Source organism: Methanobrevibacter boviskoreani JH1 (assembly GCF_000320505.1).
GTDB classification, from domain to species: domain Archaea; phylum Methanobacteriota; class Methanobacteria; order Methanobacteriales; family Methanobacteriaceae; genus Methanarmilla; species Methanarmilla boviskoreani.
In genome coordinates, this window is record NZ_BAGX02000016.1 from 1 (window position 1) to 57671 (window position 57671).

Consider the following 57671-nt stretch of genomic DNA (forward strand, 5'->3'; position numbering starts at 1 on the left):
ACCTGAGCAATAGTCACATAGCTAGTTGAATTGTTACCATTATTATTACTATTATTGTTGTTACTACTATTACTTAATGAGCTAGCATTAAATAAATTTGTTAAAGCATATCTAAAGGACACTACTCCATCAGCGCCACCGTTCATTGCATTCTGAGCATCGGTTTTCAATGCAGTACTACTTAATTTGGCAGTATTATCATCAGAAACATATGATTGAAGAACAATCCATACTTTTGCATTACCAGAATGATTTTTGAAATAGGTTGCTACTGATTTAATCCAGGAACTATTTTGACCATAATTTCCTTTATAAGCCATAGGCATAATGATATCTAAGTATTTACCTAACTCATCGGAATCTTGACCATAATAGTATGAATTAACTGAGGTCTCAGGCATTAGTGCAGCTGATACAATAATATTAGGATTAACTGCTTTAACTGCATTTACTAAATCTTTAGTAAAGTTAGTTATATATTGAGCAGCATTTTTATATTTGTATGCTGTACCAGGGAATCTTAAATAATCTAAGTGAATTCCTGCTACACCAATAAGGTTTGCATATTTTACAGCTTCAGCTATTTTGCTGTTAGTATATGAACTACCAGCTGTAGTTGGATTTACCCAACTTCCTTCATAAAATGCTTGCATCCAAATATGGACACTTATTCCATAAGAACTAGCATTTTTAATAAATTGCTCAACAGCACTTGTACCATATTTCTCAACCGCATAGTAGTTTAAGAAAATATTTTTAAAACCATTTGAAGCAAGTTCAGATAAGTTTACTGAGTACATATTAACTCCAAAGACATAAACTCCAAAAGTATTATTATTCTTTTGAACATCTTTGACAGTAACAGTAGCATTTCCTGAACTTGAAGGATAAGCTGATGTACCTGCAAAATTATAGGTAACATTATAAACTCCGGAATTTAAGTTTATCTGAAGTTTTGCTGATCCATTAGAGTCAGTGGTTTTATTATAGGTTTTACCTGCAATAGTAATAACAATCACTTGATTTTCAATAGGATTACCAAACTGATCAAATAATTTAACAGTAAAGTATTTTCCAGAACCTTTATCCATAGTTAAATTAGCAGCAGAAAGACTTGTAGCATTTTTAACTACAAATATTTTATTTGTGCCATTTGAAGATAATGCTGAAATATTGTCATTATTGAATTCATAATAAACTACATAGGTACCAACATTAAGATTTTTAATGTTTAATTTTGCATTACCATTAGCATCGGTAGTTACATTATAAACAACATTGTTTAAAGTAAAACTAACTGTTTTACCTTCAATAGGATTACCTTTATAATCAACTAATTTAACTGAGAAACTTCCATTAGAGTTAACAATCATATAAACATCATTACCCTTAATAGAAGTTGTGTTCTTAACAACTGAAATGGTAGTAGAACCTGATGAGGTTAACTTGGTATTATTATCAACATAAGAATAATCTACTTTATATTTACCGTTGTTTAATCTAATAAGCAAATTAGCATTACCGTTTGCATCAGTAGTTTTATTATAAGTTTTTCCACAAACCTTAATTGAAACTACCTTACCTACAATAGGATTACCGAATACATCAGTTAATTTAACACTGAAATTAGATCCATATGTGATGTTATTAGAAATTGGTGTAAGACTAGTTACATTATTTTTAACTACAACATTTTCAGATATGGAACTTCCATTATATAGATTGTCACCAGCATATCTTATAACACAAGGATAATTACCTTGTTTTAAACGAATATTAAGAGCTGCTGAACCATTACTATCAGTTACACGGTAATAATATTTACCAACAATAAAAAATGAAACATTTTTACCAGATAATACATTACCTTCACTATCATACAAAGTTATCCTTAAACGGTTATCATTACCATAAATAAAAACTTCATTATCCACGGTAATATTACTTTGGCTTTTAGATATTACAATATTCCCAGTACCACTTGATGCCGCATAGTATTCACTACCTCTATAAAAGTAAACTATAGCAACAGTCCTAGGAGATAAACGAATATCCATACTTGCAATACCGTTTGCATCAGTAGTTCTATTATAAGTTTTTCCAGTTATATTGAAATACACAGTTTGGTTAGCTATTGGGTTTCCTTCAGAGTCAACTAAAGTTACGTTATACTTCTGACTATCACCATAAATCTTAGTTAAATTATTTCCAGTTAAACTTGTATTTGAAATAATTGTACTATTTGATGACTGTGAAACAATATCAGAATTATTAACACTTAAACTAACGTTTGTTACGTTTGAATTACTTTCTCCATAATAATCATTATTGGTTACTATGGTTCCATTTTGGTTTGATAATATATTAGAATTTGAATCTGTTAAAGAAGCATTATAATATTTTTCAGTACTTTCAACGGTAGAGTCACTACCATTTATTGTACCATTATCTGTACTTGAAACTACACTATCAACAGTATTATTTTCACTGATCATTGTTGTATTTTCGACTACAGAATTTGATAATACAGATGATGTGCTATTTGTACCATTTACATCAGCTGCAGTTATAGCACCTAAGGTTACAAAAACCATCAGTACCATAAATAAGGTAAAATATTTAAATGTCTTCGACAATTTTTCTCCTCCTAATTTGTATTTAACACTCTTAAAAAAATCAAACACAATTCAAGAAAAATTTTAAAAACATATATAAAAAATCAAATTACAATTCCTTAAAAATTTTTAAAATTTTACAAGATATTGGATTTGACTTAGTACAATATACACTTTTAACATAAATCTTATATAAATGTTTTCTTTAAGAAAACAAGCTTAAATTAATTGTAAATCAATAAAAATAATGCAAAAATATTAGAAATTAATAAAAAAACTATAATAATAAACAAATTTAATAAAAAAAGCATATAAATAAAAAATTTAAAAATTAAGTTAACTAAATTCATAAATTTAAATATGAGTTTTTATTAAGTATTTATATTAAAATAGCATATAAACAAGGTTATTTATATTAAAATTATTAAAAATATAGTTTTTTTATTAAAAAATAAAGAAAATTAATAGAACAATCATAAAATAACCCATTTTAAACCTTTTTAATAAATTTATAGAAAATTGAAAAAAAATTGTAAAAATTTTAAAAAAATAGTAAAAAAATTGGAAAAAATACAGCGGAAAATCATGAAAAAATTTTAGAAAAACTAATGAGATTAAATAAGAAAAATCAACTAAATTTAATGAAAAATCGATTAACCTTAAAAAAAAATACACTAAAAAAACAATAAAAAAATCAACTAAATTTAATAAAAAATCGATTAACCTTAAAAAAATACACTAAAAAACAATGAAAAAACATGAAAAATCAATTGAAATTAAAAAAAATACAGTAAAAATCAATAAAAAAAATCAATTAACTTTAATAAAAAAACAATAAAAATCAATTAAAATTAAAAAAAATACAGTAAAAATCAATAAAAAAAATCAATTAACTTTAATAAAAAAACAATAAAAATCAATTAAAATTAAAAAAAATAGATAAAAAGAATAAAATTAGAAAAATTAAAAAAGGTTTTTAGATAAAAATAAAAAATGTAGAAGATTCTACATCGGTGGCATTCCTGCGTCACCTAACTGACCAGCACCAGGTACACCTGCTATTTGACTTGCAGGATCATCAGTAGGACCAGTTTGTTTAAGCGCATTTTTAGCAGCAACAACATCATCAATACGGATAATCATTGAAGATGCTTCAGTTGCAGCATTAATAGCCTGTTTTTTAACTCTAATAGGTTCAATTACCTCATCAGACATATCTACAACTTTACCCTGATAAACATCGAGACCCATTGTGTTTGAGTTTTCATGAGAGCCTATTAATTCAGCAATAATGTTTACTGTATCCAAACCTGCGTTTTCAGCTAAAGTTCTTGGAACAACTTCTAAAGCTTTTGCAAATCCTTTAATAGCTAATTGTTCTTTACCACTAACAGTTTCACTATAATCACGAAGTCTTCTAGCCATTTCTATCTCAGGTGCTCCCCCACCAACAACTACCTCTCCATCTTCAATAGTTGCAGATACTACACCCATAGCGTCATCCATAGCAAGAGCTAACTCCCCAGTGACATATCTTGTAGAACCTCTTAAAATAATTGAACATGCTTTAGAATCCTCTAGATCCTTAAAGAAGGTAACTTCCTGGTCAAATATTTTCTCAGTGTAAATATGGCCAGCATGACCTAGATGTTCAGGTTTTAAATCTTGAACATCGAGAATAATTTTTCCACCGGTAGCTTGTTCTAATCTATCCATATCAGTATTCTTAACACGTTTAAATGCTGTAATACCTGCCTCTTTAAGATAATGTGCAGCCATATCATCTATACCTTTTTGACACATTAAAACATTAGCGCCTGAATCTTTTACACATTTAACTAAATCTTTAAGAATTTCTTGCTCGTTTTCAAGAAAAGCATTCATTGCGGAAGGTGATGATAAATCAATTTTTGAATTCATTGTTAAATCCCTAACTTCAATAGGATATTTTAAAAGAGCAATTTTAGCATCCTTAATATCAGTTTCCATATTAGGGTCAACAGGTGTATTATCAACTAATAATCCATCTACAACTTCAGAATCATCAATTGAACCACCATTAATTCTTTGAGTATTTACACGTTTATTATATACTTTTCCATCATCTGTTACTTTTCTACAAGATTTTACAACAATATCAGCAAGATGATCCTTAGCATATTCTGCACCCTTACCAGTCATTGCAGTCATTGCAACCTTTTTAAGTATTTCATCATCATCTGCTTCAATAGCAATATCCTCTAAAATCTCAAGAGTTTTATTTTTAGCATCCTCATAACCTTTTAATACAATAGGTGCTGGAACTCCATTGTCAATTAATTCTTGAGCTTGTGCAAGTAATTCCCCTGCAATAATAACTACGGAAGTAGTTCCATCTCCAACTACATCTTCTTGTTTAATAGCAATATCTACAAGCATTCTTGCTGCAGGTTGTGTAATACTCATTTCTCTTAATATGGTAGCTCCATCATTAGTTACAATAACATCATTTAATTTTTTATTAACTAACATTTTATCTTGGCCTTTAGGTCCAAGAGTAGTTCTAACTATACTAGACAATGCTTTTGCAGCTCTAATATTTAAATGAAGTGCATCTCTACCTTTGAATCTTTCACTACCTTGAGGTAAGATGAAAATTGGTTGATTCACATTATTTGCCATCATATCACCTTAATTATAATAATTCAATAAGCTTTTAAGCTAAAATATTTAAAAATAAATTTTTAATAAAATTATAATAAATATAAAATTTTTAAAAATAAAAAACTATATAAATAGTCTATTATTATATAGTGGGTTTAAGGTTATATAAAAACTTTTCGAAAAAATAGCAAAAAATTAAAAATTTCTTGAATATAAATTTATTTTAAAATAAAATAAGAACTGAACAATATTATATTTAGCTAAATACTTAGTAAAAATTTTTATATTATCAAATAAGCATTTTAAGAAAGTTTAAAAATTAATTTCAAAAAAAAAGATTCATACATAATATTTATAATATATAAAAAAAATCCATTTTATGTCAATTTAGATTGAACTTTTTCAGATTGAAGCTCTTTCAATGCATTCTTTCCAATCCATCTACTAGCTTTACAATTATTCTCTAATATTTCATTAGATAAATCAATAGCCTCACGATTTAAAACTAGATTCCTTTTACCAATCTGGCGAATTGCCCAGTTAACTGATTTCTTTACAAAATTACGATTATCACATGAGGCATCTTTTATTAAAGGATAATATTTCCTAAAATAATCATCAGATTCCCCTTTTTCATGAACTGCAAGTACTGCTATAAGTGAAAATGCTGTTCTTTTAATGAATTCCTCATCAGACTCTGCCCATTCGGGAATTTTATTAATTGCGAAATCGACATGTCTTAAAAAATTTATACAAGCCTGATCTACCACATCCCAGGAATCAAAATCTTTAATCCAAGAATCTAATTGTTCCTCTGTAAATTTATCCTTTTCTTCAACCATAAAAGCAAGAATTTTTGATTCGTGATAACCCTGATTCCAAAGTTGAACCGCAATATTATGATTATGACCTACTTCTTTTGCAATTTTTCTAATTTCAGGCATTCTAATACCATATGATTTACTAGATTTAATTCCAAATCTTTCCTGACCTCTGATATTCTCTTCATTTCTTAATGATTCAAATTTTTTTATAATTTCCTCATATTCCATTAAAACACCTAAAACAAGTTAAAATTCAATATAGATATAAATAGCTAAATAAAATCTTGGATTTAAAAAAAATAAGATATATTATAATTTTTAAGAAAAAATATATTAAAAAAAAGATAATTAAAGAAATTTATTCTTTAATTAATTTTGCAATATTTTTACCTAATTCATAAGCCTTTTCAAGTTCACTTTCATTTGGTAAAAATTTAACATCTAATACATCATCAGCAAGTACATCGAAACCTGCCTCTTCTAAAGCACTATTAAGATTTTTAATAGCACCCCCACCCCATCCTTTAGATGAGAATGTGACAGCTTTTTTGTTTACTCCACAATTTGCAAAACTTAAACAATTAAAGTAGTAAATGAGTTTTCCAACATTAGGATATGGATTATTCATCATTGTTGGAACACCAAGACAAATAGCTTTACTATCCAAAACATCGGTTACAACATCACTTTCATGGTCCTCCTTTAAGTAATGCATAGAGACATCTACACCTTCACTTATAATACCCTCAGCTATTTGATGAGCTAGTTTTTGAGTTGAGTGGTGCATTGTATCATAAATAACTGTAATCTTATCATCTGCATCACCAGTAGCCCATTTAGTGTATAGATCAAGAATAGTCTGAGGATTTGTCCAAATTTGTCCATGACAAGGAGCAATCATTTTTACCTTTTGAAGTAAACCTAAATCTTCCATTTCTTTGACTTTATTTACTACAAGAGGTGAAGATAATGTAATTAAATTCGCATAATATTTTTTTGCAACATTTTCAAGTTCTTTAGCATCCACATCAACATCATATCTTTTACCACTGCAATAATGTTGACCAAATGCATCATTGGAGAATAAAATTCCCTCTTCGTTATATAAAGTAAAGTTACTATCTGTCCAGTGAAGCATTGGAGCATTGATAAAAGTAAATGATTTACCACCAATATCCAAGGTATCACCGGTTTTAATAGGATTCATTTCCTTATCTTCTAAAACTGGGAAAAGTTTTTTAAGACCAGGAATTGCAATTTGAGTACAATAAATTTCCACATCAGGGAATTTATCCACAATAGTAGGTAATGTGGTACTATGATCATTTTCAATATGATTCTGTACAACAACATCTATCTGAATCTCATCTTTACCTTCCTGAGCAAAGGCATCTTCGATTCTAGCCCATTGTTGAGGGAAAAATCCGCCATATACATTATCAATTAAAGCAATCTTATCATCACCAAATACAAGATAACAATTGTAGGTTGTACCATTTAAGGTATATCCGTGGAATTCACGAGCATCCCAATCGAGAGCACCTACCCAGTATACACCATCTGCTATTTTTACAGCATCTGCTTTCATTATAACACCTTTATCCTTAAATTAAATCAATATATTTCATTTAAATAAAATTAATCAGAAATATTAATTCAAAATTCTTAAATATATAATTAATATATTTATTTATATATATTAGTATTTTGTTATTTCATTTAAATAATATTTAAGTCATAAATAAAAACTAAAAAAAAAGAACAATGGTCGAATAAAATGAATAGTAGTGAAGCTATTTATAATGGTATTAAAAGTGCAGGTATTAACTTTATTGTAAGTGTACCGTGCGCTAATTTAAAAGAATTGTTAAAATTAATTGATAATGATAATGAAATTACCCATATACCTGTAACACGTGAAGAGGAAGGACTTGGAATTTGTGCAGGAGCATATATGGCAGGAAAACGAACATGTATTTTAATGCAGAATTCAGGACTTGGAAACTGTATAAATGCATTATGTTCCCTCTATGAATTATATTCATTTCCACTTGTAATGATTATGAGCCATAGGGGAACTAAGGGAGAATCCATAGTTGGTCAGGTTCCAATGGGTAAAGCTACTCCAAAACTTCTTGAATCACTTAATTTAGATTATTATAAGCCATATAAAATTACAGAAGCATATAATATTGTTAAAAATTCATGGAACGATGCTGTAGAAGAAGGTAAACCTGTTAGCATACTTCTTGAAATTAAGTACTGGAAATTAGAGGAGGAATAAAAATGGCTACACGTATTGATGCAATTAAAGAAATTATGAAAGACATTACCGACGAACTTGTAGTTGCAAATATTGGAGTTCCCTCTAAAGAGTTATACCAAGTAAGAGACAGGAAAAGAAATTTCTATATGATAGGCTCCATGGGATTAGTTTCATCAATTGGACTTGGACTTGCATTATCTCAAGAGAAAAAAGTAGTAGTTCTTGATGGTGACGGCGCATTACTTATGAATTTAGGTTCATTGATTACAGCTGGAAAATATCAACCCTCCAATCTTATATGGATAGTAATTAATAATGGGGCTTATGGTTCAACAGGTAATCAGGAAACATATGCAAAAGATTTAGATCTTGTAAAATTAGCTAAAGACTCTGGCTTTGAAAATGCATATAATTTTGAAGATATCAACTTTAAGGATATTCTTGAAAGCAATAAATGTTATTTTATAGAGTATAAAGTAGAAGTGGGAAATACAAAAGCTCCGGTAATAGATTTATCCCCTGATGAGATAAGAGATAGATTTATGGATGAGATTTAAATATTCTACCCTTTAAATTTTTAACTTGTTTTTTAAAGTTAATATATACATCTCTTTTAAAATTTTTAAGAAGTATTTACTTAAATGTAAAGATTTTAATGACACACTTAATTAAGTTTAAAGAATTTAAATGAATTTAATTATTTGTATTCTATATTTAACCATTTAATAATATCATCCATTAATCCATTCCAATAATCCCATTCATGACCACCCTTACCTTCCTTATATCTAAAATCAATATGGCTGTCATCTAAAAATCCTTTAAATTTGCGGCAGGAACCGATTAAATCATCATCTTCCCCACATGCAAGATAGATATCCGGTATAAACTCATTATTATCAATTAGATTATTTAATAAAACTTCAGGATTTGCCTCTGTTTTTACAATATTTTGGGAAGAACCAAAACACCACTCAAAAAAATTTTGATTATACTTAAAACTAGATTTATTATCTTTATCAAATTTATTTTCCAAAATTAAAGCCGGTGAAAGAGCTATAATCTTTGAAAATCTATTGTTATATTTAAATCCATTATATAAAGCACCATAACCACCCATCGAATATCCTCCAATAAAGGTATCCTCTTTTTTATTAGATAAATTAAACATATCCCGTGTAATATCTACTAGTTCCACACCAATATAGGTAGAAAATAATCTATTGTCTTCAATGTGATTACGGTAAAAACTATTCTCACCACTAGGCATTATAACAGCAAGATTATTTCTCTCAGCAATTCTTTTAATATCAGTATGTGTTAACCATTCTGTACAATCGCCATATAAACCATTAAGCAAATATAAAGTTTTATATGGTCCTTTTAATGATCTATTCCTTTCATTTAAATAATCCATATTATCTACAGGTAAAACTGCAGTAAAAGATACATTTCTACCTAATGCTATTGATTTAAAAGTTGTATTTATTAATGCCATGTTATCGTATCATAAAAAAGAATTTAAAAAAATTTTAATATCTAGTACTTAATCAAATATTTTTCAATAATTTTACTAATAATTTTTGATACTATATAATATTATTATATATTATATAAGTATAAAATTGAAACAAATTTAAAAGTTAATATGACAAATAAAATTTAATTTTTAAAAGAGGAATGATTCAATTTAGCAATCATTTTAAAAAAAATGATTCTATTTAATAATTAACGATTAAAATAAAATCAAATAGAATAAAACACCATAAACAATAAAAATATAAGGCAATCAAAAAATAGCTAAAACACAGAAATAAAAACAAAACTAAAAGGAATAGCTGAAAATAAAAAAACGAACGATATAACAAAAATCAATAAAAAAATAAAAAAAGAAATCAATATAAAATAGATTTTAAAAATAAATCAATATTTGATTAATCTTCTAAACTATTTAGCTAACTGATTTAATTCTTCTATTTTTTCATCAAACTCTCTAAATTTACGTGCAAGACCTGAAAAATATGGGATATATACCTTAGAAAATCCTAGTCTTTCAGGATTCATATTATTTAATTTGATTTCATTTTTAATCTTTTGAATATTATGATTTATCTCATCAAACATTAAGTCTCCAGGATATTCCCCTATAAATATTCCGTCAGCACCATTTTTAAGAGCATATATAATGTGTTTAGGCATTACCCTATTTACTGATATAACTTTTATAATATGTATTGACTCCGGATAGGACAATCTGTTAATTCCAATATTATCTGCAGAAGTATAGCCAATATCATCAAGAAATGCCAAAATACGCTTTTCACCAGGTTTTTTATTTTTTAACATTCCATCAATAGTTGCAAATATCATCTCATCAATATTACCATTAATACTAATTGCATCCTTATCACATTTAGCAATACAGTTTCCACAACCGGAACAACTCATAGGATCAATATATAATTTTTCATTGTATACGGAAATTGATTTGTATTTACATACCTCAATACAGTCCATACATAGATCACATATCTCGTAATCAATATCCGCAATAAATGGTTCAACCTCTATACCATTGTTTACAATCTCGGATACCTTACTTGCAGCTGCTGTGGCTTGCAGAATACTTTCAGTAATATCTTTTGGATCTTGAGCAGTACCTGCCACAAACGCCCCTTGAACATCGGTTGTAACTGGTTTAATTTTGGGATTTGCCTCTTTGATAAAACCGTCCTCTGTAACAGACACATCGAATATTTTTGCAACCTCTTCCGTTCCTTTAGAAGGTTTCAAACCTGTAGTTAAAACTACCATATCTGTATCAATTTCTCTAAATTCCCTATTAACAGTATCTTCAACTCTTACAACCAAATGGCCATCTCTTTTACCAATTTCTCCAGGACGACCCCTAATTAATCTTACTCCATTAGCTTGTACATGCTTGTAATATTTTTCAAACATTCCCGGAGTACGCATATCTGTATAACAAATATAAATATCGGTATCTGGATGTTTATGTTTAATGATATTTGCATTCTTAAGTGCTACCATACATCCTACCTTACAACAATACTTAACAGAATTAGGTTTTTCATCCCTTGAACCTACACATTGGACCATAACCACTGTTTTTGGTATGTGACCGTCAGACAAACACTGGAATTTACCTTTTGTAGGGCCGTTAACACCTAATATTCTTCCAAGTTCACTTTGGGTTATTACATCATCATATCTGAAGTAAGCATAGTCAGGACGTAAATTAGGGTCAAACAATTCATGACCAGTAGCCAGTATTACAGAACCTACTTCCAATGGAACAATCTCCTTCTCCCCTCTAAGACTTATAGCATTCATTGAACATTCACGTTTACAATCCCCACATTTATCACAGTTATCCATATCAATTACATAACTATCTGGATAACACTGGGAAAATGGTTTGTAAATAGCTTTCCTATATGTTAATCCATCATTCCAATCATCGGGAATTTCTTGACTGCAAACCTCTGCACAGTCACCACATGAAATACATTTGTCACCATCAACATAACGGGGTTTATTTTCAATAAGTAAGTTAAAGCTACCACCACGTCTTGTAGCCTTTATGACTTTAGAATTTGTCATAATTTCAATATTATCATTCCATACAACATCATTCAAAACAGGATTTAAAAGACAGAGACCGCATTCCTCTGCAATCTTAACTGGTGAAAAAACCTTACCGATTTTAGCCATATGTCCACCGATACTTGGTGATTGTTCTATCAAATATGTTTTAATTCCTTGTTTTCCAAGTGACAATGCTGCACTCATTCCTGCAATACCTCCACCAACAACTGCAGCACTATTAGGCGTTTGAACGACAATTGGATCAACGGCTTCAGATTTTTTAACCTTTTCTATTGAAGCATTGATTAAAGTAATAACTTTATCAGTTGCCTTTTGATTAAATTCATCTGAACATGTGCTATGTACCCAGGAACATTGCTCACGAATATTAGCCATATCCATTAAAAAAGGATTTAATGGCTGAATATATTCCTGAAAAGTTTTTCCATGAGATTCTGGAGAACATGCTGCTATCACCACCCTATCCAAATCTTCACCAATAATATTATCCCTAATTATTTTACGACCTTTAATAGAACATAAATTTGTAAATTCGGCTATCACATCTACGTCAACAGATTCCTTCACTCTTTCCAAATCTATTATATCTGAAATATTCCCCCCACAATGACAGAGAAAAACACCAATTTTTAAATCATTAGACTCCATTACTTCACCCCTTTTTAGCCTGTAAATACAAACGGTTCTGGATCCATATCCACATTATATTCCGGAGAGCTTTCAAACTCAATTCTCTCATCAAGATGTTTAATAATTTCTTCCTTTCTTTTATTTGATATTGGTTTTAATTTATTAATAATAGGTTCAACTGGACATGTATGAGTTTGAATTCCTAAAACTTTATATGGGTCACCACCTAATGCCAAAGCTACAAGCTGGGCAATATTTAAATGTGCGAAACCATAATTCTTATCCCTTGTTTCATCAATATATGGTTGGTATCTATCAAATTGTACTTGACAATTAGGACACAAATGGACTAATAAATCTGTATTATTATCTTTTAGAGATTTTAACTTATCTTCAGTTGCATCAAGACAAGATTCCTTATGTACAAATCTCTGTGAAATACCACTTCCACAGGTAGCTCTTTTAAAATCATACCAACCAATAGTATTCACACCTAAAGATTGTATTACATCATCTAAAATATGGGGATTTCTAATACTTGTAATATCCTCTTTATAATGTGCCTTATAGTAATGACAACCATGATGTGTCGCCATAACAATATCAGAAAGATCATATACAAGATTTTCAGCAATTTCTCTTCGTTTACTGTAAAAAATATCCACAATATGGAATATGTTTTCCTCAGGAACAATATCTCCCTGAGTATACTTCATCCAACCATAACCAGATTTATCAAAAATATTATTAACCTTATTTCTTAGGTTCTCATCTGTATTAAGTAATTCTCCACACTTTTTATTAATTGCATAACAAGTTGCACACATTGTTACAAAATTAGGACGATTTAATTTTTTTGCAAGTGCAAAATGTCTTGCACCATTAACAGTAGTTGACAATTGATCAAATACATCGGAATAATGACCTAATCCGGTACAACAGGTTTGACCCTTATCAATATGATAGCCAACACCTATCTTATCAAATACATATTTTGTAGATGATTCTATACCCGGATACTCTACACTAACAAGACAACTTTTAAAAAGTAAAATGTCCTTATCTGGAATCTCCACCATAATCTCCCTCTTAAAGTTTAAAATAATTTTAAAAACTGAAAATCATTCAGTGCTTTTTTCGACTTTTTCATTATCTTTAATTCTTTTTACTTCTTCCAATCTCTTTTCAAAACCTGCCTGTTTTAGAATAGTGGAAACCTCATCAATGGTTTCCTTAGGAGGAATTACAGGTCCTAAACCTAAATTTTCACGTATATCATCAAGGTCACATTTGAAATTCCACCAATCTTCCCCTATATCTTCCCTCATTTCAGGAAAGAAATTTGAAGGAATTCCGCCAATTCCATTATTTAAAAAACTATATCCAAAACCTAAAAATGGTCTTAAATGAGCATCAGCTTCTCCACGGGATATCTTAATTTGTCTTAATACCTGATTAGCCTGACATGGACTATTACCTACTGGACAAGTACTATGGCAAGTATAACAATAGAAACAATACCAAAGATCCTCATCATCAATAATGGAAGTTTCACCTTTGAGTATTTTCTCTATCATATCTCTCGGATTATAATTAGAATGCTGTGCACCAGGGCAAGTTGAGGTACACATTCCACACTGTACACATTTTAAAAGATTATCTCCAACTGTAAACTTTAAATCAGCCATTATAAAATTTGCAAGATCCAAAGTTCCTTCTTTAAACTCATTTCCCATTAAATAACCTCAGAAAATAACTAATATGAAAATTTAAATGAACCGTCATTAATTCTATCAACTAAATCATTGATTATATGATTAGCCCTTAACCTATCTGATTGACGTGAAGTGATATGAACACTGTGATTCTCTCCGTCAATGTTTAAATTAGCCATACCTGTATCCAACTCAAATACATTTCCAACACAGTAAGTAGAACATATTCCGCAACCAAAACAGGCTTCATTATCTAATTCAACAATTATTTTATTATTTTGAATCATATGTTTTACGGAGTTAGTAGGACAATTCTCCTCTACAGCACATACGTCACATCCAATACATTTACCCTCATCAAATTTAGGTCTGTTAATGTCGTGACCATTCCACATTTGACCATAATCGGTATCAGTAATGTGATAGCTTCTTCCTTTAATATCTGCAACCTTAAGGGGAACATCTTCATTTAATACAAGTAAATTATTATATATCCCCTCATTTAAAACAGGAATTGGAATAGCTACAGAGTCATATACCTCAGGACCCATACCAGTCATAAAACCCCCTATATAATAGGGATCCATCTTTTTTAAATCAGCAGACAACATTAAATTTGGTGCCTCATCACTTGATCTTGTACCGGAACCTAAAACTAAACCTTCTGAACCATTTAATAAAATTTTAGCCCCCATTTTAATGACATTTCTCTTAGGATCATTTTGAAGTGGGTTTATATCTCCACAACCTGAAAATGAAATCTTATCAAAACCAGATTCCATAGGCTTAGCATAAAAAATGGAATTGATAGGTTTATCACCGGTATTAACAAATGCAGTATAATTTTTAAATGCATTTCTTGTACCTATCATATGTGCAGTTACAATCTCATCTAAATTAGTAGTAGTTCTAATAGTTTTACCTTCATAGGTTTCAACTTCTACTTCAATATCTTTACCTTTAAGTAAATCATTAAATAAGAAACCTCCACCATAATTTATATCATCCTTACTACGGCCTGTTCCATTTATAATACAATCAACGGAACCTAATAATTCATTTGGACAAGGACCTACTTGAGCAGGAATTCCATTTAAATAAATTTTATTGGCTTTTTTAAATGAACCAGGTTCTGAAACAATAATGTTAAAAATAGCAGATGTACCACTCATTATACCACAGGTTCCACAAGTTACAACATCAACCTCCTCGAATGAAGGCACATCACCATTACGGATAGATTCCTTAAAATCAGATGCTGAGTAAACTTGCACATCACCATTTTCAATCTTTTCATTAATATTTTCAATAGTTCTCTCCAAGCAAATACACTCCTAAACTTTTAATATTTATTTTTAAAACAAAATCAAATAAATACTAAAATAAAAAATACATAGTTAATAATAATTTTTCAAAGTATATAAAGATTTTTAGCACGTATGTAAGCTTAATATTACTTTTTAGCCCAAAATGTTAACTTAACATTACTAAAAAATCATTTAAACATAAAATTATAACAACGAAATAGAGATTATTATCAAATAATCAATTTAATTATATAATCATTTTAAAAAATTATGAACAAAATAAGCATATCTATAAGTTTTATAGATTTTCAAGGGTTTTATTAAAAAATAGATAAAAATAAGATTTTAAAAAAATGTAAGGTTACACTTACAATAAGAGAAAATGAGATTTTAAAAAAAAATGCAATGTCACACTTACAATAACAAAAATAATATTTAAAAAAATGTAAGGTTGCACTTACAATAAGAGAAAATAAATTCTTTAGAATTTACCTAAGGTATCTCCCCTCAATCCACATCTTATCGTTTCAAGGGATATGATATCATCTGTTGGAATATTTCCCAAATTAACATCACGACCAAGTTTTAAAACAAAATAAACCTGTTGATCTTTTTGAGGAGCCTCCCATATAATCTTATCAGGATCAGACATATTATTTATAATATAATCTATCTCATCATCTTTAGCTTTACCTGCCTCATCAAATATTCCAATATTCTTTCCGCCTTCTCTTGCCTCAACAATAACTTTATTAGAACCTGCATTTAATTCATTTTCCATATGTTGTATCCTCTCATCAAGGGTGATGTCCTTATCAAGAACTGGATTTTTCTTACCAACCTCCGATAAAACATGAAAACCATTGCTTACAGCCTCTTCAATATAATCTAATTTTTTATCATATGACAACTCGGTAGAACCATTAGATATTTCTAATGTATCAAAACCTAATCTTTTAGCCTCATCGAAAAACTCAGGAACCTTATTATTCAAATATGCTAGCTCAAATAATGTTCCGCCAGTATATGGTTTAATATCATATTTTTTATACATTTTAATTTTAGCTTTAACGATATGTTCATCCTGAACAACGGTAGTGCCCCAACCAAATTTTAAATAGTCCACATATTCCCCTGCTAATTCCATTAAACATTTAGCAGTTTCATATCCTAATCCTTTATCCAAAACCATAGTTATACCTTTATTACGAGGTTTTGATTCTCTATCTTTTAAAAGAAATTTAAAAGCTTTCATATTCTATTTCACCATCAATTAAAAATAATATTATAAAATTAATTAATAATTAAAATCTAATAGTTTATAAAAGTATTGATAGAATAAGAAAAAGAGAATTTGATTTATCCAAAAGGAATTTATTTAATTAAATTAATATTTTAAATAATGCTTAAATAAGTTTGAATCAATCAACAATTCAAATTCAATAATAATACAAAAAAATAATGTTTAAACAAATTAAATCCAATATAAACCAATCAATTAAGCAATAATAAACGATTAAGATGTTTAAACAACTTAAATCCAATATAAACCATCAGCTTAAATTTAAAAAATGATTAAAATGAATAAAAAAAATATTCAACATATAAATATTGAAGAAACCCATATTAGACTTATATCAGATATTTTAAATCATAATCTAGAAAATTATATTCGGACAATAAGAAAAGATTTAAAAAGATATATCTATACAAATCCCGATTTTCTAAATAGACTTGAACCTTTGGATGAAAAACCAGAAGATAATTCAAGTATCATCAATAGTATGCATCATGCAAGTAAAATAAGTAATGTGGGACCTATGGCAACTGTAGCAGGCACAATATCCGAACTATCTTTAAACTATCTTATAAATAAAGGTACAAAATTAAGTTCTGTGGAAAATGGGGGAGATATATCCATTATCAATAATAAGCCTATGGTTTGCGGTATTTATTCAAATACCATAAAGGATATTGGATTTAAATTAAAAGCAAGGGATAAAGCTCTTGGAATCTGTACCTCATCTGCAACTGTTGGACATTCCATAAGTTTTGGAAATTCGGAATCCGTTACTGTTGTAGGTCCGAAAGCCAGTATTTGTGATGGTCTTGCAACAAGAATAGCTAATGATGTATATGGCGAAAGTGATGAGGAGGGAATGACAAATGGTCTTGAAAGTGCCGAAGACTATAAAGATTATTATGATGGAGTTTTAATTACTATTGGCCAGTTAGTTGGTACTATAGGCAAATTACCTAAGATTGTTACTACAGAACCATTCGATATAGATTATTAAAACATTGAAGAAATTTCTTAATAGAAATACTTAAACAGATATTATAAAAATAAAACTAAAACTATTGAATTTGAATTCCAGATGAATTAAAGAGATTCAAAACATCAAATAAAATTTAAGAGACAATAATATTTTAAAAGGGATATAATGACAATTGGAATAATAGGATATGGAAATATTGGAAATATGATTAGTGAAAATCTACTAAAAAACAATATTGTTAACGAAGATGAATTGATCATATCAAATAGAAACATCAAGAAATTAGATGCAATAAAAAACTATTATCCAGATATCGAAATTACAGATGATAACATAATGCTTTCTAAAAAGGCAGATAAAATAATCATATCCGTTGAAAGCGATGATTTATTAAATGTGATTAGTGAAATTAAGGAAAATCTAGAATCCAAACATTTGATTCATACCTGTGCAGGAGTTAGCTTTGAAGATATTGAAGAGGTATATGACGGATCTGTAAGTTTAGTTATCCCAACCATATCCTCAAGTTTTACAGAAAGTGACAAACAAAAGGGAATTAGTTTAATAGTTCATAATTCTAAAGTTAATTTCCTTGATTCTACAAGTTTAGAGAATATGTTTAATAATTTTTCATATGTAAAAATTCTTCCATCAGAAAAGGACATTGAAATAACTACCATACTTACAAGTTGTGCTCCAGCCTACATTTCTTTAATTGTTAAAAAGTTTGCAGAATATGGATTTGACAATTCCGATTTAGATTATGATGAGTGTAAATATTTAATTCTCAAAACATTAATAGGAACAAGTGAAGTTTTAAGTAAAGATAGTTTAAATAGTGAAGATAATTGTGATAATCTAATTAATACTGTTTGTACACCTGGAGGAATTACTGAAAAGGGATTAAATTTCTTAGATTTAGAATCAGACACTATGATAGATGATTTATTCGACATATTACTCCAATCTTATAATGATTAATTTAGATAAATTTAACATACAAAACTATTTACTTTTTTTTAAGAATTGATAATTGAGTAAATTTTTTAAAGATTTTATAAGAAAACGGTAAAAACAGCTAGTTTCTATTTAAAAGTTTATTTATATAAAAAAATGAATTCAATAATTTCTGACTAAAATAAAAAAAAATAATAAATTTTTTTAAAAAATTGAATTATAAAACGATAAAACCATTAAGATTAATAATTGAACAATCAGTTATCATTAAAATCTGAAATAGCAGAATCTACAAGATTTAAAATAGCTTCATCCAGATTCGGATAATCACCCTTTATTACAATCGGTATATTATCACAGTAAACTACTTCTAAACCTGCATTAATAGCTTCTTTAGTTGCAACATCAACTGCAGCAGCTTTAAGTTCAGTCAACATACAATCAACATCATTTATATACTTTCCAATATCTTTTTTAAGTAAAGGTCTGTTGGATAAATAGGGTGTTGTACCTATAATCTCACATTCATAAACCCCTTCAAGGTATTCCACCAGTTTATCCTTAACGGCATTTGGTGCAGTGGTTGCAAAAAGAACTTTCTTACCTTTAATAGATTTTAATGGTTTCGGTCTAAAGACCGTAGGAATGATTTCCACTTCTGGTTTGATACCATGAATAAACTCAATTATCTCATCTATTTTAACCTGTGGGGTTAATGGCTCCTCACACATAGTAAGAATAATCAAATCACCTAAACCAATCCTATATGGACCAAAGAAATTTGTAATATTAATTATATCCTGATTAGCCCCAACAAGTACAATATTCTTATCTGTTTTAATAGGAGGTATAGCCGCTCCACTACCTTCAAATATTAGAAAATCTTTATCCTGTTTATTTGCAATCTTAGCTCCTTCCAACATGTTAGTCATGAAGACCTCACCAGACATTCCACCACCACAACGTCTACAACCAATAGTTAAAACCCTACTCATCAATGCATCTTCCCAATGATCACTTGCAGCGTGAACTCCCTTTTCGGATTGTTCCATTAAAAATTCAGGGGTTATTTCAAATTCATCACCGTGAACAATTTCCGGTACCTCAGGTCCCCCTCTACCCATTGCTACAACACAGGGATTATATTGATTTTTAGCTATTAAACGTGAGGTATAAGTACTCACTGCAGTTTTACCAATTCTTTTACCTGTACCCAATATTTTAAGGGATGGTTTTTCAAGAATATCATCAAAGGTAGGTGGCTCAAACTTAAAATCAGGACCCTCATATATACATCCCAAAGACAAAACATTACATGCTATCTTAAACCTTTTAGAATAATCAAGTACTGGTTCATCAGATAAGTCCATTACAATATCAGGACTATATTTCTTAATCATTTTACAAATTAAATCATATGGAATTTCATTTTCATCCTCACCAAAATAAACTGGAAAGCCCATCACCTCAGAATATGCCTGGGGATTATCTGTTTTTAGTTTCTCAGTTCCTCCAATAAAAACCATACCTATTACTTCAAAGTCTTCAATATCATTAATTGATACAATAGCAGATTTTGTAACAGGAAGATAATGTTCCCCATCAACCAAACATAGAATACTAGTCATAATAAAACCAACCTAAAAAAAATTGAATAATATTAATATTATATTTAATCTATAATAAAGATTTTATTGTTTCGAAATAAAAGTTTATAAATTTTACAATAAAACTAATGTATCCTTATCAATTGTATAAAACAAGTTTATTTCGATAATATTCTAGAAGCACATTTAAATAAATTAGTATCATGAAAATAAGAAAATATCAAAATAATAGAATGATTAATGATGAGACAATAAAAAAAAACCTGAAAAAAAATAAAAAACAAATAAAGAATTATTTTACTGAAATGGATATGTTTACAGAATTCTATAAAAATTAAAAAACTGTTTATTAGAAATACATTTCCCATACTATATAAACAGCAAAAAGTAAAAGAAAATGTTATAATTCTCGATTATTCTAAAAAACAGTTATAAAATAATTAAATTTAATAAATGATAAAAATTACTAAAATATATTGATAATAATAAAGCATTAAAAAAGATAATCTATTAAAAAGCAAAAACTAAGAGTAAAACCTAAAAAGATTTAGGAAAACATTAAAAAAAGATAAAAAATCAAAAGTAAAAAAAATAAATAAAGGATATAATCAACTATTTAGATTCAGCCTTAGCCAAATCATTTTCAGATCTTTTTACCAATTCCTGTAAAGCATTAGTAACATTTGGCGGAATTGAATTTTCATCTTTATTTAATATTACTTTAGATATTGTATTAGCCAATACAAATATTGCATGTTTGTGTTCTGCTTTAGTCCTGTGAATATGATGCGGACTAATGTTTAATGCAATATATTCACTACAATCGTTTTTAATTTCATCATTTTCTGCTAAGTACTTTAATACATAAACTAAAAATTGATGCATTTGTATCATTTCATCCTTATACATAAAAAACCCTTCCCAAAATTATATGTATATTAAAAATAACAATCAAAGATTGCCATTTTAATAATGATAAACTCATTAAATAACAATTGAAAGTATTTAAAAATACAATTTATGTACCTTTTAAATTTTAATTATTATTTATAAATTATTTGAATTAATAGATTTATATAAATGATATTTTCCATTATATGAAATTTATATAAATTATTAACTTGGATAAATATTAATTTTATACACTAATCTTATTTTTAAATTATAATATATGTACTCATTAATTTTACATTAATATTATTTATTTTAATATTAATAAAGGTTATGTATATTTTTAAACAATTAACTAATTAGAATCAGAAACATGAAAATGAACAAATAAATAATACAATAAACTTTTAATAAAATAACCAAATCACAAATATTTTCTAAAATATAATTTATAAAAATAAACCTAAGTTAAAAAAATTTTTATAAAAAATACTATGATGAATAATTGTATTAAAATTTTAACAATAAAGATAAGATTATCCTAAAAAATTAAAAAATAATATTAATTGTAATAAAAAAGGAGTTAAAATAGGAATAAAGAAATAAAATACAAACTCAATAAAAAAAAATAGTCAAAGCGAAAATAAAGAAACAAAATACAATCTAAATAAATAAAAAAAAGTCAAGATTAAAAGATAAATAAAAAATTAAAAGATCTTAACTATTCAATCATCATCTTCTACAGGCAAATCCCATGCAACTCTTAAAGCATTCTCAATTGCATCTGCCGTTTTATCCAAGTCGTCTTCTGTATGTTTAATAGATATAAAATTACATTCAAATTGACTTGGTGGTATAAATACATTGTTTTTAAGTAATTGCCTAAAGTATACAAGGAAACGGTCCTTATCTGCAGTTTGTGCATCTGCATAATTATGGACCTCATTAGGTGTAAAGTAAATTTGAAACATTGAACTTAAACCAACAGGCTGAATATCTAAATCCAAATCTTCTACAATATCATTAATAGATTCCCTTAAATATTGGCCTTTAGCATTTAACTTATTATAGAAATCATAAGTTAACTGTTCCATAGTTGCAAGACCTGCGTTAATTGTAATTGGATTACCACTGAAAGTACCTGCCTGATAAACAGGACCATTAGGAGCCAACATTTCCATTATATCCTTACGTCCTGCAATTGCACCTACTGGAAAACCCCCACCTAGAATCTTACCAAAGGTTACAAGATCAGGTAAAATATCAAAGTATTCCTGAGCTCCACCACGGGATAATCTAAAACCGGTAATTACCTCATCAAAGATTAATAAAATATCATGGTCTTTTGTAATTTCACGGACAAAATCCAGATATCCCTCATCAGGAGCTACACAACCTATATTACCCATTACAGGTTCAATAATAACTGCTGCAATATCATCTTTATTATCCATTATAAGCTTAGTTAATGCATCCTCATCATTAAATGGACAGGAAATTGTATTCTCAGTAGTTTCTTTAGGAATACCTATTGAATCTGGAAGACAAGCTCCACCGGAACCGGATTTCACAAGCACATAATCATGAGCACCATGATAAGTTCCCTCAAATTTGATTATTTTATTTTTACCTGTAAAACCTCTTGCAAGTCTAATTGCCCCCATTGTTGCCTCTGTACCGGAATTACAGAATCTTACCATTTCAGCACATGGAACCCTATTTACAACTTCTTTTGCAAGTTTAATCTCAGCCTCGGTTGGTGCCCCATATGCAGTACCTAACTTTAATTGATGTGAAATTGTATGGGTGATTTTCTCATTTGCATGACCGAGAACTAATGGCCCATATGCAAGACAATGGTCAATATATTCGTTTCCATCCACATCATAAATTCTAGAACCATGTCCCTTTTTAACAAAGAAAGGATAAGGTTCATATGCTCTTACTGGAGATGAAACCCCTCCAGGAATATAATCTTTTGATATAATAAACATTTCTTTTGAAGTCATCATTTTATCACAAACTAACTATCTTTGATAATAATTCTCATTTTTTAAAGTTGAAATTAAACTGTTTACACATGCAACGGCAATTGGTGTACCTCCTTTAGGTCCACGGGTGATTACATGAGGAATATTTGATTTTGAAAGGGCTTCCTTTGAATCAGCTGCCTTCACGAATCCTACAGGAACACCAACTATAGACCTTGCGTTTAGCTTGCCAGATTCTACAAGTTCAATAGATTTAAATAAGGAAGTTGGAGCATTACCAATAACAATTATACCCTCAAAACCTTCTTTTGCGGCATACTCCATTGCAGCAGCCGCTCTTGTAATACCCTTATCTTTGGCATATTCTTTAACATTCTCATCTTTAATATAGGAATATACCTCACCGTCATACTGGGTAATTCCCGCTTTAACCATATTGATATCAGTTAGAATATCCTCATGTTTTTTTAAGGACTTAAGACTAACCTCAACAAAATCCTGACTAATTGATACCAATTTAGCATATTCCGGATCTGCAGTGGAATGTACAATACGTTCAACAATATCCCTTTCTGCAGGATTTAAATCTTTAATATCATCACCTATTAATGAACGTATAATATCCCTACTTTTCGTTGCTATATCCATACCCTGATCTGTAGATGCTCCCATAAACATTGTTATCACATCTTCATGGACTTACATGTCTAATTTTAATAATATCTTCAGTTGAAATAAATTCCCCGAATTCTTCATTATTCTCATATTTAATAAAAATAATTCCTTTATCTAGTTCATCATATACTATATCTTTAATATGAGTTTTAATACTCATTTTACTTTTAAGATATATTTTTATATAACCATAATCTCCTTTTGGATTTTCTGAATATAATCTGTGAATATGATTAAAAATATATTCTATTGCATAAGTTTCCATTATTTCACCTATATAATATAATTATATATGTTCTATTAGTTTTTATAATTAATTAAATTATTAAATTAGATAATTGCCATAATATTTAGTTTATAAAAATTTAAAAAAAAACACTTAAAATCTTAACTAAGAATTTACTGATCTGGCTACTGATTGGCCTGCAAGATAGGCAGTTGTAAATGCAATCATTAAATTATATCCTCCAGTCGGTCCACAGACATCTAAGATTTCCCCTGCAAAATATAAACCATCAACCAATTTAGATTCAAGAGTTTTCGGATTAATCTCGTCTAATTCAATACCTCCAAGAGTAATATATGCACTTTTAATAGCTATATTATCAACAGTTAATTTAAAACTTTTCAATCCTTCAATTATTTTATTTCTATCCTTTTTTGATAAATTACTTAAAGTTACTGTTCTATCCACACCAATAGTATCCAAAAAGTATTTGGAGAAATTATTTGGAAGATAATTATTTAAATAATTATGTATCTCTTTCTTATTATCTTGGGTATTGATTATACCATTTTTAAGCTCTTCCCTGTTTGAATCCGGAGCAAAATCAATGAAGATATCAGTTTTTTTAAAGTCTTTAATACCATTCAACATATCAAAATCCTGATTATTCATAAGTTCATTACTAAGATTAATTATTACAGGTCCTGTAAGACCATTATGAGATATAAGCATATCCCCACATCTTTCAATATTTTTACCGGACATATCCCTAAAAGATACCTTTAAATTTTCAAAGCTTAATCCTTTAAGCTTGATTAAATTATTATCATTGATTATAAAACCACAGGCAGCAGGTTTTATTGCAGATATATGGTGTGATAAATTACTTGCAAATCTATAACCATCACCTGTTGAGCCGGTATTCGGATAGGTTAGACCGCCAGTAGCTAAAACAAGACTTCTAGATTTAATAACATTATCCTTGGATTTAATTAAAAATAAATCAGAATCCTTTTCAACAGATTCAACATCAAAGTTTAATTTGATTTCCACATTTAAATCAGATAAATATGATTTTAATACATTTATTACTGACTGTGATTTTTCAGTTATTGGAAAAACCCTATTATTCCCCTCAACTTTAAACTCCAAACCTTTTTCTCTAAAAATATTAAGTAAATCCTCATTTTTTAAATTGTAAAAAGAGTGTTTTAAGAATTTACTTTCCTTCTTGCCATATTTGTTAAGAGTTTCTCTAAGGGGAGCGGAGTTTGTTATATTACAACGTCCATGACCAGTAATAGCTAATTTACGACCTAATCGATCATTTTTCTCAAGAAGAACTATATTAGTTCCAGGTGATGTTTGAGCAGCACTAATTGCACACATCATCCCACTAGCTCCTCCCCCAATAATAACAATATCATAGACCATAAGATTACTATGTTCCTCATAATATTAAAACATAATTTAAAAATTAGAGTTTATAATATAAAAACAGGTTCCTCTAAAAAGTGAAAAGATTCATAAAACAGCAATTACATTAAAGATTACACTAAAAAAACAGCAAGACTAAATTGAAAAATAAAAATAATAAAAAATAGTAAAAAATAAACCTTAGGTTTTAAACCTAAGGAGTTAATCGATGTCTGTCTCTTGGGAAGAGTACAGTTTCCCTAATGTTTTCAACACCAGTTAAAACCATGTTTACTCTGTCTGCACCAAGACCCCATCCTGCGTGAGGAGGCATACCATATTTAAATGCCTTTAAGTATGCTTCAAATGATTCAGGATTTAAATCTTTAGCTATTAATTGATTAAGTAAAAGATCATATTGGTGGATACGGGTTGCTCCTGAAGATAATTCAAGATTCTTATACATTAAATCGAAAGCATGGGATTTTTCAGGTTTGTTTTCATAAGGCATTACATAGAATGGTTTAATTGCAGTAGGCCATCCGGTTAAGAAATAGAAATCATCCATTGCATCTCCTAAAACCTTTTCACCTTCACGGGATAAATCCTCACCATATTCCATTTCAACTCCACGGGAGTTAACAAGGTCCACAGCTTCATCATAATCGATTACTTCAAACTTACCTTGAGGTACCTCTATTTTATGTTCTAAAGTATTTAATTCCTCAGAGCGATATTCATTTACATCAGCAATAACTTTAACTAACATTTCATTTAACATTTTCATTACATCTTCATCATCCATGAAAGATGCTTCCATATCTATAGAAATTGCCTCGTTTAAATGTCTTAGAGTATCATGCTCTTCTGCCCTGAATATTTGACCAATTTCAAATACTTTATCAAATCCAGCAGACATCATCATTTGTTTGTATAATTGTGGTGATTGTCCTAAGAATGCCTCTCTTTCAAAATAAGTAATTGGGAAAAGTTCAGTTCCTCCTTCAGTAGCTGATGCTACAAGTTTAGGAGTATGAATCTCAATTATATCATTATCTGCAAAGTATTCACGTACAGATTTAAACATTTGATTTTTAATCTTAAATATTGCACTTACACCAGGTTTTCTTAAATCTAAGAATCTGGAATTTAATCTAGTATCGATTTCAGCTTTAACCTTTTCAGTTGGATCCATTGGCAATGGTTGATCAGCCATATTTAATACTGTAATTTCGGATGGTATAATTTCTACACCATTTGGTGCTTTATTAGAGTCTTGTACAGTACCTTTAACTGCAACTACTGATTCTTTTCTAAGAGCTCTAATATCTTCCAAGATTTCAGCAGATACTTTTTTACTAGGTGCAGTAACCTGTATCATACCTTTGAAATCACGAATAAGTAAGAAAATAATTCCACCTAAATCACGAATTTCATGAACCCATCCCATAATAGTTACATCCTGACCTATTACATCAGTGGTAACATCTTTAGTATAATGAGTTCTTCTTAAGTCTCTTAATAAGTATTCCACTTAATTCACCTCTATAATAAAAAAAATAATAAGAGTAAGAAATATAAAAAATTATATTTAATAAAAATCTCTTTCTATAAACAAAATAGCTTAATTATTGTTTCAAACAAATTTAAGATTTAAAATTTCAATAATTTTTTAAGAAGTATTTCATACATCAGTATTTATATAATTTTTAATTAATAAACTTTATATTTTAATAATGCTTTCAATCGATTTAAAATGTTAAAAATTTTAAATATTCATAAATATAAATATATAATTATATAAAAAAGAATTTTAAATTTATATATTTTTAGATTTTAGGTGATAATATGAAGGTATTACTTGTAAATGGAAGTCCACATAGGGATGGATGTACAAATGAAGCTTTAACAATCATTAGTGAAGAGCTAGCCAAATATGATATTGATACTGAAAAAATCTGGATTAGAAACAGACAGGTCCGTGGTTGTGTTGCATGTGAAAAATGCCTTGAAGACGGATTGTGTAACTTTACAGATGATTGTACTAATGATATTAAGAAAGCATTACTTGAATGTGATGGAATTATTGTAGGCTCACCAGTTTACTTTGCAGGGCCTAATGGTGCATTATGTGCAATACTTGATAGGGTTTTCTACCATGATTTAGGCAAATTTGCAAATAAACCTGGAGCGGGTATTGTAAGTTGTAGACGTTCAGGTTCAACTGCAAGTTTTGATAGATTAAATAAATACTTTACTATTAGAAACATGCCAATTGTACCAAGTCAATACTGGAATGCTGTTCATGGTAACACCCCTGAAGAGGTTAGACAGGATAAGGAAGGAGTTCAAACCATGAGAACACTTGCAAGAAACATGGCTTGGATGTTAAATGCTTTTGATAAAGTTGAAAAACCAGAACATGAAAAAGAAGTAAGAACCAATTTTATTAGATAATTGTAATCAATTATCTACTCTTTTTTTAAAATATCAAGTTTGAAAAATAAAAGATTTTAAACCCTAATACTATTTCTCCTTAAGATTTGACCAAAACCCAAATTCATACATTAAATAAATACTTAAAATATGATAAAATAAAAAAGATATCTTAATAAAAAATTTTAAAAAAAAATAGAATTATAATGAATTTTAGTTTAAACTCTTTAAGATAAGACCTTTAATCTCATTTAAAACCTTAACTTGTTCAAGATTAAGTTTATTAAGTTTATCTAAATCATTCTTAATCTTTTTATAATCCTCTGAGGTTTTAATGAAAACATCATCATCTTCAACATTGGAGATTAAATTTTCAAATTCATTTTCTTCCTCATATTCAATCGCTCTTGTAATGTCATCAACAAGTCCTTTCTGAGATCTTGTAAACTTATTTGTTTCAGTGATTTTTTCTGAAATCTCCTCTATCTGCTCAAGTATATTCTCTGAGTTAGATGGCATAATATCACCTTAAATAATTAAGAATAACTAGTTTTTATCTTCCCTAAATCTTACCTTTACAGAGTCAGCATGTGCAAAGAAACCTTCATATTCTGCAATAGGAATAATAGTCTCTTTAAGAACATTCAAACCTTCTTTTGAAACTTCCTGTACAGTAGGTTTTTTAAGGAAATCCTCAGTGGACAATCCAGAATACATTCTTGCACCACCACCAGTTGGAAGTACATGGTTTGTTCCAGAACCATAATCCCCACATGCCACAGGTGAATAATTACCTAAAAATATGGAACCTGCATTGTTTATTTTACTTAATGTGTAATCATTATCCTTAGTTGAAATAATTAAATGCTCCGGAGCATATTTATTTGTTAGATATATTCCCTCATCTAAATCTTTAACAAGTACAATCCTTCCCCTTTTTTCAATAGATGATTCAATAATCTCACGGCGTACTGCCTCTTTAGTTTTCTTATCAATTTCAACTGCTACCTCATCTGCTAATTCTTCATTAGGTGTTACAAATATACAAGCTGCATTGGGATCATGTTCTGCTTGTGATAAGAAATCATATGCAATAAATTCCGCATCATCAGTTTCATCAGCCAATATAAGCAACTCTGACGGACCTGCCGGAAATTCAATATCCACATTTCCATAAACCAATTTTTTAGCGGCTGTTACAAATATATTTCCAGGGCCTACTATCTTATCGACTTTGGGAACAGTTTCTGAACCATATGCCATTGCACCAATAGCCTGTGCTCCACCAACCTTATATATTTCATCTGCTCCTGCAATATCACTTGCAACTAAAATTGCATCCATAACTTTACCGTCCTTTCCAGGGGGTGTACAACAAACAATCTTTTTAACACCTGCAATCTTAGCAGGAATTACAGTCATTAAAATAGTTGAGGGGTATGCAGCCCTTCCACCGGGAATATAACAACCAACGGTTTCAAGGGGTCTTATGATTTGGCCTGCTTTAATCCCATCAATTACTTCCATATCCCATTCTTTTGGAATTTCAGCCTTATGGAATTTTTCAATATTGGCTGACGCACTTTTTAGAGCATCTATAAGATCATCATCAATATTATTATAAGCCTCTTCAATTTCCTCTTTAGAAACCTTCATATCACCTAGTTTAACACCATCGAATTTTTCAGTGTAACCTAAGATAGCTTTGTCTTTATTTTCTTTAATATCAACCAAGATATCACTTACAGTACCAAGAACATTATTAACATCTTCTTCAGATCTTTTTATAATATCTTCAAGTTGACTATCATCATACTTAATTACATCCATTATATCACTAATCATTTAATAATAATTTAAAATAAGTTTAATTGGTTTAATTAATTTATTATAATTATACTATGTAATTTTTAATAATTATATATTATTATATTATTGAATCTTTTTAAATAATTAAATGAAAACCACTAATTTTAAAAATATTTCTAATTACTTAAAAATCAATAAAATTTTTTTATAAAAGAAGAACATTTACTTTTAAAAGGAGTTTAAAACATTGAAAATATTAAATAAAAAAAAGAATAATGAAATTAAATTATTTAAAGAGAGTTAATAATAAAAAAAGAAAAATACATTATTTATAATAATGCATTTATTCCTTTGGTATATAATAAACTAGTAAATGCACCTTTAGGAGTCATTACTATATTTCCTTTATTATATTGATTCAAAGCTGTGTTAACCATATTCATTTTTTTACCAGGATCATTTGTTGCATTAGCAACAGCTTTAACTAACATCATTACAGAGCTTCCCCTAGAGTTTTTATTAGTGTATTGCTCTTCACGAACAACATCGATAGCACTACTATTAATAGTTTTACCATCAACAACTAAAGGTCCTGCTGAATCAATTATCGCAGTCATAGCTTCACTATTCACAGCAACAACAGCATCTATTGAAACATTAGTATTATACTCTACAATCTCTTTAGCATTCTGCATTGATTGATCTGTATTATTTTCCCAGAAAGAATCATGAAGTAGGAGTTTAGAACCTGCTCCTTGAGCTTGAGCTTCTGCTGGCTCTGCTTTAGTTGGGTGAGTCATACCATGTGGATATACAGCTGTGTAATTAACAATTGAACCATTATGTAAATGAACAATGAAAGCCATATCACATGCCCCCATTCCTGGACGTTTTTCGCTTTCATCAATTGCACAAATCAATATGTTTTTATCTCCTTGTGCTAACTCTCCTTGTGAGGTACCCACATGATATATATAAGTACCTGCATAATTTGCAACCAATCCTACAAGTATTACAAATAGAATTGCAATAACCAACTTCTTTGTTCGTCTCATAAAACTCACTTTAATTATAGATTCAAATTATCTATAATAATCTAAATTTATAAAAAATTAGATATATTCCTTAAATAATTTAATTCTATAGATTATATATTTTTTTTAACATATAATATTAATGGATTTTCTTATAAATAACATTGTTATAGTATAAAATATTAAATAAATAATTATAAAAAAATGAAAATCTTATTAAAATATTTAATCTATAAATTTAAATAAAAAAAAAGGAATAAATTTAGTTAAACTTGAATATAAACCCTTATAAGAGTTTTTTATTAAAATAAATAAAGAAATTTAATAGAATTGAATTAAAAAAAATTCAAAAGTCAACTGAAAATTAAATAAAATAGAATAAACTAGAAAAAATCACTGATATACTTTCAAGACTTAAGAAATTAACTTATTAATAAATATATTTATTAATTTATTCAAATAATAATAACATAATGATAAAGATTACAGCAGGTTTAGGAAAAAACAGAAATATAATTAAAGCATCTGAAATTGTAAACCAAGATGACAATATTGAGGTCAATCTTGTAGAAAATGAAAGGGAATTAATTGATGCTATTAAAAATAAGGATGTTGATGCAGTTATAAGGGGATCCCTTGCTGCCTCTAATGTTATTAAAAGTTTAAAATCTGAGAATCCCTCCTTAAAAATTAACCGTGGAACATATATTCATTCTAAAGACCATGAATTTTTAATTCTACCTGTCGGCATTGATGAAGGTCAAAGTATTGAAGATAAGATTACACTTGTAGAACAGGGATGTGAATTTCTACTTAAAATCAACAAAGAACCAAAAATAGCAATACTCTCAGGTGGAAGAAGTGATGATTTTAATCGTACAAAAGAAATAGATAAAACCTTAAAAGAAAGCCAATTAATTGAGAAAAGGTTAAAATCTGAATTTTCAAAGGATGAAAGATTCAATAACACAACAATTAAAAATTATTATATTCTCATTGAAAAAGCAATTAAAGAGAATAATAATATTCTGTTAGCACCTAATGGAATTATTGGAAATTATATATTTAGAATTTTGGTTTTATTATGTAATTGGCCTAGTTATGGCGGTATAACCTTGGGAATAGATGATTTTTATATTGATACAAGTAGAGATCAGACAACAGAGGGATATGTAAGGATTCTTAAATTTGCAGCTCGGCTTGCGGAAAATAAAAAAGAAAACTAATATCTTAATCTACTTCCTTTTTTTTTAAAAAAAAATATTTTTTAAAACTAAACATTTAATTTATAAATCAGTAGTTAACTATATTATAAAATAAATAAATAAATATATTATTATAATATAAATTTATGAAAATTTGATATATTTTTTGGGGAATTAAAATATTTATTCAAATTTAAAAAGAGAAAAAAAGGGATAAAATGGTGGCTCAATTTTTTTATAGAATATACGAATGGTATATTATGAAACACTTAGACCCTAATAAAATGCCCAAGCATATTGCTATTATAATGGATGGCAATCGTAGATATAGTAAAATTCAGGGAAATATGGATGTAATCAAAGGGCATGAAAAAGGAGTAGATACATTAGAAAAAGTGTTAGACTGGACTATCGATTTAGGCATTAAAATTATTACCGTTTATGCTTTTTCTACTGAGAATTTTAATAGATCAAAACATGAAGTAGACGGATTAATGGATTTATTTGTTAAAAACTTTAAAAGATTAACTACTAATGAAAAAATACATAGAAATCATGTGAAAGTTCAAGTTGTTGGCAGAACCGACCTTTTACCGGATGATGTTAAAGATGCAATAAAGGAAGCTGAGGAATCAACCAAGGATTATAAAGACAGATTATTTAACTTAGCAATTGGATATGACGGCAGACTTGAGATTGTCGATGCTGTTAAAAAAGTGTATAAAGAAATTGAAGAAGGTAAACTATCCATCGATGATGTTAATGAAGAGATAATTGGTAAAAACCTTTATACAGGAGGACTTGAGGATCCTAATTTAATAATCCGTACTAGTGGTGAGGAAAGATTAAGTGGTTTCTTACTATGGCAATCATCATATTCCGAATTATATTTCTGTGACAGTTTATGGCCAGAATTTAGAAAAACTGATTTTTTAAGAGCAATTAGAGATTACCAAGCAAGAGACAGACGTTTTGGTACCTAAATTCCTTTTATTTTTTTATTATAAAGATTTATTTTATTTAAATCTTAACACTATTTTTTTAAAAATTATTTTTATAAGTGACTTCCATGATTGATACACATTGCCATATAGATTTTGAAGAGTATGATAAAGACCGAAAGGATGTTATTGATAGAGCCCAAAATGTATTAGATTCCATTGTTGACTCTGGAATTAATAAAGCAACAGGTCTAAAAATTTTAGAATTAGCTAAAAAATATCCTGATTTTATATATCCTAGTTTAGGATTTTCACCAGTATCATCCCATGAAAAAACTAAAGAGGAGATTAAGGAATTTCAGGAATTTTTAATAGACAATATTAATAACTGTGTTGCTATTGGTGAAGTTGGAATGGATTACTATTTTGTAAGGGACAAAGCCTCACGTCAAAAACAGAGGGAAAACTTCATATCTTTTGTAGAAATTGCAGATGAATACAAAAAACCTTTACTTCTACATGTAAGGGACTGTGATAAAAAAGGATTAAACATTGTTAATGAATACGATAATATTCCATATGTAGTATTCCATTGTTTTAGTGGTAGTTTAAAAACCGCAAAAAGAATAATGGAACATGACAATTATTTTATGTCATTTTCAACTATGGTTTGTTATTCAAAACATCATCAGGATTTAGCAGCAAAAATACCTGTTGAATATATGTTAACAGAAACAGATAGTCCGTTTTTAGGACTTACTAAAGAAGAGAGAAATGAACCTGCATATGTTTTAAGAGGTGCTAAAAAAATAGCTGAAATACAAAATATCGACCTGGAAGAAGTCGATAAAATAACAACTAACAATGCAAAAAAAGTATTTAACATTTAATTTAAAAAAAACGATTATAAAAACCCTTTTAAAATAAAAAAACATCTAAAAAAAATAAAAAAAATTAACTATTATAAAAACCCTTTAAAAATAAAAAAATAAGAATCTTATAAAAAGAAGATAATCTTTTTATCTAGATATCACCATTATGAATCTTCTTTTCAACAAGATCCACTACTTTTTTAAATAGCTCTTCTTCATCGGAAACATTTAAATTCTGAGACATTACCTCTTGATAAGAAGATAAAACTAAATTTGTAGCTTTCTGTGAATCATAGCCATTTTCAGATAATAATGTAAATAATCTTTCTTCTTCTGGAGATAATTCAATATCTTCAGGATTTACATTGTTTAAATCCATATTGTTTAAATCAAATTGATCATTATCACCAAAATCACCAAAATCTGATTCTTCCTCAGTTTCATCAGAATTATCACTGGATACAGGGTTTCCCTGATAATCTAATTGATTAGGATTTAATTCTAAACATTTATCCAAAGCCTCCTGAGCTTTAGCTTTAGAGTCAATTTGGTTTAGGAAGTTATATCTATCATACCATAGATCAGACTCTTCTGGGAATTTTTTAAGGGCCTTCTGATTAATACCAATTGCCCTATTCATGTCTCCACCGGATGCAACCGCAAATGAATATTGCCTCCATACTTCAAAGTCATCATCATCTAAATCCAAAGCTGCTTTAAATGAATTTTCCGCCTCTTTAAAATCACCTAAATTAAGATAAACAAATCCTTTAAAAGTTAATGCATCGGTATTATCCGGATATAATTCAATTACATTATCAATAGTAGTTAATGCCTCATCAAATTTTGTAAGATTGAATAATATGGCAGACTTTAAAAGAAGTGCATCCATGTTTTTATCATCAATTTTTAAAGCTTCATCAATAAAATCTAATGATTCTTCAAATCTTGAAAATTGTGCTGCACCATTTGCTTTATAGAGATTACGTTCCACTTCATCATCAGTATTTGCATCAACCTCTTCATAGATTTCTTTAAGCATGTTATTTATTGTTTCCTCATCCATAGGCTCTTGATGGTCATGGGCATGGTCGTGTTCATGAAGTTCGGGATGCTCACATTCATAATCATCATCACTGTTTGGACCATGGTGTTCATCATAATGTTCACATTCGTCATCATGATGATGGTGATGATGGTCATGGTCACATTCACTATGGTCGTGTTCCTCAACCTCATCATCAAATTCCGGAACAATACCTGTTTTTAAATCTTCAGGACCTAAACCTGTAAATTCTTTAATTCCATCAATTACTTCAGGTCTTTCCTCAACAAGTTCATCCACATAATTATTTATATCCTCAGTCCTATTTTGAAGATGATAAATAGATATCTTAAGGAGGTATCCCTCCTCAACATTTGGATCAAGTTCTATGATTTTTTCTGCATACTCTAATGCATCTTCAAATTTTTCCATATGGGTTAAAATATAAGATTTAATAGATAATGCTTCCAAATTCTCAGAATCGTCTTTAAGCAATATATCTACACATTCCTCTCCCTTTTCTAAATCATCTGTTGCAAGATATAAATCAATCATTGGTGGAATGATTTTCTCCAAATCATATTCCTCTTCAAACAATTCTTCAAATAATTTTAAAGCTTCATCGATTTGGTGATTTTCATAATTATCATATGCTTTTTCAAATTTTTCATCTAGACTAGACATAATATTGCCTCCATTACTCATATAATCAAATAAAAATTAAAAATTAAAAGATAATAATTGATTTGTTAAGATTAAAATTGTATTTGATATAATATTATATTTATGATTAATAAACTTATTTAATAAAATTTTAAAAAAAGTTAGAAATTAAAAAAATAGCTCATTAAAATATTAAATATAATATTATATTTATAACTAATAAACTTATTCAATAAAATTTTAAAAACAGTTAGAAATTATAGAAGTCCTATTAAAATTTAAAAAAAATATAAGGATAGTTATCTAATTAAAAAAACTATCTAATGTTACTTCTTTAGTTTTAGTTTTATAATCAATATGTTCATCATTTGAATCTTCTTCAGCTTCAGCATCATAATCCAGATTATCTACATTTTCCTCATCATCAAAATGTTTATCCTCAGAATCTATATCGAAAATATCATTATCATCAGAACTTTCGCTATCACTGTCCTCCAAGTGTTTAGGACCACTTACAATAAAGTCATCCAATGATTGGTTCTGATTATCCTCAAGTTCTGTAATTGGCACATTATCCTTATCATCATCCATATCTGATAAGATAATAGTTGAACTTAAACCATAATCTTCCGGAAGGTCTGGCTCTTGATTATTTATTTTATTGTTTAATTGATTAATTGTAGATTCATCGGCATCGTTGTTTATTAAATAATAACGTCTGTCATATAACAAATCCAGATTATCTGGAAACAAATCTAATGCATTACTATTTATCTCTAATGCCTTATCATAGTCTGATATTGCATCAAACTCATCAGCATACAATTGCCAAATATCCATATCCTCAGGATTGATTGAAGTTGCTTTGTTAAATATTATCTCAGATTCATCATATTTTTTAAGTGAACATAAAAGGGAAACTTTTAATTTTAAAGCATCATAACAATCAGGATCTTTATCTAAAATCATATTAACAATTTTTAAAGATTCTTCATCATTTTTAAGTTCATGCAAATATCTGGCTTTTAAAAACAGGATTTTTTTATCACTTTTAATTTTTAAAGCATTGTCTAAATAAACTATAGCCTCTTCATATTTTTCAATATCTGCAAAAACCTTGGATTTTTCAATATTTAAATCAAATTCATCATCATACTCTTCTTCCAATTCCTTAAAAATGTAATAGATCTTATTTTTCAATTTCAAATCGGTTTGTAAATTTAAGACATAATCATCAATATTTTCATTTGAATAATCTTTATTATCCCGAGTATTATTTTCAACAGTCTCCTCACTACCTGAAGAGTTTTGATTAAAAATATTATCTAGATTAGGCATAAATACAATACTCCAAATTATTAATGATTAAATTAAACTACAATTTATTAATATTATAATATTTATCATATAAAGTATTTTCTTATGTTTTAAAAAAAGCATATTAAATTTCTTTAGTTCATCTTAATCTATTTAAAAAAAAACTTAATAGAAATTCTCTCTAAAATATCAAAGAAAGAATCAAGTCTAATAATACAAGTAAGTTTTAAAAAAAAAAGAGGTAAATTCTATCCAGACAGATAATGTTATTATTAAATTTATCTTCAATAGGGTTAGCAACTATTAAACCAAAGAAATAAAATCTTTTAATCTTTTATTTTTTTAATCTTTTAATAATATCAACTACCACTTTTCAAGAATAAGAATAAGAATAAAAATAATAGGATTAAACTAAAAAAAATCGTCTAAGGTTGAATTTTTAAAATTGGAACCCTTTTTATAGCTTTTATCAAAGGATTCTCTTAAATTCTGTTTTTCAATCTTATCAACTTTAGTTTCAAAATAGTGATAATCCTTCCATAAAGATTTATTATCCTGGAATTTGGATATAGCATCATAGTTAATTTGTAATGCCCTTAAATAGTCACCAGTTATTGCAACGGACATATAATAGAAACGCCATAAAGTAACATCATTATCATGATCATTCAATAATTGTTTAAAGATAATCTGTGCCCTATTATACTGTTTAGTATAGATATATATTAATCCCTTAAGTAGTAAACTGGATACATTTCTCCTATTTAACTCGAGAATTGAATCGACAGTGGTTAAAGCCTTATCAAAATCTCCAACATTAATATAGATTAATGCTTTAAAAAGTAATGCCTCTATATTGTTTGGATAAAATTCCAATGCCCAGCTAATATATTCTAATGATTTTGGAAAATTGCCCTCATCGAAATATTTCTGTGAATTCTTAAGCAACGCATTAAATTCCTTATTATCTGTTTCATTTTTATCAGAAATTAAAAAATTATAGAGGGTTAAATCCTCACTATCCCTTGTAATCTCAAGATATTTCCTATTAAAAAACTCTTTAATTCTATCATCGGACGTTTCAATTTGGCTTTCAACACCATTATAGAAATCCTGTAAATTGGAATTATTATTATCCAATTTCTTCTGATTACCATCAAAATAATTAATATTCTTATATATTTCAGGTTTATCCTTTTTTAAGAAGTTAATAATTCTTTCCCTTTCAGAATTTCTTCCCAATACCTCAAGAAGGGATAATTTAAATGAATATGCAATCTGGGATTCTGAATCTATTTCAATCATCTTATTACATATTGTTAAAGCTTCTGAAAATTCCTTGTTTTTAAATAAAATACAAACTTTAGCAGATAAAACATCAACACTTATAGGATTTTCCTCCAAATATAAATCAATATATTTCTCAGCATTATCAAAATCATAGTTTTCAAAATATAACCATACTAATTTCTCTAAAACCTCTTTTTTTCTAAAATCTTTATCCAATAATTCCAGATAAATATTTACAGCTTTATCTATCTTTCCCTTCTTTAACAATGAATTAGCGTGATGGTATTTTTCTAATAAAATTTCCATAAAACTTTACCTTCTAAAAATGTGTTTATTTAAAATTTGTCAAATGTTTAATACTTTAATCAGATACCTCATCATTTTCCATATCATTTTTAATATTTTCAAGATTAGCTTTTAAAATATCGCTATCAGGTATTGATTCTAATGCATGCTCATTTTCTTCAATTGCCTTATCCAAATTATCATTCAATACAAGTGAGTAAATATATAATACCCATAAATCAAGATTCTCATCATTTATATTTAAAGCTTTTTTAAAAGATCTGGAAGCATTATTATAATTTCCAAGACTAGCTTGTATTATAGCCCGTATAGATAAAATCTCAAATGAACTGTTATCAATATCCAAAAGATTATTTATTATATTAAACGCATCTTTCTCATCATTTAAATTGAATAATATTACTGATTTAAAAATAAGTAAATTTTTATTCTTTTTACAGTATACACTATCTTTATTTAAGTCCATATCCTCATTTATACACTCATCATCATCAAAACTAACTGTAATCTGATGATTAACCTCATCTAATGCGCCTTCATAGTCATCATCAACCATTAAATCAAGAATTTCCTGAAGATTAGGATTTTTGCAGGCAAGGTTTTCAAGAATTGTGATAAATAAATTCTGTCTATATTCCACAAAAGGATTCTTGATATCCTCATATAAAAAGGAAAAATCATTTACAATTTCTTTAGACATTTTATTTATCTTAGCCTCAGACATATTATCAAATTCCCTTAAAGTAATATCATCACCTTGTTCCTTAAGAAAACCTAAAACAATCATCAAACGTGTAAAAGTACGTGGACTGAAGTTTTTTAAATCTCTAAAGAAAACCCTTTTTTCCTCTTCCATATTCAAAGCATTCAATATCTTATATTTAAATGTATAAGCATTTAAATCCAAAGGTGCAATATGTATAACTCTATCAATTGCCTCCAAAGCCTCATCAAAACGTTTGAGATTAATCAAAGCCACGGTTTTTGAGAACAAAACATTTATATTATTCGGATTTATATCCAAATAGATATTAGCATATTTAATAGCTTGATTATAATCAAAAATTTTAATATAAGTTGAAACTAAATTGTTAATAACAGTTATATTATTTGGATTCTCATTATAAAGCTTTTTATAAATATCCAAAGCAGAATGGAATTCCATATTAGAATAAAACTCTTTTGCTTTACTTAACTCTTCCTCGAAATCAGACATAATATCCCCATGATAGGTTTATTATATTTTTATAATTATTCAATAATATACTTTTAAAATTTAAAATTTTATTTATATAAAATTTTTAAGAAGTTTAAAAATTAAAAATTTTACTTCAAACGAAGTTTTTCTAAAAACGAATAAATGGAAATATCTTAATAGAATACTCAAATAAAAAACGTTTATAGAATATTTATTTTTATTTCCAAGAAACATCCAAGATAAATAATGTATTTTAATTTTTAAATAAAATAAAATAGTATAATATTTATTTAATAGGTAAAATAAAATATTTTACATGAATACCATATTCTCCTTGTTAAATGAATCCATATCTATTTTTTCAAGTTCATCTAAGATTTTTTCATGATCCTCTTTTAAATCTTCATTATCTGGAAATAGCTTTAATGCCTTTTCATTTATTTCTAAAACTTTATCAAATTTATTAGAATAAATCATTGAATATGCATAATATCTCCAGAATTCCACAATGGAATCATCTAAATCAATTGCCTTTTTAAATGATCTTTGAGCATTATTATAGTTTTTTAAATCAAGCTGAACAATTCCTCTCATACCCCATACAGACGGATCGGTTTTAGTTAAAGCTAGAACTTTATTAACATTTTCTAAAGCATCATCATAGTTATTTAAATTAACTAAAATAGCTGACTTAAATAATAAGGAAGGAATATTATTAGGATATTTATATAGAATCTCATCCAAAGCTGAAAGTCCCATATCCAAATTATTATTTGTTATATCACTTGAAACCATGTTTAAAATAGATTTAATCTCATCATTTTCATCATCATATCGAATCAAATCATATAAGAATGAATTAACCTCATTATTACTCAATTTTAAATCATTATTTGAAAAATGATTAATAGGATTGTCCTCTTCATTAAACATTGCATTACAAATAGTTTCCAATTGGCTGAAGGTATCCCTATCATTATTTTTAAGATTTTCAATTAATTGAGTTCCTTCATCTACCTGATTTAATGATTCATATATAGATAGTTTCATTAAATAAGCCTGTACATTTGTTGGATCCAAGTCCAACATTTTATCCGTTAAATCAAGACCGTCATTATACTTTTTGATATTTATTAAACAGGAACATTTAATAGACAATATCTGTAAATCATCAGGATTAATCTGAAGATATAAATCACAGTGTTTTCCAGCATTTCTAAAATCCTGTTTTTGAAGGTAAATATTAATCATATTATATAATACATCTGTTTTTTCATAATCCTTATCATATAAATCCTGAAATATTTTTAAAGATTCGTCTAATTTACCTTCAGTTAATAAATCATTAGCTTTATTGAAATCTTCTTTTAAATCTACCATATTTGCCCTACCTTTAATATAATTTATCTAAAATAAAAATTGAAAAAATACAAATTTAAAAAATTTATTACCTTATTAGAATAAGTTTATAATTAAATAAATAATTTTACCATCAATATTGAAACATGAAAATAAATAAAAAAAATTATAGAAGTAATTTAGATTAAAATCCATCAAATCATTACGATAATATTCAAAAAGAGTAATTAAAGTATTTTATAAAAAAATAAATGAAATGAAATGACATTAAACAGTTAAATCAGATTTAACTAGTTTTAACAGTGAATTTATTGAAGATTATATTTACCAAATTATCAAAATAATCATAATCAATATAGTCCTGAGGACTTAGATTAATATCTTCACCTATAGCATCCTTTTTAGAGTTAAAATCAATATCTAATACTTTATCATCTTTTAAATCATCATTATCTTTATCAAAGTTTTTAATTATTAATGATCTATCAGACCATAGTTGAGAATCATCTGGAAATATCTCCAAAGCTTTATGATTTAATTTGATAGCCAAATCCATGTTGCCAATATACATTACTGATAGATAATACATCCTCCATAAAGATTTTTCCTTATTATCTATTGATAAAGCCACATTAAATGATTGTAATGCATTAAACATATCCTCCAGATAAATATGGTTAAATGCCTTAAAAACCCATCCAAAGTAATTATATTTATCAATAATCAAAGCCATATTTGCATATCTTAGGCTATCCTCATATTTCCCCCGATAGAAAAGAATTGCAGATTTTAAAAGTATAATATAAATGTTTTTAGGAGCGATCTTATCTGCCTCAGATAGATAAGCGTATGCATTCAGATATTTTTTATATTGAAATAGAACCGTGGCTTTAAATATAATCCTCTTTAAATCATCTTTAATATTGAAGTTACAATCATCAAAGATTGTTTTGATCTTAAATATCTCCTCAAATTCCTCTGAGTTTTCATCCAGATTTTCAAGTAAATTTTGAAGGTTTTTTTCATATTCATGTATATAGTCATCTATCTTTTGATTGTTCCCGTCAAGTACTTCAAGATCATTATCCTTAGATAGTATATTCAACAGATTATTCTTATCTTCTTTATTTAATATCGTATCATCAAATAGGAATAGATTAATTATGTCATTCATATTTATATTAATTTCCTTACCCTCTTTTGAAAATATTGGAGTATTGTCTCCAGACTTAATGAATGCAGATTTTAAAAAGTCAAAGAAAATTTGATTTAAATCCAAATCATCAAAATCCAAATCAAAATCATCCTCCCCGACATCATCTAAATCATCAAAGAAATTACTTTCAAAAATATAATCTCCATCATTATATGGTTTACCTTCAAGAACAAAACTGATTAAATCATCATTTAACTTATCATTTTCACCTGCCAAATATTGGTCAATTATATTGGGATATTCCCTGGCTACAGTATCAGCAACAATCTTTGCCTGTTTAAAATTCTCATCATGCATATAAATGTCAAACTTATCTAAAAGTAGATCCAGATCATTTGGAAATATCTTTAAAGCATTATTACACTCTTTAATAGCTTTACGTAAATGTCCTGAGAATACACAACTGGATATAAATTCTCTCCATACAAATATATCTGAACAGTCAATTGATAATGCTTTTTGAAAGGCTTTCATTGCCTTTTCATCCTCATCATCAACATATAAAATCTGGGCTTTAAATTTCCATGCCTCATAATTTAAGTTATCAATACGAGTGACTTTTGAGAATAATTTTAAAGAATCATCAAAATGACCCAAATTATATAATGAGAATGCTTTTAGGTTTAAGACATAAACATCCTTTGATTTTATGGCTAAAGCATTATCCAAATATTTTAAAGCCGGTTTAAAATATTCAAATTTGATTAAAAACTGAGCCTTATTAACATTTAAACTAAATTCATTTATATTTAGACTGTTAAATATTGAGAAGGATGTGTTTAAAAAATTTTTAATCTCCTCATCTGAAATATCCAAATTAGCATATTCCTCAAAATATTTAACAAGACCAACAAAGTCTCCTTGATATAAATAAGAAAAAATAATATAAGGTAAAATCTGAGTTTTATCACAATCTTCATTATAAAGATTAATAAATTGATTTAAAGCTTTATCATATTCTCCATCTTCATATGATTTCCTTGCTTTTTGAAGATTCTCATTAAAATTTAACATAAATATTGTCCTTAATAAAAATTGATTTTTATAAATAGAAATATAACTAATTTACTTAAAAAAAGTTTCTAAATTAATCTGGAAAAAATATATAGGATATATGTTTAAATTAAAAACAGACAATTATAAAATCTTATTTTATTAAGTTATAAAAATAAAATTCCCTTAAATCAATGAAAAAAAAATAAAATCTAAAAGATAAATAGAAAAGAGTTAAATATTAAATTTTTAAAAAAAAATTAATTATTCTTTAAACAAGTCAGGATTAATCTCTTCAATTCTTTTTAAGCAATCCTTAGCATTACCCCGATCACCAATGCTATCAAACAATTGAAATCTATCATACCATAAGATTTCATTATCTGGAAATATTTTTAATCCGTCATTATTAACTTCAAGGGCCTTATTTAGATTTCCTGAATATGCGATTGCAAAGTAATATTGTCTCCATATTTCAGGATCTTTATTATTAACTGATAATGCTTGTTTAAAATAGCCAATAGCCTCTTTAACATTGTCCATTTCAAGGGAAATATAACCTAAATATTTTAGTCCAACATAGTTTCTTTCATTAATATTAATTATTTTATTGAATAATTTTAAAGAGTTTTCCATATCCCCATTATCAAAAAGAAGTATGGCTTTAAGTTGAACAGGATAAATATCCTCTGGATTTAATTTTATAGCTTTATCTAAACATTTAATTGCATCATCAAAATGTTTAAATTGAATAAGAACAACTGCCTTGTTTATATATAAATAATATTGATTCTTAGATAGTTTTGGAAGTTCAACTAAAATATTTTCAAGTAATGCATCAACACTTTTTCTGTCCATCGGTTTTAAAGTAGCATACTTATTTAAATAGTAAATAACCTTTTCAAAATCCTGTTTATATAAATAAGAATTTATTAAATTTGGAAATACCTTTAAGGGATTATAATCCCTTTGAAGCAATTGTTTATATAATCTAATAGCTGCATCATATTCGCTTTTATTATATAAATCATTTGCCCTGTCAAAATCAGCATCTAAAAATAATTGATTATAATGTTGAACTGTTGTATCATAATCTTCCATTATATAGAAATCATTAGGATTTTTAAAAAACTTTTCCATTCTTGGCATAAACATTCCTCAAGAAACACTGATTAAAATTTTTACAAACAATATTTAATAAAAATAGTATTTATAGATAATGATTAATTTTATATATGAATCATTTACCACTTGATGAAAAGTTAAAGAAATAATCTAAAGTAGATGGCATATTTCTATGTATCCTGAATTTTCTACCTTTTAGTCTATTTTTATTATATGTTTCTTTATAAACCATAGTTTTATTCTCATCATGATTTGGTTCCTTATCATCAATATCCCTGCCATAATGAGATTTATTGTCCTTATAATCATGATTTTCCTGATTTTCATTATTATAACCAGAATCACCATCCTCTACATTACCCCCATAACCAACAGAATCATCAACACCCAAGTCAGAATCATCATCATTTATATCATCATACTCAATATAATCCTCATCTACCCCATTACTCTCATAATCACCATAATTAGAATCAGAACCACTATCTTCTATATTATCACCATAATCAAGAGAATCACCATCATTTGAATTATCATTTTCCATATCATAGAAATCTAAAGTTTTATTCTCATTATCTTCATCTATTAAATTTCCGTCATCATCAAAATCGAAGATTTCATCTAAATCAATATCATCTTTATCTGAACAATTTCCATTATCCAAACCAGTAAAATCGTCACCAAGCAATGGCACATCAAGATCATCAACATCTAAAATGTTTAATTCCTTATCATTAAACAAATTATCCTCATCATTTTCACTGACTAAATCATGATTAACTTCATCATTAACATAAGAATCATCGTTTTCGTTTAATATCTCATCTATCTCATCATCGGAAATCTCATTAAATACATTATCCTTGTTTATTGAAGGATCATTATCATCAAATAAATGATATTCATCCCCATCATCATCCTTAAAATCCTCCATTTCATAATCAGAATACATTTGTTTATCTATAGAATTTATAAAATTATTTAATAAAGCATCTGATTTAGAATTATCCTCCTTATCATTTTGAGCTTTAATTAAATTTTCATTATCAATATTTTTATTGTGGTTAGTTTTTATAAAACTAATATCCCTATCAATGGAATTGTCCTCTTTATTGGATTTGATGTGATTTTCATTTTTAGATTTTGATAGATTATTTGCTGTGGTGAATAATAAATTCTCTTCTTTGATTCCCTCTTTTTTAAGTTCCTCTTCAGTGGTTTTGTAATCTTCATTAGATTTTATACTATTTCCACCAGCTAAACCATTGCCTTGATTATATTCTTTCTTATTATCCCCATCACCAGTTTCAATATTATCTGCGGTTATAAAACCTAAACTTTTCTTGGTGAAACTATCTTCCACTTTAGAGGTGTTTCTGTTTTTAGTTTCGTTTGAAAATTTATTGTTTTGAATATTTTGCTTAATTTGAAAAGAGTCGTTACTGTAGGAATTGTTTAAAGGATTATCCCTATAAGCATCATATAATAATTCTTCCTCATCCTTATCATATAATGCTCCATCTTCAAGAATTCCTAAATCAAAATCACCTAATTCTTCAATCTCATCAAAACGACCTAACATTTTAAGGGCAGAAACTTTAATGGAAATAGCTGAGTCATTGTCCTCATCTAATTCTAATATATGATTTGCAACATCTAAAGCTTCTTCAAACTTATAGCATTTAAGAAGAATTGAAGCCTTCATAAACAAAATCTCAATATCTTCAGGATTATCACTCAGATAAAGATTAATATAATCCAATGTTGATGAGAGATCATGGTTGATTAATGATATTCTAATCATATATGGCAGAATCAAATCAAGTTCGTAGTCTTCAAGAAGTAACTGTTTAAAAATATCTAAAGAACTTATAAATTGATGATTTTCAAAAAGTGAGGATGCTAACTGAAAAGCTTCATCTAATTTATCCTTATCATTTGACATCTTAATCCCTCTCAATCCTATACAAATTTACCAAGTTTCATAATTTAACTAATAAACAATAATCATCCTATAAACTAGCAAATCCATCATCATTTAACAAGAAATCAATAATGTTTGTAATTTTAATTCCTTTAATATTCTTTGTATGAGTTTTATCAAAACAGATAATGACCTTTTCATAATTATCCTTTATTGATTCCAAATCCTTTAATTTCTCGTTTAATAGATCATCATCATTTAAATTCTTAACGATTTGATAATAAACCTTCCTATCTGGCCTTACTCCCAGAAAATCTATTTTATGACTATTATATTTCACCATATTAACCTTATAATCACGTCTTAAAAGTTCAAAATAGACCAAATTTTCAAGAACACCCTGGGAATGCTCATCTTCAAAACCAATCAGAGTATTTCTAATACCCAAATCCACAATATAATGTTTTTCCAATGTTCTAAGATATGCATTACATTTAAGATTATACCTTTTTAGGGAATACAATAAATAGGAATTATCGAAATATTTTAAATAATCAAGTACTGTAGTTGGTGTTGTTTTAACACCTTCAGTTTTAAAATAATCGGCTATTTTTTTAGAGGAAATATTTTCTCCCTGATTAATTATTGCAAAATCAAATATTTCTTCAAGCAGTAAAGTGTTTTTAATCTTGTTTTTTGAAAGCAAATCCTTAACAACTATTGTCGAATATATTCCCTTTAGAATATTATTAAAGATCAAATCTGATTTTTTATGTTCAAATATTACAGGCAATCCCCCATAATGAAGATAATCGTTAAACTTATCATCTATTGATTGAGTATCACCCCAATATTTCTTATCGAACTGAAGATATTCCCTAAATGATAACGGCAATATATTTATTTCAATTACAGGCTCGTTTAAGAGTTTGCGGATATCATCCCCTTCAACATTCATATCCAATCCACATATATAAAAATCAATTGAATCAGGATATTCTATAGCCAAAGAATTTACAGCACGCCACCAATCCTTTATTTTTGATACATTATCAATGAACAAATAATTCATTGAATCGTCATTAATCCTACTACTTACATATTCATGGAGCTTTTCATAATCCCTTAAATTAGAATATTTTATTAAATCCATATTCAAGAAGATTATATCCTCACTTTTAATTCCATCTTCCTTCAATTTATCCACATAAGATGATAAAATACATGATTTTCCTACACGACGAACACCAGTTAAAACCTTAATTGTTTTAGTATTCCTTACATCATCCAAGGACTGTATATATAAATCTCGTTTTATCATCTTAAAACCCAATTTTAAAATTTAATTATAAAGTTTTTCTAATATTTTTTATAATGATTATACTATTTATACTTTTATAAAAGAATAAAATTAAAAAATAATAAAATTTTACTTTATAAAAAATAAATTACTAATAAAAAAATATTATTATTCTATAAAATAATTTTAAAAAATCATTATTAGAAGGCAATAGAGGGAATAAAGTGATTAAAATAAATAATTCAATAGTTTAGATACAATAAAAATATAAAATATTTAAAAAAAATAATTATCATACCTAAATAATTAAAAACAGAACAAAACATCAATAAAAATAGATTTAATTCTTCTAAGGATCAATAGACAGAAAAAACAAGAAAAATAACCCCTAAAGTATAATACAATATATAAAAGTAGTATAAATGTAATGACAAATAGCCAAAATTACTTTAAAGTCAATAAAGAAACAAAACAAGATAAAATTAAATGAAATTATAGCATACAACAACTAAAACAACAAAATAGAATTAAAATATACAAAAAACCAGAAAAAACAATTAAAACAACAACAAAATAAAATTAGAAAATACAAAAAACTACTAAAAATAGATAAAGAGACACTTAATTAGATCAATGAAAATTATGAATAAAAACTAATAAAAAAATAAAAATAATTATCTACAACAGCCAAAGAAGAAGTTTTTAACTTTTAATAATGCTTTTTTAAATTTTGATTTATTTGAACCATCATCAACTTCTACCTTTTTCTGACAACATGCTGGTCTTACATGATCCTCCATATAAATTCCTCCTTCTAAATAAATGATTGATTAAAGTAATTTTTATGCTTTCAATTTTTCTTTAATCAATCTTTTAATGTCTACAATAAATTTAAATTCTTCTACATCATAATCTAATGAATTTGAATATCCACAATTAGGACATACCACATAGTTACACTCTTCACATCCACAACATGAAGACTCATCACAGTCATCCTTTACTTCCTTAGGATCAAATTCATATCCACACATCCTACATTCCATATAGACACCTCCAAGAGATTTTTATTAAAAACTATAATGATTATAACAATATATAATATAACTCAAGATAAAGGAAGTTTATTTTTTTAATGTCACAACTTATATTACTTCCCATTATCCTGAGATTCTAATTCCTCTTTCTCTTCTTTAGGTATTTTAATACCTTTTAAGCAAGATCTTGATTTCATTTCATCACCTCTAAAATAAAAAATAAAGAAATCATAAAGATTTCTTTTAATTTACTAATGGAATCCTAAAAGTAATCCGACATGGAATACTAAGAATGATACAATAAATGCTGTAACTAATGTTACACATACCATTATTAATGGCCATCTCCATCCATTAGATTCTTGTTTAATTGTTCCGATAGTTGCAAAACATGGAATGTATAATAATACGAATACCATAAATGCATAAGCAGTTAATGGAGTGAATATTGTAGCAAGTGCAGCAGTACTACCACCTAATACAGAGGTTAATGTAGCAACTACAACTTCTTTAGCAACCATACCAAAGAGTAATGCTACAGCTGCTTGCCAGTGACCAAATCCTAATGGACTGAATACTGGTGCAATTACAGTTCCTATTTGACCAATTAAACTTCCTTGAGATCCGTAGTCTACACCTGCAGGGAAGTAACTTAAAACCCATACAATAATAGCTGCTGCTAAAATAATAGTACCAGCCTTTCTTACGAATCCCCAGGTTTTTTCACCTGTGTGCATAAGTACTCCTCTAAGTGTAGGTAATTTATATGATGGAAGTTCCATTACAAATGGAGTACTTACTCCTTTAAATAATGATTTTTTAAGTATTGCAGCTACAATAATTGCAACTATTACACCAAGTAAATAAAGTGAAAATATTACATTACCTTGGTTTGATGCAAAGAATATTCCAACGAACATTAAATATACTGGAAGTCTTGCTGTACAAGACATAAATGGTATAAGCATCATGGAAACTAAACGATCTTCCTCATGTTCCATAGTACGTGTTGCCATGATTCCTGGAACTCCACAACCAAAACCAAGAATCATTGGGATAAATGCCTTTCCATGAAGACCTAAAACCTTATGCATAACTCTATCCATTACAAAAGCAGCTCTTGCAAGATAACCACTATCTTCTAAGAAACTAAGTAATAAGAAAAGCAATATAATTTGAGGTACAAATGATAAAACACTTCCTACTCCACCGATAACACCATCTACTAAAAGTGATGATATCATGTTTTCACCAATACCGGCGGTAACAGCATCACCTAATGCTGAAAAACCTGCATCTAATAAATCTTGGAAAGGGGCACCAATGGTAAATGTTACCTGGAAAACAACCCACATGATAATTAAAAAGATAGGTATACCTAAAATCCTGTTTGTAACAACTTTATCGATTTTTTCAGATAATGTTAATTGACGGTTTTCAGGTAATTTAACACATTCATTTATTAACCCATCAATATAAGCATAACGAGCATCTGCAATAACCTCTTCTGCAGAAACTCCATAGATATCTTTAAGGTGATCTTTAACCTTCCTAACTTCTAAAAATATTGGATTTGACATTGAAGATTGTTGAACTTTATCTATTACAATCTCATCATCTTCAAGTAATTTAATTGCTGTCCAAAATGCTGAAACATCCAAGAGATTTTTATCTTTTGAGATTACATTAACCAAGTCTTGAAGATGTTCTTTTAACTCATTACCATAAACAAGTTTATCTTTACTATTAATAGGATGATTTTTTAAATCTTCTATCATTTTAAGAAGATCTTTATGTCCGACATCACTATTTGCTTCAATTTCAATAACTGGAACACCTAATAATTCAGATAATTTATCAACATCAACAGTAATTCCATTTTTACGAGCGATTTTGTTCATGTTTAAACAAACACCCATATTAGCATTAAGTTCCATCATTTGAACAGTTAAATATAAGTTACGTTCAAGGTTTGCTGCATCTACAATATTTATAATTGCATCAGATTCCTCATCAACTATAAAATCTCTGGATACAATTTCTTCAATAGAGTGAGCACTTAATGCATAATTACCAGGTAAATCAATAACTTCAAATCTTTTGTTATCTTCTTCGAAGTGACCTACTGCTTGTTCAACAGTTTTACCTGGCCAATTACCTACATGTTGATGGAGTCCAGTTAGATTATTGAACAATGTAGTTTTTCCTACGTTAGGATTTCCTGCAAGTCCAATTTTAATATTCTCCATACACAGTCTCCTTTAATTTAAACTAATTTAAATGAAAAAACTAAAACCAATTATTCTACTATTTCAACCTCTATATTTCTAGCCTCTTCTTTTCTAAGACAGACAGAATATCCTTTTACCTTATATTCGTAAGGATCACCTAATGGTGCAATCTTTTCAAGAGTAATCTCGGAGCCTCTAACAAATCCCATACCCATTAAATGTCTTTTAAGTTCTGTATCTCCGCCTTCGTTATATGAAACTAATTTACCTGATTCACCAGTTTTTAATTGATCTAATGTTTTTATCATTTAAATCTCTCCAATTTTTATTAAAAAATATTATAAAATCTAAATTAAAATCAAAAATAATATTTTAAATGATTTAGGTTTATTAATTTTAATTTAAATTGAAAATTTAATTTACAAGAAATTAAATCTAAAAAGTTTAGAATATTTAGTCTTACCTAAACTTCTTGTATAATAATTAAGTTTAACTCATATATAAATGTTTAGGTATACCTAAAACTTACCATTATTTTAATATTTTTAGAAAAATATTAAAAAAATTATATAAAATATTATTAAAAAAGGAAAAAATTAAATAAAAATTTAATTTAATTAAAGTATTTCTTAAAAAATATAAAAAATTAAAATCTGAATAAAATAGGTAGAAAGGAAAAATATTCAAATAATTAGGACTTGAATAATTTATATTTTAATAAAAATCCGAAAAACAAAAATTAAATATTAAAACATGACTCTAATTTAAAAACAGGAAAAACTTAATTTAGAAACAATTCCATATTCAAAAAATAGTAAATAATTATAATATATAATATATATTATTATAGGAATTAAAAAAAATAATTTTAAGGATGATTAAATGAAACCTTATGTGATACTTAATGCAGCAATGACCCTAGATGGGAAAATAGCCACAAAAACAGGATCTTCTGAAATATCAGGTAATGAAGATAAAATTAGAGTTCACGAATTAAGACGTGACGTTGATGGAATCATGGTAGGCATTGGTACTGTTTTACAAGACAACCCTAAACTTACTGTAAGAAGAGTCAAAGCAAAAAAAGAGGATAATCCTATAAGAATCATTGTAGACAGTCGTGGAAGAACCCCTATTGATTGTAGAACAATTAATGATATGGCTCCAAGTATTATTGCAATTAGTAAAGATTATGAAAATACAGATAAGGTAAAAGAGCTTAGCAGAAAAGCAGAGATATATGCATCAGGAACTGAACATGTAGACCTTAAAAGATTAATGGATTATTTATACAAAAAAGGAATTAAAACATTAATGTTAGAAGGCGGTTCCACACTCAATTTCTCAATGCTGAAAGAAGGATTAATTGACGAGGTAAGAATTTGCATTGCACCAATGATAGTTGGAGGTAAAAATTCAAAAACATTGTTTGATGGTGAAGGTTTCGATTATATGAAAGATTCAACAAAATTAGAACTTAAAAAGGATTATAAATTAGGAAAGGATCTTATTTTAGAATATAAAGTTAAACACAGTGATTAAACTATTTTAAAAAAAATCCATAATAAATTTAACCTATTTAAAAAAAAATTAAAAAAAGATATACACCCTCCAATTTATATAAAATAATTAGAAAGATTACAAATTAACTTTTAAATTAAACATGAATCATATCAATATAATAAACATATTTAAAAAACCTACTATTTTTTAAAAAAAATATGAAATAATAAAAATATAAATCAATCCTTTTTATACATAAATAACCTAATAAAATAAATAATATTATATATATTTAATTTAAATATAATTAATTAAAAATGTAAAAAATTTTATACAAATTCATATTTATAGAGGTGAATAAGATTAAAACCAAAACCAAATTTATTTTGGTTCTTGTATTAATCAGTATAATATTTCTTGGTTTAAATGGAATTTCAGCTAATAATTCATGCCAAACATATTATAATGATTCTAATATAGTTGCCAATGTAAGCAATGCATCTGTTGAATATCATGACATTATCATGGATAAAACCAACTATTGTGAATGTTATAATGATGATGAGAATAATTATTCCGAGTTTGGACAACATGAAATAATATATACAGATCCTATTCATCCGGAGGAATTTGACTTAGAGGATATTCCAGTTCATAATCCGGAACCTGTTAACGATTTACCACCATTTCTCAAGGAAAATATGAGTAATCTAAAATATCTTAATAATAATATTAATTATGAAAATATTTCCGATGATTCCACTCTAATCACATCTAGCAAACACATCACAACCAACAATTTAACCACAACCACAGATGAGGATATTACTTCCGATAGTAATTTGATATCCAATACTAATTACAATTATATTGACATTAATCCCGAATACCCTGAAAACAACTCAGTTCCACCTAAGAATATTCCGAAACCTATTGGAATAGATCCTTATATTAGTTACTACAATTCAAACCTAACAAACAATAAAGTTAGAGTCAAATTAAAAACAAGAGATATTATCTATAATTATGGTGATATAAAAATATTTGATGTGAAATTATTAGATGAAACTGATAATCCTTTAAAAAATCAAATAATATTATTTACAATAAATTCAAGAACCTATGTAAAACAGACAGATAATGATGGGCAAGCCAGAATAAAAATTGATTTAAAACCTGGTAGCTATAATATTAATACAACATTTGTTGGAAATGATTATTATAGTAGTGAAAGTGTTCAAAACAAGATTAAAATTACAAATAAAACTGAAACAAGATTATCTGCCAATAATATTTACATGGTTTATAATGAGGATAGAACACATCAGATAAAACTTACTGACAAGAATAACAACTCCTTAATTAATCAAACAGTTAAATTACTAGTCAATAAATACAATACAGATAAAAACAACCTAACTAACCAATATAAATCCACAGTTCAATATAATGTTAAAACTAATGAAAAAGGATATGTATCCCTAAAAATTAAGTTAAAGCCGGGAATTTACAATATTACAGGAGAATATCTTGGAGATACACATTATTATCCTTCAGCATGTAGTAATTTCCTAACTATTATTTCATATAATAAAGGAAATACGAAATATGAAGGAGAACCTATTTCCCCTTACCTAATAGAGACCGGTACCTGTCAAAAAAATAATACAATGATAAAAGAACTTGCACAGTCATTAACCAAAGGAAAGAAAACAACTGTTGAAAAGGCAAATGCAATCTATTCATATGTTAAAGAGAATATCAAATACGAAAACTATTTAAGTTCCAATGGGGCACTAGAAACATTAAAACAGAAAACTGGTAATTGTACAGACCAAGCACATTTAATTGTTGCATTATGTAGATCCATAGATATTCCTGCAAGATATTGTTATGGAACTGAACATGTATGGACACAAATCTTAGATAAAGATAATGCAATATGGATTACAGCAGATACAACTACCAAATCATATGGATTCGGTATTTGGAATACTTATCCATTATACACAACATATTCATCAATTTAGAAGTTTTAACTTCTATCTTTTCTTTTTTTAAATGTCTTTATTAAAAATCTGATTTCAATTAGAAATCTAAAAAAGAAACATGTGAGATTTATAAAAATCTAACTAGAAATATCTTCAAAAATTAATAAACAATCAAAAGGACTATTTTTTAAAATGAAGTTAAAAAAAAAGATTCAAAATTAAATATTAGATTTATTATAAAAAAAATTATTAGTTAAATAATAATACTTTAAAATAAAAGTTTAAAAAGGAAATAAAATAGTTTATTATACTCTTTTTTCAATAATATGTTTAGGATTATCAACTAATGCCCTTAAAGTTTCTTCTTTGCTTAATCCTGCACCAAGACCTATTTTATAAGCTGTATTAAAGTCAGCTAAATCCTCAGGAGCATGAGAATCCGTATCAATTACAAGAGCATTGCCTACTTCACGAGCTATTTGAGCTACATGACCATTTCCCAAACAATGACCTGCCCTACAGCTAATCTCTAATGCTATATCATTTTCTTTTGCAATTTCTGCTTCTTCCTTACTAATTAATCCAGGATGTCCTAAAATATCAACATCCTTACATGAAACTGCAGCCAAATTAGTTCCTTCAATTACAGGCTCGGATAAAGTTTCACCATGAACTACAACTATTTTAGCTCCAGAATCACGTGCTTTACCTGCTAATGGCTCAATTGAACTAGGCGGTACATGAGTAATTTCAGCGCCAAGTAAAACATTAATGTCCCAATTGCTATTTATATCATCAATAGCAGCCTGTATTTCTGATATGTATTCAATGTTTGAATAATCCACATGATCAGTAATAGCTATAGCTTCATGACCTAATACGTATGCTCTTCTTGCAATTTCTGAAGGTAATAACTCTCCATCAGAGAATAAACTATGCATATGTAAATCAATTCTTTTATTATTCATTTTCAATCCTCAAATAAATCATAAAAAATTCATCTATCATCTTTAATATTTTTATTCTTCAATATAACAAATTTCTTTACATTTAATAATATTAAAACAATAATATATAATAATTAATATTTTAATTAAATAAATAAAAATTTTTAAAGGGGTTTTAATGGTAGAAATTTTTGTTCCATCACATATTACAGGTTTCTTCTCAATTTATCCGAAAAGCAATAAGCTTATTAAAGGATCACTTGGATGTGGTGTACTACTTGATAAAGGTGTTAAAACAATAATTACAGAAAGTTCCAAAGATGGAGTTAATATAAAGATCAATGGTAAAAAAGACAAATACCATGAGGTCATCAGTAGAAAAACTATTGACCTAATCAATTCACATTACGATATCAATGAATATTTAGATAAGATAGATGTAAATGGTCTTGAAATCAATCACGAAATTCAAGTACCTATAGGCTGTGGATTCGGAACCTCAGCATCATCCTGTCTTGGAACATCACTAGGTCTTAAAGAGGCATTAAGGTTACCTATTGATTATACTAAAGCGGGACAATATGGACATTTAAGTGAGGTATCCCTTAATTGCGGACTTGGTGATGTGATAGCCCAGATGTCAAAAGGAATTGTTTTAAGAATAAGACCTGGTGCACCAGGAATAGGTAAAACAACCAACATTAAATCTGATTATAAGGTTGTATATAAGTCATTAAGTAAAATAGACACTTCCTCAATTATAACAAATCCGGAATTTGAAAAAAGGATAAATGAAGAGGGAATTAAAGCTCAGAAAGCATATGTTAAAGACATAGGTAGTGAAAACTTTATTAGATGTTCTTATGAATTCTCAAAAAATATCGGATTATTTAATAGTGAAATTGAAGATATGATTGATGAATTTAACGAATTTTGTATAGGTTCATCTATGGCAATGATTGGGAATACGGTATTCGGCTTTACAAAAGATACAGATTCAATAAGCAAAGAATATTCAATTGCGAATATTGACAATAACGGAATAAGAATAGAGAAGTAAAAAGCTGAATTGATAGTAATGGAATAAAGATAGAAAAAACAATTAAAGTTAATAATCTGTGATATAATGATTAAACTTAACTATGACATTAAATTATATAGAAAATCCCTTATGAAAATATTAAAACCTACCGATACTGTAATAGAATTAGGCTGTCATGTTGGTGGAAGCTCTAAGATTATTGCTGAAATTTTAGAAGATGGACAGTTAATATCATTAGACAATAGTCCTGAGGCAATAAATAAAATGGAAAAACTTCAGGAAGAGTATTCAAATATTAAATTTATAAGTGGTGATGTCCGCCTACATGACATAATTCAAGAAGTATATAAGATTACTCAGAGTGCTGATGTTTTATCAGTAGATCTAGGTGGAGGATATCACCCAGATACTGTTTTTAAAGTTTATTATATATGGTCCTCAACGTTTAAACCTAGAGACTCAATTATCCGAAATAAAGGAATAATAGATTTTGTAAACACCGCCCAATTAGAGGAGAATATAGTTTCAGAAAAAGGTTACCTTGATAGCTATAATGACGAAGGTATACCGCCACAGATTAAGGAGTTTAATCTTTGGACAAATTCTCTAAAAAACAAATAAAATTACTAAATACTACTTTTATCCTTTTTTTATAATGTAATTTCTTAATTTAATAGAAAAATCATTAAATGAAAAAATTATGAAAACAATGTAAAAAAAAAAATAAACATAAACTAAAATAAATTAATTAGAAACTAGTTTTGACCTTATTTTATTTTAAAACTTATAGAATTTACAAATTCAATTAAGACACCTAAAAATAAAAATCAAATCAAATGTACAAAAATAAACATTTTATAAAAGTTTATAAATCTTATTTTATAAAAACTGTATTAATATCTATTAAATTAAAAAAATAGATATTTTAAAAATAATTTAAAAAGTGAGACAAAAATATGATAGGTAAGAAAATACGATTAGAACGTATTATAAATCGTAAAACTGGAAGGACAGTTATAGCACCTATGGACCATGGTGTATCAGACGGTCCTGTTAAAGGTATTGTAAACATTGATAAAACCATTGAGAATATCTCCAAAGGTGGAGCAAATGCAGTACTCATGCATAAAGGTATTGTGGAAAATGGTCATAGAGGATATGGTAATGATATTGGTCTTATTATCCATTTATCAGCAAGTACCTCTTTAAGTACAG

General features: G+C 27.6%; 47 protein-coding genes (1 of these 47 running past the window's edge). 13 read left to right on the forward strand and 34 right to left on the reverse strand.

All coding sequences use genetic code 11. The features are described 5' to 3' along the window. The 4 genes from ON24_RS03485 to ON24_RS03500 all read right to left on the reverse strand — a co-directional run. The coding region (locus ON24_RS03485) for a putative glycoside hydrolase (protein ID WP_338093121.1) at nucleotides 1-2636 on the reverse strand (2636 nt) is incomplete at its 3' end. A gap of 984 nt (nucleotides 2637-3620) precedes the next feature. Beyond that, nucleotides 3621-5276: a thermosome subunit alpha gene (gene thsA / locus ON24_RS03490; protein ID WP_016358297.1), complete on the reverse strand. Its 1656-nt coding sequence runs from the start codon at nucleotides 5274-5276 to the stop codon at nucleotides 3621-3623. A gap of 359 nt (nucleotides 5277-5635) precedes the next feature. After that, a complete protein-coding gene (locus ON24_RS03495) occupies nucleotides 5636-6310 on the reverse strand; it encodes a DNA alkylation repair protein (protein WP_016358296.1) in 675 nt (224 codons plus the stop codon). Nucleotides 6311-6440: 130 nt separating this feature from the next. Further along, nucleotides 6441-7670: an FprA family A-type flavoprotein gene (locus ON24_RS03500; RefSeq protein ID WP_016358295.1), complete on the reverse strand. Its 1230-nt coding sequence runs from the start codon at nucleotides 7668-7670 to the stop codon at nucleotides 6441-6443. Nucleotides 7671-7859: 189 nt separating this feature from the next. Here ON24_RS03500 and comD point away from each other — a divergent pair, with 189 nt between their 5' ends. Next, nucleotides 7860-8366, forward strand: a complete 507-nt coding sequence (comD, locus tag ON24_RS03505; RefSeq protein WP_016358294.1) for a sulfopyruvate decarboxylase subunit alpha — start codon at nucleotides 7860-7862, stop codon at nucleotides 8364-8366. A gap of 2 nt (nucleotides 8367-8368) precedes the next feature. Then, a complete protein-coding gene (gene comE, locus ON24_RS03510) occupies nucleotides 8369-8905 on the forward strand; it encodes a sulfopyruvate decarboxylase subunit beta (protein WP_016358293.1) in 537 nt (178 codons plus the stop codon). Nucleotides 8906-9045: 140 nt separating this feature from the next. Here the strand turns inward: comE and ON24_RS03515 are convergent, their stop codons facing one another. The 6 genes from ON24_RS03515 to comA form a co-directional block, all read right to left on the reverse strand. Beyond that, nucleotides 9046-9846, reverse strand: a complete 801-nt coding sequence (locus tag ON24_RS03515; protein WP_040681982.1) for an alpha/beta hydrolase — start codon at nucleotides 9844-9846, stop codon at nucleotides 9046-9048. A 449-nt stretch (nucleotides 9847-10295) separates the two neighbouring features. Then, nucleotides 10296-12626, reverse strand: a complete 2331-nt coding sequence (gene hdrA / locus ON24_RS03520) for a ferredoxin:CoB-CoM heterodisulfide reductase subunit HdrA (protein WP_040681983.1) — start codon at nucleotides 12624-12626, stop codon at nucleotides 10296-10298. A gap of 14 nt (nucleotides 12627-12640) precedes the next feature. Further along, nucleotides 12641-13690 carry a ferredoxin:CoB-CoM heterodisulfide reductase subunit HdrB gene (gene hdrB, locus ON24_RS03525; protein ID WP_081585233.1) on the reverse strand — a complete coding sequence of 350 codons (1050 nt, stop codon included), beginning with the start codon at nucleotides 13688-13690 and terminating at the stop codon, nucleotides 12641-12643. Between the two features lie 39 nt (nucleotides 13691-13729). Further along, nucleotides 13730-14344 (reverse strand): ferredoxin:CoB-CoM heterodisulfide reductase subunit HdrC, encoded by a 615-nt coding sequence (gene hdrC / locus ON24_RS03530; protein WP_016358289.1) that lies wholly within the window; start codon nucleotides 14342-14344, stop codon nucleotides 13730-13732. Nucleotides 14345-14364: 20 nt separating this feature from the next. Beyond that, nucleotides 14365-15645, reverse strand: coding sequence for a methanogenesis marker 16 metalloprotein (locus tag ON24_RS03535; RefSeq protein ID WP_016358288.1), 1281 nt, complete (start codon nucleotides 15643-15645; stop codon nucleotides 14365-14367). 466 nt (nucleotides 15646-16111) lie between these two features. Continuing rightward, entirely contained in the window at nucleotides 16112-16885 is a 774-nt protein-coding gene (gene comA / locus ON24_RS03540) for a phosphosulfolactate synthase (RefSeq protein WP_016358287.1), read from the reverse strand. A gap of 316 nt (nucleotides 16886-17201) precedes the next feature. Between comA and ON24_RS03545 the strand changes: the two genes are divergently transcribed. After that, a complete protein-coding gene (locus ON24_RS03545) occupies nucleotides 17202-17927 on the forward strand; it encodes a UPF0280 family protein (RefSeq protein WP_016358286.1) in 726 nt (241 codons plus the stop codon). Between the two features lie 147 nt (nucleotides 17928-18074). Then, nucleotides 18075-18890 (forward strand): pyrroline-5-carboxylate reductase family protein, encoded by an 816-nt coding sequence (locus ON24_RS03550; protein WP_050553544.1) that lies wholly within the window; start codon nucleotides 18075-18077, stop codon nucleotides 18888-18890. Between the two features lie 233 nt (nucleotides 18891-19123). Here the strand turns inward: ON24_RS03550 and ON24_RS03555 are convergent, their stop codons facing one another. The 7 genes from ON24_RS03555 to aspS all read right to left on the reverse strand — a co-directional run bounded on the left by ON24_RS03555 (nucleotide 19124) and on the right by aspS (nucleotide 27206). Further along, the gene (locus ON24_RS03555) at nucleotides 19124-20494 is read right to left on the reverse strand and encodes a cyclic 2,3-phosphoglycerate synthetase (protein WP_016358284.1); all 1371 of its coding nucleotides are present in this window, start codon (nucleotides 20492-20494) and stop codon (nucleotides 19124-19126) included. A 591-nt stretch (nucleotides 20495-21085) separates the two neighbouring features. Continuing rightward, entirely contained in the window at nucleotides 21086-21382 is a 297-nt protein-coding gene (locus ON24_RS03560; RefSeq protein WP_016358283.1) for a UPF0058 family protein, read from the reverse strand. A 707-nt stretch (nucleotides 21383-22089) separates the two neighbouring features. After that, on the reverse strand, nucleotides 22090-23373 hold the full coding sequence (hemL, locus tag ON24_RS03565) for a glutamate-1-semialdehyde 2,1-aminomutase (RefSeq protein WP_040681985.1): 1284 nt from the start codon (nucleotides 23371-23373) through the stop codon (nucleotides 22090-22092). Between the two features lie 18 nt (nucleotides 23374-23391). Further along, nucleotides 23392-24033 (reverse strand): cobalt-precorrin-8 methylmutase, encoded by a 642-nt coding sequence (locus tag ON24_RS03570; RefSeq protein WP_016358281.1) that lies wholly within the window; start codon nucleotides 24031-24033, stop codon nucleotides 23392-23394. Between the two features lie 13 nt (nucleotides 24034-24046). Continuing rightward, the gene (locus ON24_RS03575; RefSeq protein ID WP_040681986.1) at nucleotides 24047-24295 is read right to left on the reverse strand and encodes a hypothetical protein; all 249 of its coding nucleotides are present in this window, start codon (nucleotides 24293-24295) and stop codon (nucleotides 24047-24049) included. Nucleotides 24296-24421: 126 nt separating this feature from the next. After that, complete coding sequence (locus ON24_RS03580) at nucleotides 24422-25690, reverse strand: BaiN/RdsA family NAD(P)/FAD-dependent oxidoreductase (RefSeq protein ID WP_040681987.1); 1269 nt, start codon at nucleotides 25688-25690, stop codon at nucleotides 24422-24424. A gap of 196 nt (nucleotides 25691-25886) precedes the next feature. Then, nucleotides 25887-27206, reverse strand: a complete 1320-nt coding sequence (aspS, locus tag ON24_RS03585; protein WP_016358278.1) for an aspartate--tRNA(Asn) ligase — start codon at nucleotides 27204-27206, stop codon at nucleotides 25887-25889. Between the two features lie 314 nt (nucleotides 27207-27520). On the opposite strand from aspS, the gene ON24_RS03590 reads away from it, so the two are divergent. Continuing rightward, on the forward strand, nucleotides 27521-28129 hold the full coding sequence (locus ON24_RS03590) for a flavodoxin family protein (protein WP_016358277.1): 609 nt from the start codon (nucleotides 27521-27523) through the stop codon (nucleotides 28127-28129). 192 nt (nucleotides 28130-28321) lie between these two features. On the opposite strand, the gene ON24_RS03595 is transcribed toward ON24_RS03590, so the two are convergent. The 3 genes from ON24_RS03595 to ON24_RS03605 form a co-directional block, all read right to left on the reverse strand. Next, a complete protein-coding gene (locus ON24_RS03595) occupies nucleotides 28322-28627 on the reverse strand; it encodes a hypothetical protein (RefSeq protein ID WP_016358276.1) in 306 nt (101 codons plus the stop codon). Nucleotides 28628-28654: 27 nt separating this feature from the next. After that, on the reverse strand, nucleotides 28655-29938 hold the full coding sequence (gene hisD / locus ON24_RS03600) for a histidinol dehydrogenase (RefSeq protein WP_016358275.1): 1284 nt from the start codon (nucleotides 29936-29938) through the stop codon (nucleotides 28655-28657). Between the two features lie 308 nt (nucleotides 29939-30246). Further along, on the reverse strand, nucleotides 30247-30972 hold the full coding sequence (locus ON24_RS03605; RefSeq protein ID WP_016358274.1) for a DUF4012 domain-containing protein: 726 nt from the start codon (nucleotides 30970-30972) through the stop codon (nucleotides 30247-30249). Nucleotides 30973-31424: 452 nt separating this feature from the next. Here ON24_RS03605 and mtxX point away from each other — a divergent pair, with 452 nt between their 5' ends. The 3 genes from mtxX to ON24_RS03620 all read left to right on the forward strand — a co-directional run bounded on the left by mtxX (nucleotide 31425) and on the right by ON24_RS03620 (nucleotide 33987). Next, on the forward strand, nucleotides 31425-32177 hold the full coding sequence (gene mtxX / locus ON24_RS03610) for a methanogenesis marker protein Mmp4/MtxX (protein WP_016358273.1): 753 nt from the start codon (nucleotides 31425-31427) through the stop codon (nucleotides 32175-32177). Between the two features lie 197 nt (nucleotides 32178-32374). Further along, nucleotides 32375-33139 carry a polyprenyl diphosphate synthase gene (gene uppS, locus ON24_RS03615; RefSeq protein WP_016358272.1) on the forward strand — a complete coding sequence of 255 codons (765 nt, stop codon included), beginning with the start codon at nucleotides 32375-32377 and terminating at the stop codon, nucleotides 33137-33139. Between the two features lie 86 nt (nucleotides 33140-33225). Then, nucleotides 33226-33987, forward strand: a complete 762-nt coding sequence (locus ON24_RS03620; protein WP_016358271.1) for a TatD family hydrolase — start codon at nucleotides 33226-33228, stop codon at nucleotides 33985-33987. A gap of 133 nt (nucleotides 33988-34120) precedes the next feature. Here the strand turns inward: ON24_RS03620 and ON24_RS03625 are convergent, their stop codons facing one another. From ON24_RS03625 to ON24_RS03680, 13 genes are all read right to left on the reverse strand, one after another. Further along, on the reverse strand, nucleotides 34121-35698 hold the full coding sequence (locus tag ON24_RS03625) for a tetratricopeptide repeat protein (protein ID WP_040681988.1): 1578 nt from the start codon (nucleotides 35696-35698) through the stop codon (nucleotides 34121-34123). A gap of 282 nt (nucleotides 35699-35980) precedes the next feature. Continuing rightward, nucleotides 35981-37015 (reverse strand): tetratricopeptide repeat protein, encoded by a 1035-nt coding sequence (locus ON24_RS03630; protein ID WP_040681989.1) that lies wholly within the window; start codon nucleotides 37013-37015, stop codon nucleotides 35981-35983. Nucleotides 37016-37405: 390 nt separating this feature from the next. Beyond that, nucleotides 37406-38590, reverse strand: coding sequence for a tetratricopeptide repeat protein (locus ON24_RS03635; protein WP_016358268.1), 1185 nt, complete (start codon nucleotides 38588-38590; stop codon nucleotides 37406-37408). A gap of 55 nt (nucleotides 38591-38645) precedes the next feature. Beyond that, nucleotides 38646-39806: a tetratricopeptide repeat protein gene (locus ON24_RS03640; protein ID WP_040681990.1), complete on the reverse strand. Its 1161-nt coding sequence runs from the start codon at nucleotides 39804-39806 to the stop codon at nucleotides 38646-38648. Between the two features lie 294 nt (nucleotides 39807-40100). Continuing rightward, nucleotides 40101-41168 carry a tetratricopeptide repeat protein gene (locus ON24_RS03645; RefSeq protein WP_040681991.1) on the reverse strand — a complete coding sequence of 356 codons (1068 nt, stop codon included), beginning with the start codon at nucleotides 41166-41168 and terminating at the stop codon, nucleotides 40101-40103. Nucleotides 41169-41433: 265 nt separating this feature from the next. After that, on the reverse strand, nucleotides 41434-43377 hold the full coding sequence (locus ON24_RS03650) for a tetratricopeptide repeat protein (protein WP_040681992.1): 1944 nt from the start codon (nucleotides 43375-43377) through the stop codon (nucleotides 41434-41436). Nucleotides 43378-43620: 243 nt separating this feature from the next. After that, nucleotides 43621-44505, reverse strand: coding sequence for a tetratricopeptide repeat protein (locus ON24_RS03655; protein WP_040681993.1), 885 nt, complete (start codon nucleotides 44503-44505; stop codon nucleotides 43621-43623). A 91-nt stretch (nucleotides 44506-44596) separates the two neighbouring features. Then, nucleotides 44597-46426 carry a hypothetical protein gene (locus tag ON24_RS03660; RefSeq protein WP_040681994.1) on the reverse strand — a complete coding sequence of 610 codons (1830 nt, stop codon included), beginning with the start codon at nucleotides 46424-46426 and terminating at the stop codon, nucleotides 44597-44599. Nucleotides 46427-46493: 67 nt separating this feature from the next. Continuing rightward, nucleotides 46494-47726: an ATP-binding protein gene (locus tag ON24_RS03665; protein ID WP_040681995.1), complete on the reverse strand. Its 1233-nt coding sequence runs from the start codon at nucleotides 47724-47726 to the stop codon at nucleotides 46494-46496. A gap of 653 nt (nucleotides 47727-48379) precedes the next feature. Continuing rightward, nucleotides 48380-48505 carry a hypothetical protein gene (locus ON24_RS09490; RefSeq protein ID WP_016358261.1) on the reverse strand — a complete coding sequence of 42 codons (126 nt, stop codon included), beginning with the start codon at nucleotides 48503-48505 and terminating at the stop codon, nucleotides 48380-48382. 42 nt (nucleotides 48506-48547) lie between these two features. Then, on the reverse strand, nucleotides 48548-48751 hold the full coding sequence (locus tag ON24_RS03670) for a hypothetical protein (protein WP_040681996.1): 204 nt from the start codon (nucleotides 48749-48751) through the stop codon (nucleotides 48548-48550). 242 nt (nucleotides 48752-48993) lie between these two features. Then, nucleotides 48994-50991 (reverse strand): ferrous iron transport protein B, encoded by a 1998-nt coding sequence (feoB, locus tag ON24_RS03675; protein ID WP_040681997.1) that lies wholly within the window; start codon nucleotides 50989-50991, stop codon nucleotides 48994-48996. 50 nt (nucleotides 50992-51041) lie between these two features. Further along, complete coding sequence (locus ON24_RS03680) at nucleotides 51042-51281, reverse strand: FeoA family protein (protein ID WP_040681998.1); 240 nt, start codon at nucleotides 51279-51281, stop codon at nucleotides 51042-51044. A gap of 574 nt (nucleotides 51282-51855) precedes the next feature. Here ON24_RS03680 and ON24_RS03685 point away from each other — a divergent pair. Beyond that, the gene (locus tag ON24_RS03685) at nucleotides 51856-52515 is read left to right on the forward strand and encodes a 2,5-diamino-6-(ribosylamino)-4(3H)-pyrimidinone 5'-phosphate reductase (protein ID WP_040681999.1); all 660 of its coding nucleotides are present in this window, start codon (nucleotides 51856-51858) and stop codon (nucleotides 52513-52515) included. Between the two features lie 314 nt (nucleotides 52516-52829). After that, on the forward strand, nucleotides 52830-54506 hold the full coding sequence (locus ON24_RS03690) for a transglutaminase domain-containing protein (protein WP_152411885.1): 1677 nt from the start codon (nucleotides 52830-52832) through the stop codon (nucleotides 54504-54506). A gap of 266 nt (nucleotides 54507-54772) precedes the next feature. Here ON24_RS03690 and ON24_RS03695 read toward each other — a convergent pair whose 3' ends face one another. Then, entirely contained in the window at nucleotides 54773-55435 is a 663-nt protein-coding gene (locus ON24_RS03695; protein ID WP_040682001.1) for a histidinol phosphate phosphatase domain-containing protein, read from the reverse strand. Nucleotides 55436-55592: 157 nt separating this feature from the next. Here ON24_RS03695 and ON24_RS03700 point away from each other — a divergent pair, with 157 nt between their 5' ends. From ON24_RS03700 to ON24_RS03710, 3 genes are all read left to right on the forward strand, one after another. Then, nucleotides 55593-56474, forward strand: coding sequence for a pantoate kinase (locus tag ON24_RS03700; RefSeq protein WP_040682002.1), 882 nt, complete (start codon nucleotides 55593-55595; stop codon nucleotides 56472-56474). A 66-nt stretch (nucleotides 56475-56540) separates the two neighbouring features. Then, complete coding sequence (locus ON24_RS03705; RefSeq protein ID WP_040682003.1) at nucleotides 56541-57077, forward strand: CmcI family methyltransferase; 537 nt, start codon at nucleotides 56541-56543, stop codon at nucleotides 57075-57077. 335 nt (nucleotides 57078-57412) lie between these two features. Continuing rightward, nucleotides 57413-57671 carry the beginning of a 2-amino-3,7-dideoxy-D-threo-hept-6-ulosonate synthase gene (locus tag ON24_RS03710; protein WP_016358252.1) on the forward strand. It continues 533 nt past the right edge of the window, so the window shows 259 of its 792 coding nt (coding positions 1-259); its start codon is at nucleotides 57413-57415; the stop codon falls past the right edge of the window.

Excerpts from the sequence above, each read along its gene's own strand:
- ON24_RS03580 (WP_040681987.1), bottom strand. The coding sequence starts at position 25,690 with ATGGTCTATGATATTGTTATTATTGGGGGAGGAGCTAGTGGGATGATG.
- ON24_RS03550 (WP_050553544.1), top strand. The coding sequence starts at position 18,075 with ATGACAATTGGAATAATAGGATATGGAAATATTGGAAATATGATTAGT.
- thsA (WP_016358297.1), bottom strand. The coding sequence starts at position 5,276 with ATGGCAAATAATGTGAATCAACCAATTTTCATCTTACCTCAAGGTAGT.
- ON24_RS03660 (WP_040681994.1), bottom strand. The coding sequence starts at position 46,426 with ATGTCAAATGATAAGGATAAATTAGATGAAGCTTTTCAGTTAGCATCC.
- ON24_RS03665 (WP_040681995.1), bottom strand. The coding sequence starts at position 47,726 with ATGATAAAACGAGATTTATATATACAGTCCTTGGATGATGTAAGGAAT.
- ON24_RS03570 (WP_016358281.1), bottom strand. The coding sequence starts at position 24,033 with ATGTTTATGGGAGCATCTACAGATCAGGGTATGGATATAGCAACGAAA.
- ON24_RS03685 (WP_040681999.1), top strand. The coding sequence starts at position 51,856 with ATGAAACCTTATGTGATACTTAATGCAGCAATGACCCTAGATGGGAAA.
- ON24_RS03515 (WP_040681982.1), bottom strand. The coding sequence starts at position 9,846 with ATGGCATTAATAAATACAACTTTTAAATCAATAGCATTAGGTAGAAAT.
- ON24_RS09490 (WP_016358261.1), bottom strand. The coding sequence starts at position 48,505 with ATGGAGGATCATGTAAGACCAGCATGTTGTCAGAAAAAGGTAGAAGTT.
- ON24_RS03700 (WP_040682002.1), top strand. The coding sequence starts at position 55,593 with ATGGTAGAAATTTTTGTTCCATCACATATTACAGGTTTCTTCTCAATT.
- ON24_RS03560 (WP_016358283.1), bottom strand. The coding sequence starts at position 21,382 with ATGTATAAGGATGAAATGATACAAATGCATCAATTTTTAGTTTATGTA.
- feoB (WP_040681997.1), bottom strand. The coding sequence starts at position 50,991 with ATGGAGAATATTAAAATTGGACTTGCAGGAAATCCTAACGTAGGAAAA.
- uppS (WP_016358272.1), top strand. The coding sequence starts at position 32,375 with ATGGTGGCTCAATTTTTTTATAGAATATACGAATGGTATATTATGAAA.
- ON24_RS03555 (WP_016358284.1), bottom strand. The coding sequence starts at position 20,494 with ATGACTAGTATTCTATGTTTGGTTGATGGGGAACATTATCTTCCTGTT.
- ON24_RS03650 (WP_040681992.1), bottom strand. The coding sequence starts at position 43,377 with ATGTTAAATTTTAATGAGAATCTTCAAAAAGCAAGGAAATCATATGAA.
- ON24_RS03595 (WP_016358276.1), bottom strand. The coding sequence starts at position 28,627 with ATGCCATCTAACTCAGAGAATATACTTGAGCAGATAGAGGAGATTTCA.
- ON24_RS03670 (WP_040681996.1), bottom strand. The coding sequence starts at position 48,751 with ATGGAATGTAGGATGTGTGGATATGAATTTGATCCTAAGGAAGTAAAG.
- comE (WP_016358293.1), top strand. The coding sequence starts at position 8,369 with ATGGCTACACGTATTGATGCAATTAAAGAAATTATGAAAGACATTACC.
- ON24_RS03695 (WP_040682001.1), bottom strand. The coding sequence starts at position 55,435 with ATGAATAATAAAAGAATTGATTTACATATGCATAGTTTATTCTCTGAT.
- ON24_RS03500 (WP_016358295.1), bottom strand. The coding sequence starts at position 7,670 with ATGAAAGCAGATGCTGTAAAAATAGCAGATGGTGTATACTGGGTAGGT.
- ON24_RS03620 (WP_016358271.1), top strand. The coding sequence starts at position 33,226 with ATGATTGATACACATTGCCATATAGATTTTGAAGAGTATGATAAAGAC.
- ON24_RS03630 (WP_040681989.1), bottom strand. The coding sequence starts at position 37,015 with ATGCCTAATCTAGATAATATTTTTAATCAAAACTCTTCAGGTAGTGAG.
- comA (WP_016358287.1), bottom strand. The coding sequence starts at position 16,885 with ATGAAAGCTTTTAAATTTCTTTTAAAAGATAGAGAATCAAAACCTCGT.
- ON24_RS03655 (WP_040681993.1), bottom strand. The coding sequence starts at position 44,505 with ATGCCAAGAATGGAAAAGTTTTTTAAAAATCCTAATGATTTCTATATA.
- mtxX (WP_016358273.1), top strand. The coding sequence starts at position 31,425 with ATGATAAAGATTACAGCAGGTTTAGGAAAAAACAGAAATATAATTAAA.
- ON24_RS03605 (WP_016358274.1), bottom strand. The coding sequence starts at position 30,972 with ATGAGACGAACAAAGAAGTTGGTTATTGCAATTCTATTTGTAATACTT.
- ON24_RS03645 (WP_040681991.1), bottom strand. The coding sequence starts at position 41,168 with ATGGTAGATTTAAAAGAAGATTTCAATAAAGCTAATGATTTATTAACT.
- comD (WP_016358294.1), top strand. The coding sequence starts at position 7,860 with ATGAATAGTAGTGAAGCTATTTATAATGGTATTAAAAGTGCAGGTATT.
- ON24_RS03590 (WP_016358277.1), top strand. The coding sequence starts at position 27,521 with ATGAAGGTATTACTTGTAAATGGAAGTCCACATAGGGATGGATGTACA.
- hdrA (WP_040681983.1), bottom strand. The coding sequence starts at position 12,626 with ATGGAGTCTAATGATTTAAAAATTGGTGTTTTTCTCTGTCATTGTGGG.
- ON24_RS03625 (WP_040681988.1), bottom strand. The coding sequence starts at position 35,698 with ATGTCTAGTCTAGATGAAAAATTTGAAAAAGCATATGATAATTATGAA.
- ON24_RS03680 (WP_040681998.1), bottom strand. The coding sequence starts at position 51,281 with ATGATAAAAACATTAGATCAATTAAAAACTGGTGAATCAGGTAAATTA.
- ON24_RS03635 (WP_016358268.1), bottom strand. The coding sequence starts at position 38,590 with ATGGAAATTTTATTAGAAAAATACCATCACGCTAATTCATTGTTAAAG.
- ON24_RS03545 (WP_016358286.1), top strand. The coding sequence starts at position 17,202 with ATGATTAAAATGAATAAAAAAAATATTCAACATATAAATATTGAAGAA.
- ON24_RS03575 (WP_040681986.1), bottom strand. The coding sequence starts at position 24,295 with ATGGAAACTTATGCAATAGAATATATTTTTAATCATATTCACAGATTA.
- ON24_RS03495 (WP_016358296.1), bottom strand. The coding sequence starts at position 6,310 with ATGGAATATGAGGAAATTATAAAAAAATTTGAATCATTAAGAAATGAA.
- ON24_RS03705 (WP_040682003.1), top strand. The coding sequence starts at position 56,541 with ATGATTAAACTTAACTATGACATTAAATTATATAGAAAATCCCTTATG.
- ON24_RS03640 (WP_040681990.1), bottom strand. The coding sequence starts at position 39,806 with ATGTCTGATTTCGAGGAAGAGTTAAGTAAAGCAAAAGAGTTTTATTCT.
- hemL (WP_040681985.1), bottom strand. The coding sequence starts at position 23,373 with ATGACTTCAAAAGAAATGTTTATTATATCAAAAGATTATATTCCTGGA.
- hisD (WP_016358275.1), bottom strand. The coding sequence starts at position 29,938 with ATGGATGTAATTAAGTATGATGATAGTCAACTTGAAGATATTATAAAA.
- hdrC (WP_016358289.1), bottom strand. The coding sequence starts at position 14,344 with ATGGGAAATGAGTTTAAAGAAGGAACTTTGGATCTTGCAAATTTTATA.